Source organism: Agromyces sp. NDB4Y10 (assembly GCF_001620055.1).
Taxonomy (GTDB): Bacteria; Actinomycetota; Actinomycetes; order Actinomycetales; family Microbacteriaceae; genus Agromyces; species Agromyces indicus.
Genome location: NZ_LQGY01000054.1, coordinates 1 through 49,782 on the forward strand (window position 1 = coordinate 1; position 49,782 = coordinate 49,782).

Sequence of the window (49,782 nt, forward strand, 5' to 3'; positions counted from 1 at the left end):
GCCGGCGCCGCGGCATCCGTCACCCCCAGCACGGTGCGGGCCCGGGCCACGTGACCGGGGTCGCCGATGATGGCGTAGCGCGTCGCGAGCACCTGCATGACCGAGGTGAAGTCGCGGCGGCGGCGGTTCAGGGAGTACGACACGACGCTGAAGATCATGCCGAAGCCCGCGCCGATGAGGATGGCGGCGCCGAGCACGCCGAGCGACGTGCCGGTCGGCGAGAAGATGAACAGCAGGAGCCCGAGGAACGTGCCGAACCAGGCTCCGGAGAGGGCGCCGGCGCCGGCCGCGCGGCCCCACGTGAGCTTGCCCGTGATGCGCTCGACCGTGGTGAGGTCGTGCCCGACGATCGAGAGTTCCTTCACGGGGAACTCGGCCTTGGCGAGCTTGTCGACCGCGGCCTGCGCCTCTTGGTAGGTCTCGTAGCTCGCGATCGTCTCGCCCTTGGGCAGCGTCGGGTAGGCGCGGCCGAGTCGGCCGCCGAACGGGCTCTGCGTGCTCACCCGGCCATTCTCCCATGCGGCCGCCTCGGCGGGCCGGAAGGGAGGCCCCCGGGGTAAGTTGGGGGTGTGAGCGCCACGAGAGTCTTCGTCGCCCGACTCGCCGGGTGCCCCGTCTTCGACCCCGCGGGCGACCGGGTGGGCAAGGTGCGCGACGTCCTCGTCGTGTACCGCAAGTCCGACCCGCCGCGCGTCGTCGGCCTGATCGTCGAGATCCCCGGCAAGCGCCGCGTCTTCGTCTCGATCGGGCGCGTCACCTCGATCGGCGGCGGGCAGATCATCACCACCGGGCTCATCAACCTGCGCCGCTTCGAGCAGCGCGGCGGCGAGGTGCGCGTGATCGCCGAGATGCTCGGCCGCAAGGTGGCGTTCAACGACGGCTCCGGCACGGCCACCATCGAGGATGTCGCGATCGAGGAACGCGACCAGGGCGAGTGGGAGGTCGACCAGCTGTTCGTCCGCCGCCCGAAGACGAGCGCGTCGCCGTTCGCCAAGGGGCCGTCGGCCTACGTGACGTGGCGCGAGGTCCGCGAGCTGACCGCCGCGGGCGAAGCGCAGTCGGCCGAACAGCTCATCGCGACGTACTCCGAGCTGAAGCCCGCCGACCTCGCGAGCACGCTGCTCGACCTGCCGCCTCGCCGCCGGCAGGAGGTCGCGGCCGAACTGCCCGACGACCGGCTCGCCGACGTGCTGGAGGAGATGCCGGAGGCCGACCAGGTCGACATCCTCGCCAAGCTCGGCGACGACCGCGCCGCCGACGTGCTCGACCACATGTCGCCCGACGACGCCGCCGACCTCATCGCGCAGCTCCCCGAGGAGCGCGGAGAGCACCTCCTCGAGCTCATGGAGCCCGAGGAGGCCGAGGACGTCCGGTTCCTCCTGTCGTACGGGCCCGACACCGCGGGCGGGCTCATGACCACCGAGCCGATCATCGTGTCGGCGGATGCCACGGTCGCCGAGGGCCTCGCGCTGATCCGCCGGCACGACCTGCCGCCGGCCCTCGGCGCGGCGGTCTGCGTGACGCTCCCGCCCTACGAGCCGCCGACCGGCCGGTTCCTCGGCATCGTGCACTTCCAGCGGATGCTGCGCTACCCGCCGCACGAGCGGCTGGGCTCGCTCATCGACCAGGGCCTCGAGCCCGTGACCGCCGACACGTCGGCGGCCGAGGTCAGTCGCATCCTCGCCAGCTACGACCTCGTGTCGGTGCCCGTCGTCGACGAGAAGCACCGCCTCGTGGGCGTCGTCACCATCGACGACGTGCTCGACTACCTGCTGCCCGATGACTGGCGAAGTCATCCCGACTCCGAGTCGGAGGTGACCAGACGCGCGACCGCCCGCGCCCAGCTCGCCACCGGCAGTATCCCGATCGCACCCGGAAGGAGGGCAGGAGATGGCACGCGCTGACGGCGACGACCGACGGTTCGACACCCCGAAGGGCCTCGGCCGCTCGGGCTCTCCCCTGCGACTGTCCGGTGACCGCGACCGGTTCGGCCGGTTCACCGAGGTCGTCGCGCGGGGCATGGGCACGCCGTGGTTCCTGCTGGGCCTCACGGTGTTCGTCGCCGCCTGGATGCTCTGGAACACCCTCGCCCCGGCGAACCTCCAGTTCGACCGGGCCGACTACGGCTTCATCGCGCTGACCCTGATGCTCTCGCTGCAGGCGTCGTACGCGGCGCCGCTCATCCTGCTCGCGCAGAACCGCCAGGACGACCGCGACCGCGTGCAGATCGAGCAGGACCGCCAGCGCGCGGAACGCAACCTGGCCGACACCGAGTACCTCGCGCGCGAGGTGGTCGCGCTCCGCATCGCCGTGCGCGACCTCGCGTCGAAGGACTTCATCCGGCAGGAGCTGCGGCAGGTGCTCGACGAGCTGGACCGCCGCGACGACGAGGACGCCGCGAATGGGTCCTGACCGGTCGAGAGCGACGGACTCGGACGCCTCGCGGTCGCCTGCGGAGGTCGAAGCCGCCGTCCGCGCCGCCCTCGCGGGGGTCATCGATCCCGAGATCCGGAAGCCCATCACCGAGCTCGACATGGTCGAGGCGGTGGCCGCGACCGCGAACGGGGTCGACGTCGACATCCGCCTGACCATCGTGGGCTGCCCCGCGTCGGACCGCATCGAGCGCGACGTGCGCCTCGCGGCCGAGCAGGTCGTGGGGCCGGGCAACGCGGTGGTGCGCCTCGGCGTCATGACGCCGGAGCAGCGGCAGGCCCTGACCGAGCGGCTCCGCGGCGGGCGGGGGGCCCGCGGCAACCCGTTCGGGCCGGGCACGCTCACGCGCGTGATCGCGGTGACGAGCGGCAAGGGCGGGGTCGGCAAGTCCACCCTGACCGCGAACCTCGCCGTCGCCCTCGCCGCGCGCGGCCTCTCGGTGGGGATCGTCGACGCCGACGTGCACGGCTTCTCGATCCCCGGTCTCCTCGGGCTCGTCGACGAGCACGGCAACGCGCCCCGGCCGACGCGGGTCGACGACATGATCCTCCCGCCGGTGGCGCACGGGGTGAAGGTGATCTCGATCGGCATGTTCGTCGAGCCCACCAGCCCGGGCGGGCGCGGTTCGTCGGTCGCCGTCGCGTGGCGCGGGCCGATGCTGCACCGCACGCTGCAGCAGTTCCTCACCGACGTGTACTTCGGCGACCTCGACGTGCTCCTGCTCGACCTGCCCCCGGGCACCGGCGACGTCGCGATCTCGCTCGGCCAGCTCCTGCCGAACGCCGAGGTCGTCGTGGTGACGACGCCCCAGCCCGCGGCGGCGGATGTCGCCGAGCGCTCGGGCCTCGTGGCCCGACAGACCGGCCAGCGCGTGGTCGGCGTGGTCGAGAACATGGCCGGCTTCGCCCAGCCCGACGGCTCCGTGCTCGACCTCTTCGGCGAGGGCGGCGGGGCCGAGGTGGCGCGCCGCCTCTCGGAGGGCGTCGACGAGGCGGTGCCGCTCCTGGCCTCGGTACCGCTCAGCGTGGGGCTCCGTCGCGGCGGCGACGACGGGGTGCCCGTGGTCCTCGCGGAACCCGACGACCCGGCCGCGCGCGCGATCGAACAGGTCGCCGAGACGCTCGCCCGGCGTCCGCGCTCGCTGGCCGGCCGGCCGCTCGACATCCGGGTGCGGTGAGGCGGATGCCGCGGGCACGACGGGCCGGCGCGGATGCGCTCGCGGTCGTCGTGGCGGCGCTGGTGCTCACCGGATGCGCCGCCGGGGCAAGCGTGCCGAGCGACGCCGGTCCCGAGGCGGTCGACGGGACGATCCGGGGCCTGTCGGTGGAGGTCCGCCAGGGTCGGTTCGACGTGCCCGACCGCGTGCTCGTGGTGTCGTTCGCGAACGACGGCGAGGAGCGCCTCGTGATCGACCGGGCCGAGGTGGTCTCCCCCGCACTCGAGCCGGGGATGACGCGCTCGCGACCGATCGAGCTCGATCCGGGCGACCGGCTCGACGCCCGGTTCCCGCTCACCGTGAGCGTGTGCGACGCCGCCCCCGAAACGACGGTCGACGTGCTCGTCCGACGCGGACCGGACGTCGACGCCGACGACGGGCTGCGCGCCGCGCTGGTGCCGAGCGATCCCTACGACACCATGGCCCGCATCAACGACCGCGACTGCCTCGCCGACTCCGTGGCGGCCGCGGCCTCGATCGTGCTGCCGGACCGCCTGCGCACGACCGGCGAAGGCACGGACGCGCGAGCGGTCATCGACGTCGGCGTCGAGCCCGCGGCATCCGGCGACCTCGCGCTCGAGATCACGCAGGTACTCGGCACGACGCTCATCGGCTCGGAGGCGGGCGGGGCGTGGCCGGTCGGCCTCGACGTCGCGGCCGGCGACTCGGCGACCACCGTCGAGCTCCCCGTGCGACCCGCCCGTTGCGACGCGCACGCCATCGCGGACGACAAGCGCGGCACCATCCTGCCCTTCGAGGTGCGCACGTCCGACGGTCGGTCGGGCGTGCTCGAGCTGCCCTCCGGCGACGCGCTGAAGGCCGACCTGTACGCCTACTACGCCGAGCGCTGCGGCCTAGACTGACCGCGTGTCCATCGCCCCTGCCCGTACACCCGTCCGCTCCTCGGTCGATGCCCTGACCGCCGACCTCGTCGCCTCCACCGGACGGACCGTCCCGATCCCGTCCCCGGCGACGGGCGAGCCCATCTCGGACCTCCCGCGGTCGAGCGCGGACGACGTGCGCGGCGCCGTCTCGCGGGCCAGGCTCGCGCAACTGGCGTGGGCGCGACTCGGCTTCGCCGAGCGGCGGCGGGTCCTGCTCCGGGCGCACGACCTCCTCCTCGACCGCCGCGAGGAGCTGCTCGACCTCACCCAGCTCGAGAGCGGCAAGACCCGAGGGCAGGCCTTCGAGGAGGTCTTCCAGGCGGCATCCGTCACGCGCTGGAACGCCCTGATGGCGCGCCGGGTGCTCGGCGGGGGCCGGCGTCGGTCGGGCATCCCGCTCGTGCTCTCGACGCGGGTGCGCTACCGCCCCAAGGGCGTGGTCGGCGTGATCACCCCGTGGAACTACGCCGTGAGCCTCGCCGCGATGGACGTCGTGCCCGCCCTCGCCGCAGGCTGCGCCGTCGTGCAGAAGGCCGACGACCAGGGCGCGCTTTCAGTGCTCGCCCTGCGTCGCGCCTTCATCGACGCGGGCCTGCCCGAGGCGGTCTGGGCGGTCGTCGCGGGAGATCCCGGCGAGGCCGGCGAGGCGCTCACCGACGAGGTCGACTACATCTGCTTCACCGGCTCGACGGCGACCGGGCGACGCATCGCCGAGAAGGCCGGGCGGCGACTCGTCGGCGCCTCGCTCGAGCTCGGCGGCAAGAACGCCCTCATCGTCCTCGACGACGTCGACGTCGAGCAGGCCGCAGCGGATGCCGCGCACGCGTGCTTCTCGTCGATGGGACAGCTGTGCGTCTCGATCGAGCGCATCTACGTGCACCGTCGCGTCGCCGAGCCGTTCACCGCGGCACTCGTCGCGCGCCTGTCCGATCCCCGGATCGGATCGGGTCTCGACCACGACGCCGACTACGGCAGCCTCGCGACCGAGTCGCAGCTGCAGCGCGTGCGTTCCCACCTCGACGACGCCGTCGCCAAGGGCGCGCGGGTCGTGGTCGGCGGACGCGCGCGACCCGACATCGGGCCGTGGGCCTTCGAGCCGACGATCCTCGCCGACGTGACGCCCGACACGCGCGCCGCGAACGAGGAGACGTTCGGCGCGATCGCGAGCATCGCCGTGGTCGACGATGAGACCGAGGCCGTGCTCCTCGCGAACGAGTCGGAGTACGGCCTGAACGCCTCGGTGCTCACGGGCTCCACGCGCCACGGGCTCCGCCTCGCCCACGAGATCGACGCCGGCAGCGTCAACGTCAACGAGGGCTACCGCGGCAGCTTCGGGTCGGTCGACGCGCCCATGGGCGGCCTGAAGGAGTCCGGGATCGGACGCCGGAACGGCGTGGAGGGGCTCCGGCGGTTCGTCGACCCGGTGACCATCTCGATCAATCGGCGGCTGATCCCCCTGCCGCACACCGGTCGCGAGTACGCCCGGCTCGTCGGCCCGCTCGTGCTGCTCGCGCGCGTGCTCCGGGCGATCCGGCGCGCCTGACGGCGACGAGGTCGGCCGGATGGGCCTCGTTCAGGTGGCCTCGGAGTCGAACGGGGCGCCCTCGCCCACCGCGAGCGTCTCGCGCTTGCGCTTGCGCTGCAGGTAGGCGGAGTTCTCGTTGACGGCCGCCCGCGCGACGACGGGCTTCTGCGGTTCGGCGAACGGGTCGACCTCGGTCAGTGCCTCGCGGATGATGCGACGCGGGTCGTACTGCCGCGGGTCGAGCTTCTGCCAGTCGACGTCGTCGAACTCCGGACCCATCTCCTGGCGCATGCGGTCCTTCGCCCCGTTGGCGAGGTCGCGGAGCGAACGGACCATGCGGCCGAGCTGCGCGGCGTAGTGCGGCAGGCGTTCGGGGCCGAGCAGGAAGACGGCGATCACCCCGATGATGAGGAGTTTGTCGAAGGTGAGGCCGCCCATGTCGTCAAGGATAGTGGGCGGCGAGGCGTGCAGGGCCATCTCCGGACGGCCCCTAGGCTTGGGGGTCGAGAGAACCCCGGGAGCCGCCACGTGTCCGAACACGACTTGAACTGGAAGTACGTCGACGAGTCGGTCGTCGAATCCGAGTCGATCGCGAAGGCCCGTCAGCAGTCCCTCGAGCTCGGCGTCGAGCCGGTGTCGCCGGCCGTCGGAGCGCAGCTCGCGGTGATCGCCGCGGCGGCCGGCGCTCGCGCGATCATCGAGGTCGGCACGGGTGTGGGCGTGTCCGGGCTCTGCATGCTGCAGGCGGCCCGCGGCGCGCACCTCACGTCGATCGACACCGAGACGGAGTACCAGCAGCACGCGCGCGAGCACTTCACCGAAGCGGGCATCGCGCCGGCGCGGGTGCGCCTCATCGCAGGCCGCGCGAGCGAGGTGCTGCCCCGCATGAACGAGCGCTCGTACGACATCGTGTTCGTCGACGCCGACGCGCCGTCGGTCATCGAGTACGTCGAGCACGGGCTCCGCCTGGCGAAGCCCGGGGGCAGCGTGCTCGTGGCGCGAGCGCTGTGGAAGGGGCGGGTGGCCGACCCGGCGCGGCGGGACGACGCGGCGACGGCGTTCCGCGGACTCATCTCGGAGCTCGCGGCCTCATCCGCCGTCGTCACCGCCATCTCGCCGGCCGGGGACGGCCTGCTGCAGATCGTGAAGCTGGGCGCCTGAGGTCAGGCCGCGTTCACGACGCCGCCGAGGACGTCGTAGAGCTCCTTGGCCTCAGCGTCGTTCACCGAGACGACGAGACGACCGCCACCCTCGAGGGGCACGCGCACGATGATGAGGCGCCCCTCCTTCACAGCCTCCATCGGTCCGTCTCCAGTGCGTGGCTTCATAGCCGCCATTGAGCTACCCCTTTCGTGGCTGAACCTCCATTATCCCGCACCGTGCTGTCCGCCGGGAAATCCTCTCCGGTTGTGTCCGGCCGGTTGCGGGTCCGTTCACGCGGCGTCCGCGCCTCGTTCACGATCACGGTGGCGTCCAGTCCCTGCCGTCGATGCCCCACGCGATGAGCAGCCAACCCACCTGCAGTGCGAGGAAGAGCAGGACGAGGCCGCCCCGCCACCACGGCGAGCGCGGTACGGCGAGGGCGCCGGCCATGGGGAACAGCGGCGCGAGGATCCGGAACGTGCTGGACTGCGGGAAGAACACGGCGAAGACGTACAGGGCGTAGCTCACGAGCCAGAGCCGGATGTCCACGCCGAGTCGCTTCACCCACGGCGAGGCGATGGCGAGCCCGAAGGCGATGACGAGGACGATCGGGACGATCGTGCCCATGGGCTGGCCGAGCCACCATTCACCGGACTGGAACCACGGCGTGAGGGGAACGAGCTCCACGTACCCGATGTACGCCGAACGCCACGCGAGCTCGGTGTCGGTGTACGCCGTGAGCGAGCCCGTCGCGGCCCAGGCGATGCCGGGCCAGGCGAGGCCGACCACGCCGGCGAAGGCGGCGACGGATGCCACCACGATCCGCTCGCGGACCGGGAACGGGTCCTGTCGCCGCGTGGCCCACCGCACGATCCAGTGCAGTCCGAGCGTGAGCGCGAACGCCAGCGCCCCCGGTCGCGTGAACGCCCACACGGCGAGGACGGGCACGAGCCAGCCGTAGCGCCGGTCGACGAGCAGGAGCAGCGCGATGGCGAGCCAGAGGAATCCGAGCGACTCGGCGTAGCCGAACTGCATGATCGGCGCGACCGGTGCGACGCAGAACAGCACGACCGCGAACATCGCCTGGTCCGGTTCGAGGAACCGCGACATGAGCCGGTGAAACACGAGCGCGGCGCCGAGGCCCGCCGAGAGCGCCACGAGCACGGCGGCCACGTCCCACGGCACGCCCACGGTGGTGAACAACCGGACGACGCCCGGGAAGACGGGGAGGAACGCCCACGCGTTCTCGGCGACGTGGCCGTCGTCGGTGCGGGGCAGCTCCGTGGGGTAGCCGACCGCGGCGATCACCTGGTACCAGCGCGAGTCCCAGATGTTCGCGTACTCGAAGTAGCCCGGCTGCGCACCGGTCCACGGGTTGGCGCCCTGCTCGCGTGCGAGCAGCATCACGAACACGGTCGTGAGGAGCCGGGATGCGGCGTACACCACGATGACGCGACCCCACCACGGCAGGAGCCGCCAGCGCACGCGCGGCGCCCAGCGGCCGTACCGGACGGCGTCCGGTCGCCGGGGCTCGACCTCGATCCCGCTCACCGCTCCCCTATGCGGCGGATCCGGTGAGCCAGTCGCGCAGCGCCCGCTCGCAGGCGACGATCTCGTCGCAGTCGACGCGTTCGTCGTCGGCATGCGCCAGCAACGGGTCGCCCGGGCCGAAGTTGACCGCCGGGATGCCGAGCGCACTGAAGCGCGCCACGTCGGTCCAGCCGTACTTGGGGCGCGCCTCGCCGCCGACGGCGCGCACGAACTGCCGGGCGAGCGGGTCGTCGAGCCCGGGCCGGGCGCCTTCGGCGGAGTCGGTCACCGTCACCTCGTACTCGGGGAACAGCTCGCGCACGTGGGCCGTGGCATCCGCCACCGATCGACTCGGCGCGAACCGGTAGTTGAGCGTGAGCACGGCCTCGTCGGGGATGACGTTGCCGGCGACGCCGCCGTGCACGAGCACCGCGTTCAGGCCCTCGCGGTAGTCGAGCCCGTCGACGCGCACGGTCTCGGCCTCGTACGCCGCGAGCCGCTCGAGCGCGGGCGCGAGCTTGTGGATGGCGTTCTCGCCGACCCAGCTGCGGGCCGAGTGCGCCCGGCGGCCGGTCGCGCGCAGCTCTGCGCGCAGGGTGCCGTTGCAGCCGCCCTCGACCTCGGCGCGCGTCGGCTCGCCGAGGATCGCGAAGTCCGCGTGGAACAGCTCGGGGTGCACGCGCAGCACGCGTCCGAGCCCGTTCAGGTCGGCCGAGACCTCCTCGTGGTCGTACCACATCCAGGTCACGTCGACCGCGGGCTCGGCGAGCTCGTACGCGAGCTTCAGCTGCACCGCGACGCCGGCCTTCATGTCGACCGTGCCGCGCCCCCACAGGATGCCGCGCCCGTCGACCTCCTCGTACTGCGTCGGCAGGTTGTCGTTGATCGGCACGGTGTCGAGGTGGCCCGCGATGACCACGCGCCGGTCGCGGCCGAGGTTCGTGCGGGCCACGATCGTGTCGCCGTCGCGGACCACCTCGAGGTGCGCCGCGTCCGCCAGTGCCTCGACGATCAGGTCGGCGAGCGGGCCCTCGTCGCCCGACACGCTCGGCACGTCGCAGATGGCCCGCGTGATGGCGACGACGTCGGCGGAGAGGTCGAGCGCGGCCGTGGGACGGACGGGAGCAGCCATGCGGTCGAGTCTACGGCGGCGGCCGCGGGCGGGCGGATGGCGGCGACGGGCGCCGTCGTCACGCGCCGACCCGGCGGCATCCGGCTCGATACCCTTGAGGCATGCCCGCAGACACGCCGAACACGACCGCGCCCACCGCCGCCTGGGGCGACGGGCTCGCCACCATCGCCGCCGACGGCACGGTGCTCGACACGTGGTACCCCGCTCCGCAGCTCGGCGACCTGCCGTCGCCGGAGCCCGCCGCGTGGGAGCCGCCCGCGGGCACGGTCGGCGACGACGAGCGGCGGGGCGTGCGGGTCGAACCCGTCCGCATCGCGATCCGCCTCGCCGAACCGCCGGCCGGCACCTCGGACGCCTACCTCCGCCTGCACCTGCTGTCGCACCTGCTGGTCCGACCGAACTCGATCAACCTCGACGGCATCTTCGGGCACCTGCCGAACGTCGCCTGGACCAACGCCGGCCCCGTCCACCCCGCCGACCTCGACCGCCTGCGGCCGGTGCTGCAGCGCGCGGGCATCCACGTCACGGGCCTCGACAAGTTCCCGCGCCTGCTCGACTACGTGATCCCCGAACGCGTCCGCATCGCCGACGCCTCGCGCGTGCGGCTCGGCGCCCACCTGGCTCCCGGCACGACCGTCATGCACGAGGGGTTCGTGAACTTCAACGCGGGCACGCTCGGCACGTCGATGGTCGAGGGCCGCATCTCGCAGGGCGTGGTCGTCGGCGACGGCAGCGACATCGGCGGCGGCGCCTCGATCATGGGCACGCTGTCCGGCGGCGGCACCGAGCGCGTCACCATCGGCGAGCGCGCCCTGCTCGGGGCCAACTCCGGCATCGGCATCTCGATCGGCGACGACTCCGTCGTCGAGGCGGGCCTGTACGTCACGGCCGGCACGAAGGTCGCCGTGCGCGGCGCCGCCGGCGAGCGGGACCGCGTCGTCAAGGCCGTCGAGCTCTCGGGACGGCCCAACCTGCTGTTCCGGCGCAACTCGCTCGACGGACGCGTGGAGGTCATCTCGCGTTCGGGCGAGGGCGTCGTGCTGAACACGGCGCTGCACGCCTGAGCACGCGCCGCCGCGCGGCATCCGTCGGCCCACCCGGCCGGGTACAGTGATCACCCGAGGCCGCCCCACGGGCGGCCACCCGCATGCGCATGGCGGCGCGGCGGCGAGCACGAGGGAGTGACGTGGGGACGGACGCGCCGAGGACGGCTCGACACCGGTGGGCCCGGGTCCTGGTGGGGCTGCTCGTCACCGTGCTGGTCCTCGCGGTGGTCGCCGCGGGCGTCGGCTGGTGGACCGTGCAGCGCTCGTTCCCGACCGCATCGGGGCGGGTCGTCGTGCCCGGGCTCACGGCCCCGGCGACCGTCTACCGCGACGACGCGGGCGTGCCGCACATCGTCGCCGAGACCGACGCCGACCTCTTCTTCGCACAGGGGTTCGTGCACGCGCAGGACCGCTTCTGGGAGATGGACCTGCGCCGCCACGCCACCGCGGGCCGGCTGGCGGAGCTGTTCGGCGAGTCGCAGGTCGCGAGCGACGCGTTCGTGCGCACCCTCGACTGGCGCGGCGTCGCCGAACGCGAGTACACCGAGCTCGACGCCGACACCCGTGCCGCGTTCGACGCGTACGCCGAGGGCGTGAACGCCTACCTCGACCGCCGCTCGGGCGTCGAGCTGTCGCTCGAGTACGGCCTGCTCGCGCTGCAGCGGCCCGGCTACGAGCCCGAGCCCTGGACCGCGGTCGACTCCATCGCGTGGCTCAAGGCGATGGCCTGGGACCTCCGTTCGAACCTCGGGGACGAGATCGACCGCGCGCTGCTCTCGGCCGAGCTCCCGCCCGAGGAGGTGGCGCGGCTGCATCCCGGGTTCCCGTTCGACGCGAAGCCGACGATCGTCGGCGGACCCGTGGCCGCGGCGCCGGCCGCCACGGCCGTCGAACCGCTCGCTCCGGATGCCGCCGGGCACCTGGACGCGCTCGCCTCGCTCGCGACCACCATCGACGCGCTGCCGGAACTCCTCGGCCCCGAGGGCGGCGACCTGGGCTCGAATTCTTGGGTCGTGTCGGGCGCGCTGACCGAATCGGGACTGCCCCTGCTCGCGAGCGACCCGCACCTCGGGCCGGCGATGCCCTCGATCTGGACCCAGACGGCGCTCCGGTGCGCCGAACGCAACGACGCCTGCCACTACGACGTCTCGGGCTTCGGCTTCGCCGGACTCCCGGGGATCGTCATCGGGCACAACGACCGCATCGCGTGGGGCCTGACGAACATGGCGCCGGATGTCGCCGACCTGTACCTCGAGCGCGTGCAGGGCGACTCGTACGAACTCGACGGCGCGCTCGTGCCGCTCACCGTCCGCGAGGAGGTCATCGAGGTCGCGGGCGGCGAACCGGTGTCCGTGACGGTGCGCGCGACCGAGCGCGGCCCGATCGTCACCGACATCTCCAGCGACTTCGGCCGGGTGGCCGAGGGCTACGCCGCCGTGGCCACCCCCGGCGAGCCGCCGGCAGCCGAGGGGACCGAGGCCGAGGTCTCGCTGCAGTGGACGGCCCTCACCGCCGGCACCACGCCGCGCGCGATCCTCGCACTCAACCGCGCCCGCGACTGGGACGAGTTCCGCGATGCCGCGGCGCTCTTCGACGTGCCGGCCCAGAACCTCCTCTACGCCGACATCGAGGGCAACATCGGCTACCAGGCACCCGGGCGGATCCCGGTCCGCTCCGCGGGCGACGGCACCCTGCCCCTCCCCGGCTGGACGAGCGCGAACGGCTGGTCCGCCTACCTCCCGTTCGACGCGCTGCCGACCGCGCTCAACCCGGAACGTGGATACTTCGTCGCGGCGAACAACGCGATCGCGGCCGACGGCGCCGAGCTCACGCAGGACTGGGACCTCGGCTACCGCGCGGAATCCATCGACCGCCGACTCGGCGAGCTCATCGCCGCGGGACAGCCCATCACCGCCGAGCACATGGCGGAGATCCAGCTCGACACGCGCGACGCGAACGCCGAGGCCTTCCTGCCGGTCATCGCCGAACTCGAGCTCGACGGCGACGCCGCGCGAGGGGCGCGACTGCTCGACGGGTGGGACGGCGCCGCCGACGCGGACAGCGCCGAGGCGGCGTACTTCGCCGTCTTCTGGCGGGAACTGCTCGACCGGATGTTCGGGGACCTGCCGGAGGGCACCCGACCGCAGGGCGGCGACCGCTGGTTCTCGGTCGTGCAGACGCTGCTGGGCGAACCCGAGAACCCGTGGTGGACCGACGAGGGGGCCGGTGCGACCGGACGCGACGCCGTGCTCGCCGCCGCACTCGCGGGCGCCTGGGCCGAAGCATCCGATCTCATGGGCGACGACGCCGCGGAATGGCGCTGGGGACGCCTGCACACGCTCACGCTCGAGCACTCGTCGTTCGGGTCATCGGGCATCGACGCCCTCGAGTGGACGTTCAACCGCGGACCGTACGAGCTCGGCGGGGGCTCGGCCATCGTCAACGCCAACGGATGGGACGCGAGCGTCGGCTACGAGGTCGACTGGGTGCCCTCGATGCGCATGGTCGTCGACCTCGACGACTTCGACGATTCGACCTGGGTGAACCTCACGGGCGTGTCGGGCCACGCGTTCCACCGGAACTACGACGACCAGGCCGAGCTCTGGCGCGAGGAGCGCATGCTGCCGTGGGCGTTCAGCGTCCGCGCCGTCCGCGAGGCGACGCGCGACGTGCTCCAGCTCCGGCCGCCCGGCGACTGACCCGCTCGTCAGCGCAGGACGGAGCTGAGCAGCAGGCTCGTCTCGCTGTTCACGACGCCGACGATCGAGCGGATGCGCCCGAGCACGCGGTCGAACTCGCCGAGGGTCTCGGTGCGCAGCTCGGCGACGAGGTCCCAGCCGCCGTTCGTCGTGTGCAGCGCGATGATCTCGGGGAACCCCCGCAGGCGGCGGATGACCTCGTCGGTGCTCCGCCCCTCGACCTCGATGAACGAGATCGCGTGGATCGCGAGCGGGTCCGCCTCGTCGCGCACGCGCACCGAGAATCCGATGATGGTGCCGGATGCCACGAGCCGGTCGATCCGGCCGGTGACCGTCGCGCGAGCCACGCCGAGCCGGCGCGCGAGCTCGGCCACGGGCGCCCGTCCGTCCTCGCGCAGGAGCGCGAGCAGCCGGCGGTCCAGCTCGTCCAAGAGATCCATGGACACATCGTATCTTCGTGCTGTGCAATTCGATCGCACGGGCGGCGATCCGTGAGCAGAACGGTCGTTGCCGTTGCATATCGACGGGACCTAGCCTGATCGCAGGCAACTGGAAAGGAACGTGATGACGAGCTTCGTCGACGTACGCAACATGGTCGGCTGGGTCGCCAGCACCGGACCCGAGCGCATCATCGCCGGGATCATGGAGTACCTCGAGCAGGACTTCGCGCGGTGGGAGAGCTTCGACAAGACCCCGCGCGTGGCCAGCCACACGCCCTTCGGCGTGATCGAGCTGATGCCCACGAGCGACCACGAGTCGTACGCGTTCAAGTACGTCAACGGCCACCCCTCGAACCCGGCCCACGGCTACCAGACGGTGACCGCGTTCGGCGTGCTCGCCGACGTCCACAACGGCTACCCGACGTTCCTCGCCGAGATGACCGTGCTCACCGCGCTGCGCACCGCCGCGACGTCCGCCTTCGCGGCGAAGCTGCTCGCCCGGCCCGACTCGCGCGTCATGGCGATGATCGGCACCGGCAGCCAGGCCGAGTTCCAGGCACTCGCATTCCGCAGCGCACTCGGGATCACCTCGCTCCGCGTGTTCGACGTCGATCCCGACGCGATCGCGAAGTTCGTCCGCAACATGCTCCCGCTCGGCTTCGAGATCGAGGTCGCCGGGAGTGCCGCCGAGGCGCTCGACGGCGCGGACATCGTCACGACGTGCACCGCCGACAAGGCACGCGCCACGGTCGTGTCCGACGAGTGGGTCCGCCCCGGCATGCACCTGAACGCGATCGGCGGCGACTGCCCCGGCAAGACCGAGCTCGACCCGGCGATCCTCGATCGCGCGAGCGTCTTCGTCGAGTACACGCCGCAGACCCGGATCGAGGGCGAGATCCAGGCGAAGGCGCCGGACTTCCCGGTGACCGAGCTCTGGGAGACGCTCACCGGTCGCGCCGCCGGCCGCACCGGCGCCGACCAGATCACCCTGTTCGACTCGGTCGGCTTCGCCATCGAGGACTTCTCCGCCCTGCGCTACGTGCGCGACCAGGTCGCGGGCACGAACTTCGAGCAGCGGATCGACCTCGTCGCCGACCCCGAGGACCCGAAGGACCTCTTCGGCATCGTCGGCGCGTTCTCCCCCGTGAGCTGAGCGGATGTCCGTCCAGTCCCCCGCTGCGGTCGTCATGGTCCGGCCGCACCACTTCGCCCCGAATCCGCAGACGGTCGCCGACAACGGCTTCCAGCCGAGCACCGACGGCCTCGACGAGGACGCCTTCGCGGCATCCGCCTACGAGGAGGTCACGCGCGCCGCAGCGGCGATCGAGGCGGCGGGCGTCACCGTGCACCTGTTCGAGGACGAGACCCGGCACCGCCCCGACAGCGTCTTCCCGAACAACTGGATCTCGACCCACTCGGGCGGCCACATCGCCCTGTACCCGATGTTCACGCCCAACCGCCGGACCGAGCGCCGGTCCGACATCGTCGAGCTGCTGAAGACCACCTACCGCGTGCAGGACGTCATCGACTACTCGGGACTCGAGTACGACGACGTCTTCCTCGAGGGGACGGGGGCGATGGTGCTCGACCACGAGTCGCGCATCGCCTACGCTGCGCGCTCGAACCGTGCCGACCCGATCGCCCTCGAACGCTTCTGCACCAACTTCGGCTACGAGCCGATGGTGTTCGACGCGGTCGACGGTCGCGGCATCGCGGTGTACCACACCAACGTGATCATGAGCATCGCGACCGAGTACGCCCTGCTCGCGACGGACATGATCGTCTCCCCGGTGCGCCGACAGGAGATCATCGACCGGCTCTCGGCGCGCGGCCGCCGCGACGTCATCGCGCTCACCAACGAGCAGATCGACGAGTTCAGCGGGAACGCCCTCGAGCTCTGGGGCTCGCAGGGCCGCGTCCTCGCGCTGTCGCGGCGCGCGTACGACGCGCTCACCGCCGACCAGCGTGAGCGCATCGAGCGCTCCGCGCGTCTGCTGCCCCTCGACGTGCCGACGATCGAGCTGGCCGGCGGCTCGGTGCGGTGCATGCTCGCGGGCATCCACCTCGACCCGCGCCCCGGGCTCGTGGAACGGCATGCGACGCCGGCCGACGCCGCCTCCGCCGACGAGGTCGCCGCGCTCTGACCGGGTGACCCGGCCTCGTGGCACCGGCAGACGACGACGGCCCCGCCTCCCACGGGAGACGGGGCCGTCACTCGTCCGGCGTCAGCGGTGCGGGTACGGGCGCTCGAGCGAGCCCGTGTACAGCTGCTGAGGGCGGCCGATCTTGGTCTGCGGGTCGAGGTTCATCTCGCGCCAGTGCGCGATCCAGCCGGGAAGGCGGCCGATCGCGAACAGCACCGTGAACATGCGCGTCGGGAAGCCCATCGCCTTGTAGATGACGCCGGTGTAGAAGTCGACGTTCGGGTACAGGCGACGCTGCTTGAAGTAGTCGTCCTCCAGGGCGAACTGCTCGAGCTCCTTGGCGATGTCGAGCAGCGGGTCGTTCACGCCGAGGCCCTCGAGCACGGCATCCGCGCTCTGCTTGACGATCTTCGCGCGCGGGTCGTAGTTCTTGTAGACCCGGTGGCCGAAGCCCATGAGCTTGACGCCGTCCTCCTTGTTCTTCACGCGCTCGACGAACTTGCCGACGCCCTCGCCGGAGTCGCGGATGCGCGCGAGCATCTGGAGGACCGCCTCGTTCGCCCCGCCGTGCAGCGGACCGGACAGCGCCTGGATGCCGGCCGAGATCGACGCGTACAGGTTGGCCCCGGTCGATCCGACGAGCCGGACGGTCGAGGTTGACGCGTTCTGCTCGTGGTCCTCGTGGAGGATGAGCAGCCGGTCGAGCGCCTTGGCGAGCGTGGGGTCGATCGAGTAGGGCTCGGCCATGTTGCCGAAGTTCAGTCGCAGGAAGTTCTCGACGAAGTTCAGCGAGTTGTCGGGGTAGAGGAACGCCTGGCCGATGCTCTTCTTGTGGGCGTAGGCGGCGATGACCGGGAGCTTCGCGAGCAGGCGGATCGTCGTGAGCTCGACGTGGTCGAGGTCGTGCGGGTCGGACGAGTCCTCGTAGTACGTCGAGAGCGCCGCGACGGCGCTCGAGAGCACGGCCATGGGGTGCGCGGTGTGCGGCAGCGCCGAGAAGAAGCGCTTGAGGTCCTCGTGGAGGAGCGTGTGCCGGCGGATCTTCTCGTCGAACTCGCCGAGCTGGTCGGCCGTGGGCAGCTCGCCGTAGATGAGCAGCCAGGCCACCTCGAGGTACGTGGAGTGCTCGGCGAGCTGCTCGATCGGGAAGCCGCGGTACCGGAGGATGCCCTGTTCGCCGTCGATGTAGGTGATCGACGAGCGCGTGGACGCGGTGTTCACGAAGCCGTAGTCGAGCGCGGTGAGGCCGGTCTGCCGTGTGAGCGTCGAGAGGTCGATGCTCGAGTTGCCCTGGGCTGCGGCGTGGATGGGGAACTCGGCGGTTCCGCCGGGGAAGGCCAGCGTGGCGGTGTCGGGACGGTCGGCCCCGGGCGCGGTGTTCACGACGTCGCTCACGGCATCTCCTGTGATCGTCACTTGCGGGGTCACCTGCTTTCCGGCCCCGTGCCGGTCGGCGTCGGCGGCCCGCACTACAGCCTAGACGGGCCGAGCGGGCATTGTCGCATCCACCAAGAGATCGCACCTTCGGTTGACGGATGCCACAGATCAGCCCGCCGGATGCCCCCGCGACCTCACCCGGACCCGGTCAGCGGACCGCGGTGGCGCGAAGGCGCGCCGCGGCGGAGGCCACCCGTTCGTCGGGCGCGGTGAGCGACAACCGCACGTGCTCGGGGAAGTGCGTGCCGTAGAAGTGCCCCGGACCGGCGAGGATCCCCAGGTCGGCGAGTCGACCGATCGAGTCCCAGGCGTCGCGGCCCTCCGTCGCCCACAGGTAGAGTCCCGCCTCGCTGTGGTCGATGCGGAACCCCGCGTCCTCGAGGGCGCCCCGCAGCTGCTCGCGGCGGCCGCGGTAGCGCTCCTTCTGCTCGGCGACGTGCGCCTCGTCGCCGAGGGCGACCGTCATCGCCGCCTGCAGGGGCGCCGGAACCATGAGGCCGGCGTGCTTGCGGGCCGTCGTGAGCCGGGCGATCGAGTCGTGGCATCCCGCCACGAACGCGGCGCGGTAGCCGGCCATGTTCGACTGCTTCGACAGCGAGTAGATGGCGAGCACCCCCGAGGTGTCGCCGCCGGTCACGCGCGGGTCGAGGATGCTCGGCACGGCACCCTCGCGCCACGGACCCTCCCACCCGAGTTCGGCGTAGCACTCGTCGCCCACGATGACCGCGCCGAGCTCGCGCGCGCGACCGACCGCCGCGCGGAGCTGCTCGACGTCGAGGACCCGGCCGTCCGGGTTGCCCGGCGAGTTGAGCCACACCAGCCGGGTCTCCTCAGGCCACTCGGCGGGGTCGTCGGAGGCCATCGATCGGGCCCCGGCGAACACGGCGCCCATCTCGTACGTCGGGTACGCCGCACGAGGATGCACGACGACGTCGCCCTGCCCCACGCCGAGCATGAACGGCAGCAGGGCCACCAGCTCCTTCGACCCGATGGTGGGCAGCACGTCGTCGGCGGCGAGTCCGGTCACGCCGCGGCGGCGCTCGTACCACGCGACGATGGCGCGGCGCAGCGCCGCGGTGCCCACCGTGGTCGGGTACGCGTGCGCGTCGGTCGCCGCCGCGAGGGCCTCTCGCACGACGGGCGGCGTGGAGTCGACCGGCGAGCCGATGGACAGGTCGACGAGCCCGTCACGATGCGCGGCGGCGCGCTGGCGATACGGGACCATGAGGTCCCAGGGGTACTCGGGCAGGGCGCCGAGCGCCATGCTCAGTGGCCCTGGGGCGGCAGGGCGGCGACGAGCGGGTGGTCCTTGGCGATCACGCCGACCTTGGCGGCACCGCCGGGCGAGCCGATGTCGTCGAAGAACTCGACGTTGGCCTTGTAGTAGTCGGCCCACTCGTCGGGCAGGTCGTCCTCGTAGTAGATGGCCTCGACGGGGCACACGGGCTCGCAGGCGCCGCAGTCGACGCACTCGTCGGGGTGGATGTAGAGGGAGCGTTCACCCTCGTAGATGCAGTCGACGGGGCACTCGTCGATGCAGGCGCGGTCCTTCACATCGACGCACGGCAGGGCGATGACATAGGTCACGGTGGGTCGGTGTCCCTTCGATGAGGCTGGAAGGCCAGTCTACGCGTGCGTCGCGCGCGGGTGCGCTACGGCGGCGCCGCGTGACGGGAGCGACGGCCACGCGACGACGAGGACGGCGATGAGTGCGGGCGCGACCGACCAGATCGTGCCGACGATCCCGCTCGCGACGAGGACGGAACCGCCCGGCCCCGGCAGGGACAGGAGGGCGACGGCAGCGACGACCCCCACCGACGCACCGATCGCCGCCACGCGCCCGCCGGCCACCATGCGGATGCCGATGAGCAGTGCCGCCACGCCGACGAGCCCGGCGACCAGCCCCCACGGGATCGAGACATCGCCGATCTGCCACGCGTGGCGGTGGCCGACCGTCGCGACCGTGCCGTAGACGACGCCCACCGCCACCGCGATGGCGATCGTCCGCACGCGGGCGGACATCGACGTGCGCGGTTCGCGATCGCGCTCGACCGGCGCGTTCCCGCCGCTCATGGCGCGACGCTGACGGCGTAGCTCACCGTCGTGCCCTCCCCGGCGAGCACCACGAGGTGCTCGCCGTTCGAGTAGAGGATGCCGGACGCCGACTGCGCCGACCCGGAGGTCTGCTCGGTGAATCCCGCCTGCTCGAGCGCCGCCGCCGCCTCCCCCACGGGGTCGGCCGCCGACGAGGTCACCACGACGACCCACCCGGCGGAGCCGCCGGAGCCGCCGCTCAACTCGATCTCGCCGTCGATCACGGGGACCGACGCCGGGAAGTCGGCCGGCAGGTCGCCGCCGAGGCTCACGTCTCCGCCGGTGGCGCCCTCCACCGCGTCCTCGACGTTGCGGTTCACGAACTCGTCGACCGGGTTGCCGGTGCACCCGGCGAGGAGGCCGACGGAGAGGGCGGCCGCGAACGCGGCCCGGATCGCGCGAACGCGTCGGGGGGAGGCAGGCATGCGGCCGAGTCTACCGTCGGGGCCTGCAGCAGCGGATGGCGTAGCGTGGTCGCCGTCGGGCACCGGCGCCCGTCGGGAAGGACCACGAATGACCGAGCATCCTGCAGGCGACCCCGCGACGCCCGCCGTCCGCGTCGAACGCGACGGCGTGGTGGCGACCGTCGTCATCGATCGCCCGTCGGCACTGAACGCCCTCTCCCCCGAGGTGCTGCGCGACCTCGCCGAGGCGTTCGACGGACTCGCGGCCGAGGGCGACGCCGTGCGCGGCGTGATCGTCGTCGGCGAGGGCGGCCGCGCCTTCGTCGCGGGTGCCGACATCCGCTCGCTCGGCGGGCTCACCCCCGACGAGGGCGCCGACGCCGCACGCCTGGGCCACCGCGTGGCGGCGACGATCGAGGCGTTCCCGGCGCCCGTGATCGCGTGCGTCGACGGGTTCGCGCTCGGCGGCGGCCTCGAGCTCGCGCTCGCCTGCGACCTGATCTATGCGACGGATGCCTCGGCCTTCGGCCAGCCCGAGGTGCGCCTCGGCCTGATCCCGGGATTCGGCGGCACGGTGCGCCTCCCCCGTGCGGTCGGCCCTGCCCTCGCGAAGGAGCTCATCTACACCGGCCGGCGCATCGGCGCGGCGGAGGCCGAGGCCGCCGGACTCGTCTCCCGGCGGTTCCCCGATCGCGAGACACTGCTCGAGGGCGCACGCGCGACCATCGCCGAGGTGGCGGAGAACGCCTGGACGGCGGTCGCGCTGGCCAAGCGCGTGCTCGTCGCGGCGACCGGCACGCCGACCGCGGTCGCGACCGACCTCGAGGTCGAGGGCTTCGCCGACGCGTTCCGCACGGACGACATGCGCGAGGGCGTGGCGGCGTTCCTCGAGAAGCGCTCGCCCCGATTCGCGGGGCGCTGACCCCGGAGACGACGAAGCCGGGCGCCCCGTCGACGGGGACGCCCGGCCTGCGCCGAGGTGCCGGGGGTCAGCCGGTGACGTTGGCCTGGAGCCAGGCCATGCCGTCGAACCGGACGCCGTCGGCGCCGTACATCTCGAGGTGGAGGTGCGGCCCGGTCGACTGGCCGGTCGAACCGACCGCACCGAGCGGGTCGCCGGCGCTGACGCGCTGGCCCGCGGACACCTGGATGGAGCCGTACTGCATGTGGGCGTACAGCGAGGTGATCAGCACGCCGTTGATGTTGTGCTGCACCTCGACGTACGCGCCGTAGCCGCCGCCCGCCTCGGTCGCGGTGATGACCACGCCGTCGGCGATGGAGACGATGGGGGCGCCTGCACCGGGGTTGAAGTCGACGCCGTCGTGCTCGGTCGAGCAGCCGCCGCAGGGGGCCACGCGCGGACCGAAGCCGTCGGAGGTGCGCGAGGGGTCGACGGGCCAGACGACGCGCGGCGACTCGAGCAGCGACACGTCGCCGACGCCGGCGACGCTCGACTCGATGGGCGGCGGAGCCGCCTCGACATCCCACTCGCCGATGTCGATCGGCTGCAGGGTCGCCTCGGCGCTCACCTCGAGCGTCTGGGAACGCTCGGAGACGGGGCCGCTCGCGGGGGCGTAGACCGAGGCGCGGACCTCGGTGTCGGTGGCGGACACGGCGAGCGCGGGGACGCTCGTCGCGAGCAGCATGCCGCCGGCGAGGGACATCGCGGCGAGCGACATCGCGGACCGGACGGGGGCGGTGCCGCTGCGACGCGCTCGGGGGGCGCGGTCGCGTCGCGGGAGGAGGCTGGGGCGGGGGCGTGCGGCCGCGCGGCGGCCATGGGGGCGATGGGTCATAAAGTCACAAGGGGGGGTTTCGTACGTAACAATTGCGTAACTGGCGTATCGGGTTTCGAAGAACCCGACAACCATACGACCCCGTTTCTGTGAACTTCATCAACCGGGCGAGCGGATGCCGCGAACCGAGGCTCGCGGCATCCGCTCGGACCACCGGCTCAGCCCTGCTTCTTGAGGCGCGAGGCGGCACGAGCACGTGCCGTCGCGTCGAGCTCCACCTTGCGGATCCGCACCTTCTCGGGCGTGACCTCGACGCACTCGTCCTCGCGTGCGAACTCGAGGCACTCCTCGAGCGTGAGCTGGCGCGACGGCGTCATCGACTCGAACGTGTCGGCCGTCGACGAACGCATGTTCGTGAGCTTCTTCTCCTTGGTGATGTTCACGTCCATGTCGTCGTTGCGCGAGTTCTCGCCGATGACCATGCCCTCGTAGACCTCCTCGGTGGGGTTCACGAAGAAGGTCATGCGCGCCTGCAGCGCGATGATCGCGAACGGCGTCACCACGCCGGCCCGGTCGGCGACGATCGAGCCGTTGTTGCGCGTCGTGATCGTGCCCGCCCACTCGTCGTACCCGTGCGAGATCGCGTTGGCGATGCCCGTACCGCGCGTGATCGTGAGGAACTCGGTGCGGAAGCCGATGAGCCCGCGGCTCGGGACGATGAACTCCATGCGCACCCAGCCGGTGCCGTGGTTCGACATGCCGTCCATGCGGCCCTTGCGCGCGGCGAGGAGCTGCGTGATCGCGCCGAGGTACTCCTCCGGCGCATCGATCGTCAGGTGCTCGTACGGCTCGTGGACCTTGCCGTCGACGGTCTTCGTGACGACCTGCGGCTTGCCGACGGTGAGCTCGAAGCCCTCGCGGCGCATCTGCTCGACCAGGATGGCGAGCGCCAGCTCGCCGCGGCCCTGCACCTCCCAGGCGTCGGGCTTGCCGATGTCGAGGACCTTGAGCGAGACGTTGCCGATGAGCTCGCGGTCGAGGCGGTCCTTGACCATGCGCGCCGTGAGCTTGTGGCCCTTCACCTTGCCCACGAGCGGGGAGGTGTTGGTGCCGATCGTCATCGAGATGGCGGGGTCGTCGACCGAGATGGCCGGCAGCGGCCGCACGTCCTCCGGGTCGGCGAGCGTCTCGCCGATCGTGATCTCGTCGATGCCGGCGACCGCGATGATGTCGCCGGGACCGGCCTCCTCGGCCGGGTGGCGCTCGAGCGCCTTCGTCTTCAGCAGTTCGGTGATGCGCACGTTCGAGTGCGAGCCGTCGTGGCGCACCCACGCGACCGTCTGCCCCTTGCGGATGGTGCCGTTGAACACGCGGAGCAGCGCGAGGCGGCCGAGGAACGGCGACGCGTCGAGGTTGGTCACCCAGGCCTGCAGCGGCGCCTCGTCGTCGTACGTCGGCGCCGGGATGTGGGTCAGGATCGCCTCGAAGAGCGGCTCGAGGTCGTCGCTGTCCGGCAGCGAGCCATCCGCGGGCTTGGTGGTCGAAGCCCGGCCCGCCTTGCCCGACGCGTAGACGACGGGCACGTCGAGGATGGCATCGAGGTCGAGGTCGGGCACGTCGTCGGCGAGGTCGGAGGCGAGGCCGAGGAGCAGGTCCTGGCTCTCGGCGACGACCTCGTCGATGCGCGCGTCGGGCCGGTCGGTCTTGTTGACGAGCAGGATGACGGGCAGGCGCGCCTCGAGCGCCTTGCGCAGCACGAACCGCGTCTGCGGCAGCGGCCCCTCGCTCGCGTCGACGAGCAGGACGACGCCGTCGACCATCGACAGGCCTCGCTCGACCTCGCCGCCGAAGTCGGCGTGCCCCGGGGTGTCGATCACGTTGATCGTGACCGGGCCGGATGCCGCGTGGCGTCCGTTGTACTCCACCGCCGTGTTCTTGGCGAGGATCGTGATGCCCTTCTCGCGCTCGAGCTCGTTGGAGTCCATCGCCCGCTCGTCGACGTGCGCGTGCTCGGCGAACGAGTGGGTCTGCTTGAGCATGGCGTCGACGAGGGTCGTCTTGCCGTGGTCGACGTGGGCGACGATCGCGACGTTGCGCAGGTCGTTGCGGGTGGCCTTGGCCATGGTTGGTCCTCGCGTGGCCGCCGGTCGCCGTGGGCTCCGGGGCGCGGATCGGCAGCGCGGAAGGCGCTGGATGGGGTCGGTGGGAGCGCGGTGGGCCGAACGGCACGGATCGCGCCAGACCAGCCTACCCTGTCGCCGGAACGGCGGACGCCCGGCATCCGTCTCGCGGATGCCGGGCGTCCGGCAGTTCACACCCTCGGCGTCAGGCGCCGAGCTTGAGGTTCGCGCCGGGGATGGCCGCGAGCAGGTCCTTGGTGTACTGCTCCTTGGGGTTGTCGAAGACCTCGTCGGTCGTCGCCGACTCCACGATGCGACCCTTCTGCATCACCGCGACGTGGTCGGCGATGACGCGCACGACGGCGAGGTCGTGCGTGATGAAGAGGTACGTGAGGTCGAGCTCGGCCTGCAGGTCGGCGAGCAGGCGCAGGATCTGGGCCTGCACGAGCACGTCGAGCGCGGAGACGGCCTCGTCGAGCACCACGATCTCGGGCTTCAGCGCGAGCGCGCGCGCGATGGCGATGCGCTGGCGCTGGCCGCCCGACAGCTCGTTCGGGTAGCGACCGACGAGCGTGCGCGGCAGCGACACCTGGTCGAGCAGCTCGAGCACGCGGGCCCGGCGCGACGCGGTGTCGCCGACCTTGTGCGTGTAGAGCGGCTCGGCGATCGTGTTGCCGATGTTGCGGAGCGGGTTGAGCGAACCGTACGGGTCCTGGAACACCGGCTGCATGCGGCTGCGGAGCTCGAACAGCTCCGACCGGCTGACCTTCTCGAGGTCCTTGCCGCCGACGATGATCTTGCCGCTCGTGGCGTCCTCGAGCTTGAGGAGCATCTTCGCCACCGTCGACTTGCCCGATCCGGACTCGCCCACGAGCGCCATGGTGGTGCCCTTGGGGATCTGGAACGAGACGTCGTCGACCGCGGTGAACTCGCCGGATCCGCGGATTTTGAAGACCTTGGTCAGGTTCTCGACCACGATGGCCGGCGCCTTCGACGCGGCGGCCTCGACGGCCTCGTGCCGGGCCTCGGCCGTGGCGATGAGGTCGATCGTGTCGCCCGCGGCGGCCGCGGCGTCCTCGGACATCGAGGCCTCGGCCGCGCTCACGCTGCCCGTCGCCTGGATGCGGCGCGAGGCGAGGCTCGGCGCCGCGGCGACGAGTCGCTGCGTGTACGGGTGCTGCGGGTTCTGGAGGATCTGCAGCGACGGGCCCGACTCGACGACCTTGCCCTTGTACATGACGACGAGCTGCTCGGCACGCTCGGCCGCGAGGCCGAGGTCGTGCGTGATGAACAGCAGCGTCGTGCCCAGCTCGCGCGTCAGCGACTCGAGGTGATCGAGGATGACGCGCTGCACCGTGACGTCGAGCGCCGAGGTCGGCTCGTCGGCGATCAGCAGCTGCGGGTCGGCCGCGAGGCCCATGCCGATGAGCACGCGCTGGCGCATACCGCCCGAGAACTGGTGCGGGAACTGCTTCAGGCGCCGGTCGGCGTCCTGCAGGCCGGCCTGCTTCAGCACCTCGATCGCGCGGGCCTTGACCTCCTTGCGGCCGGTGGCGATGCCGTTCGCGCGGATCGCCTCCTCGACCTGGAAGCCGATGGACCACACCGGGTTGAGGTTCGACATCGGGTCCTGCGGGACGAAGCCGATCTTGCGACCGCGGATCGACTCCATGTCGCGCTGCGACGTCTTCGCGAGGTCCTGCCCGTCGAGCAGGATCTGGCCGCCGGCGATGTGGCCGGTGCCGGGGAGCAGGTTGATGATCGCGTGCGCGGTCGTCGACTTGCCCGAGCCGGACTCGCCGACGATCGCGAGGCTCTGGCCGCGGTAGAGGGTGAAGCTCACGCCGTCGACGGCGGTGACCTTGCCCTCCTGCGTGTTGAAGGCGACCTCGAGGTCCTTGACCTCGAGGATCGGGCGCTCCTCGGCGCCGGTGGTGGACTGCTGCACGTCGGATCCGTTCACGGTCGAGGTCATCGCTGCGCCCTCGCCTTCGGGTCGAGCGCGTCGCGGATGACCTCGCCGAGCATGATGAAGCTCAGCACGGTCACCGACAGCGCGATGGAGGGGAGGATCAGGGTCTGCGGGTTGGTCCGCAGGTCGACCTGGGCCTGGCTGATGTCGTTGCCCCACGACATGGTCGTCGACGGGAGCCCGACGCCGAGGAACGACAGGGTCGCCTCGGCCACGATCGCCGACGCGAGCGAGATCGTCGTGATGACGAGCACGGGCGCGATCGAGTTGGGCAGGACGTGACGGAGCAGGATGCGGAACCGCGAGACGCCGAGCGCCGTCGCGGCCATCACGAAGTCCGCGTTCTTCACGCGGAGGATCTCCGCGCGGAGCACACGGGCCGTGGCGGGCCACGCGAACGCGCCGATCGCCAGCGAGATGGTCCAGACGTTGGCGTACTGCGAGAACACCGACATCACGACGACGGCCGCGAGGATGTAGGGGATCGAGAAGAAGATGTCGCCGATGCGCGAGAGCACCGCGTCGAGCCATCCGCCGTAGAACCCGGAGAACGCGCCGAAGATCACGCCGAGCAGGGCGACCAGGAACGACACGATGAGGCCCACCGCGAGCGACGTCGACGTGCCGTGGATGATCCGGGCGAAGATGTCGCAGCCCTGGCGGTTGTAGCCGAGGAGGCTGTCGCCACCGGGACCCTGGTTGCTCAGCGAGAGCTGGCAGTACCGGGGGTCCACGCTCGTGAAGAGCGTCGGGAAGAGCGCGACGATCACGAGGATCACGATCATGACCGCGGAGATCCAGAACATCGGGCGCTTGCGGAGGTCGCGCCACGCATCGGTCCAGAGGTTCGAGGGCTTGCCCTCGGCCTTGACGGAGTCGATGGCGACGAGGGGCGTCTCCTCGATCGGCGCGACGTAGTGCGCCTGGCTGGGGCGGGTGTTACTTGGCATAGCGGATCCTCGGGTCGAGAACGGCGTACAGCAGATCCACCAGCAGGTTGACGACGAGGTAGATCAGCACCATGACGGTCACGAAGGAGACGACGGTCGGTCCCTCTCCTCGGATGATGGCCTGGTAGAGCGTGTTGCCCACGCCCGGCACGTTGAAGATGCCCTCCGTGACCGTCGCGCCGACCATGAGCACGCCGAAGTCGACGGCGAGGTAGGTCACGACGGGGATGAGCGAGTTGCGCAGGATGTGCACCGGAACGATGCGACGACGCGACAGGCCCTTGCTCGCGGCGGTGCGAACGAAGTCCTGGCCGTCCGTCTCGATGACCGACGACCTTGTCAGTCGGACGATCTGCGCGAAGCTGCCGGCCGCGAGCACGATCGCCGGCAGCACGAGGTCGCCCCAGGGTGCCCCGGGACCGACGGTGGTCCGGAACCAGCCCAGCTGGATGGCGAAGACGAACTGCGCGACGAAGCCGATGACGAAGATCGGCAGCGAGATCAGGATGAGGCTGACGACGAGCGCGCTGGCATCGAAGATGCCGCCCTTGCGCAGGCCCGAGATGAGGCCGATGAGGATGCCGCCGACCATGAGGAACAGGGTCGAGAGCAGCGCGAGGCGCAGCGTCACGGGGAACGTGCGAGCGAGGATGTCGCTCACGGGCTCGCCCGAGAAGGAGATGCCGAGGTCGCCCTGGAAGATGCCGCCGAGGAAGAGCAGGTACTGGACGATGAACGGCTTGTCGAGGTTGTACCGTTCGCGCACCGCCTCGAGGACCTGGGGCGGCGGGGTCTTCTCACCGAACAGGGCGACGATCGGGTCGCCCGGCATGGCGAAGACCATGAAGTAGATCAAGAACGTGGTGCCGAGCAGCACAGGGATCGCCTGCAGCAGTCGGCGCAGGATGTAGCCGGCCATGGATCAGGCCCCGCGCTCTGCGTGTGTTGACATTGTTGAAGAAACCTCACCGTTGTGGAGTGCGACCACACGATGTTACGCGCTCTGGCTGCACCCCGGATACGTGGGAGTGGGGCGGCGATCTGAATGACCGCCGCCCCACGGGCGTCAGAGAGTCTAAACCCCCTCACACCATGATCGAGAATTACTCCTCGCTCTTGGTCACCTGGTAGTACAGGGGCACCGAGTTCCAGCCGAACTCGACGTTCTCCACCTGCTCACCCCACGCGCCGTTGACGGTCGAGTACCAGAGCGGGATCGCGGGGAGGTCCTCGAAGAGGATCTCCTGCGCCTGCTGGAACTTCTCGATGCCCTCTTCGACATCGGTCGCACCGAGGCCGTCGGCCATCAGCTGGTCGAACTCGGGGTTCGAGTAGTCACCGTCGTTCGAGCCGGCACCGGTCTGGTAGAGCGGCGCGAGGAAGTTCGACAGCGACGGGTAGTCGGCCTGCCAACCGGTGCGGAACGCGGTCTGGATGGCACGGTCGGTGATCGAGGTGCGGAACTCCGCGAAGGTCGGGTACGGAGCACCCGTCGCGTCGATGCCGAGCTCGTTCTTGATCTGGTTGGCGACAGCGTCGACCCAGGCCTGGTGGCCACCGTCGGCGTTGTAGCCGATCTGGAACGAACCCTCCCACGGGCTGAGGGCGTTGGCCTCTTCCCAGAGCTCGACCGCGCGCTCGGGGTCGTACTCGAGGACCTCGGCACCCGGGATGTCCTCCGAGTAGCCGTCGATGACGGGCGAGGTGAAGTCCTTCGCCGGGGTGCGGGTGCCCGAGAAGATCACGTCGGTGATCTCCTCGCGGTTGATCGCGTGCGAGATCGCCGCGCGACGGAGCTTGCCCTCTTCGCCGCCGAAGTGCGGGAGGCGGTCCGGGATGACGAACGACTGGAAGATCGCCGCGGCCTGGTTGACCGAGCGGTCGCCGAACTCGTCCTCGTAGGTCGCGAGCGCGCTGTCCGGGATGGCGTCGATGATGTCGAGGTTGCCACCCTGCAGGTCGGCGTAGGCCGCGTCCTGCGTCGCGTAGAAGATGATCTCGAGACCACCGTTGGCCGCCTGGCGGCCACCCTGGTAGTCCTCGTTCTTCACGAGGTCGATGCGCTCGTTGTGCTTCCAGGCGCCCTCTTCGGCCAGCTTGTACGGGCCGTTGCCGATCGGGTTCTCACCGAAGGCCTCGAGGTCCTCCCACGCCGCCTCGGGCAGCGGGTAGTACGCCGAGTAGCCGAGTCGGAGCGGGAAGTCCGACTCGGGCTGCTTGAGGGTGACCTCGAAGGTGCGCTCGTCGATGACCTCGAGGCCCGACATCTCGTCGACGTTCTCGTCGTAGGAGAAGCCCTCGATGGACTCGAAGAAGTAGCTCGAGAGCTGCGCGTTGTCGAGCGCGGCGCCGTAGTTCCACGCCTTCACGAAGGACTCGGCCGTGACGGGCTCACCGTTGGTGAACTCCTGGCCCTCCTTGATCGTGATCGTGTAGGTCTGCGAGTCCTCGGTCTCGATGGACTCGGCCATGTCGTTGACCGGCTTGCCCTCGGCGTCGTAGTAGATCAGACCCGCGAAGATGGAGTCGAGGATCTTGCCGCCGCCGGTCTCGTTCGTGTTGGTCGGGATCAGCGGGTTCTGCGGCTCGGAGCCGTTGGTGGTGATGATCGCGGTCGAGTCACCCTCGGGGGCCGCGGGCTCGCTGCTGGTCGAGCAGCCGGAGAGCGCGAGCGCGCCGGCCGCCGCAAGAGCAATGGCTGCGACGCCGATTCTCTTGATCTTCAATGTTCCTCCTGTGAGATGAGCGCACGACAGCACGATTCGCGTCGGTAGGACTCGAAGGTCGGGTCTGGGGGCGCTGGTAGGTGAGTCGAGACTATAAGCGCGCCTCAGTCAGGCAAACCCGACGGCGGAACCGTTACCGAGGCGCAATCTAGGACGGCCGGTCTGCTCAGATGAGCGCGGCCGAACGCACGATTCTTGCGTCCCGCGGCGTCATGCGAGGATTGCCGCATGTCCCCGTCGCGGCGCCTGCGGCTCGAGGTCGCGATCGTCCTGGCCCTCTCGCTCGGCGCCTCGGCGGTCTACTCGATCGTGTCGATCGTCGCGCGCCTGACCGATGAGCGACCGCTCGGCCAGCAGTCGGCCGCGATCAACCAGTCGCGCGCGGTGCGCGAGTGGCTCGACTTCACGTACCAGTTCCTCGACGTGGTCTTCGGCGTGGCCGTGGTGGCGCTCGTCCTCTACCTGCTGTGGCAGCCGGGCCGCGACCCGTTCAGGCGGATCGGCCTGGACTTCACGCGACCTGGGCGGGACGCCGCATCCGGACTGCTGCTCGCGGCGGTCATCGGCGTGCCCGGCCTCGCGCTGTACGCGGCGGGTCGCGCCCTGGGGTTCACGGTCGCGGTCGTGCCGCAGTCGCTCGACGCGTACTGGTGGACCGTGCCGATCCTCGTGCTCGCAGCGCTGAAGGCCGCGCTCGTCGAGGAGGTCATCGCGGTCGGCTACCTCTTCACGCGGCTGCGCGAGCTGGGGGTCGGGCCGTGGGCGACGATCCTCTCGAGCGCGCTCCTGCGCGGCACGTACCACCTCTACCAGGGCTTCGGCGCGTTCGTCGGCAATGCCGTCATGGGCGTCGTGTTCGGCTGGGCCTACCTCCGTTGGGGCCGCACGATGCCGCTCGTGGTGGCCCACTGGATCCTGGACATCGTGTCGTTCGTCGGCTACCCGCTGGCGCTCGGCTGGTGGCCCGAGCTGTTCGCTCCGCCGGCCGACTGAACCGGCGGTCGTGCCGCAGGCGCGACCGGCGCCGGCGACGGATGCCGCGGCCGCGACGTCTCCGCGACGTGCCGGCCGCGCGCGAGGGCCACGACGGTGGCCGGCATGGGCGGCAGCGCCTCCTCGGGCGGCTCGACGCGCAGGTCGGCGTCCGCGGAACGGACGCGGGCCCCGTCCATCCAGCTGCGCCGGCTCGGCGTGCAGACCGCCGAGAACGCCTCCGGGCCGGTCGCGAACCCGCGGGTGAAGTCGCCCATCGTCTCCGCGCGCCGCAGCGCCTCGGCGAGCGCGGGATTGCGGCGCTCGACCAGCCCTGCACGCTGCTGCAGTCCGAGCGACCCGGATCCGGCGAGCGTGCAACCCACCATGACGCCGGCGAAGGCGACCGTCGCGACCGCGGCGACGAGATCGATCGGGACCATGCGCACCCCCATTGTGCGAGAGATCCTCAGTGTACTCCCGGGGGTCGGTCGAGGGACCGTCCGGATCCGGCGGCAGGCGGTGGCGACCACCCTGATCCTCGGACCGCCGCGCGCGGTCGGACGGAAGGGATCGGCCATGGACCTCGCACACGCGCTCGCAGCCGCCGGCGTCGCCGCTCGACGCACCCGACGACGCTTCCACGACGAGGAGGAGGTGCGCGCCGCGGAGCGGCGGGTCCTCGCACGCCGCAGCGCACTGGCCGCGGCATCCGCTCGCCGCGAGCCCACCGAGCGCGGACGCCACGTGGCGCCGCGCCCGGCGAGCGCGTGACGCCTACGCGAACGCCTCGATGGGCGGGCAGGCGCACACGAGGTTGCGGTCGCCGTACGCCTGGTCGATGCGGCGCACGGGCGCCCAGTACTTGTTGCGCACGAGCGAGTGGACGGGGTAGACCGCCTGCTCGCGCGTGTACGGGTGGGTCCACTCCCCCGCGATGACCGATTCCGCGGTGTGCGGGGCGTTCCGCAGCGGGTTGTCGTCGGCGGGCCACTCGCCGCGCCCGACGGCGTCCGCCTCGGCCTTGATCTGGATCATCGCCTCGATGAACCGATCGAGCTCGGCGAGGTCCTCCGACTCGGTCGGCTCGACCATCAGCGTGCCCGCGACCGGGAACGACATCGTCGGCGCGTGGAAGCCGTAGTCGATGAGCCGCTTGGCGACGTCGTCGACCGTCACGCCGGTCTCGGCGGTGAGGGGCCGCAGGTCGAGGATGCACTCGTGCGCGACCAGGCCGTTCTCGCCGGTGTACAGCACCGGGAAGTGGTCGCGAAGGCGCGTGGCGACGTAGTTCGCTGCGAGCACCGCGGTCGCGGTGGCCTGCTTGAGCCCCTCGGCGCCCATCATGCGCACGTACGCCCACGAGATCGGGAGGATCGACGGGCTCCCGTACGGCGCCGCCGAGACGGGACCGCCGTCGTGCGACACCCCGCCCGCATGCGCGTTGCGCTGGGCCAGGGGGTGGCCGGGCAGGTGCGGCGCGAGGTGCGCCTTCGCCGCGACCGGGCCCACGCCCGGCCCGCCGCCGCCGTGCGGGATGCAGAACGTCTTGTGCAGGTTGAGGTGCGACACGTCGCCGCCGACGTCCCCGAAGCGGGCGAAGCCGAGCAGCGCGTTGAGGTTCGCCCCGTCGATGTACACCTGGCCGCCCGCGTCGTGCACGGCCTTCGTGATGTCCTTCACGTCGTGCTCGTAGACGCCGTGCGTCGACGGGTAGGTGATCATGAGCGCGGCGATGCGGTCGGCGTGGTCCGCGATCTTCGCCCGCAGGTCGCCGAGGTCGACGTTGCCGAGCTCGTCGCACGCGACCACGACCACGCGCATGCCCGCGAGCACCGCCGACGCCGCGTTCGTGCCGTGCGCGCTCGACGGGATGAGGCAGACGTCGCGCTCGGCGTCGCCGTTCGCGAGGTGGTAGCCGCGGATCGCGAGCAGGCCCGCGAGCTCGCCCTGGCTGCCCGCGTTGGGCTGCAGCGAGACGGTGTCGTAGCCGGTGACCTCGGCGAGCCACCCCTCGAGCTGCGAGATGAGCTCGAGCGACCCGTCGACGTCGGCCTCGGGCGCGAACGGGTGCAGGTTCGCGAACTCGGGCCACGTGACGGCCTGCATCTCGGTCGCCGCGTTCAGCTTCATCGTGCACGAGCCGAGCGGGATCATGCCGCGGTCCAGCGCGTAGTCGCGATCGGCGAGGGTCTTGAGGTACCGCATCATCTGCGTCTCGGACTGGTGCGTGTTGAACACCGGGTGCTCGAGGTACGACGAGGTGCGGCGCAGCGCCTCGGGCAGGCTCGACGGCAGCTCGCGCACGGCGTCGCCGAACGCGGCATCCGTCGCCACGAACGCCCGCGCGACGGCACCGAGCTCGGCGGCCGTCGTGGTCTCGTCGACGGCCACGTGCACGGTGTCGTCGTCGACCTGCCAGAGGTGCACGCCGGCCTCGCGCGCGGCCGCGACGATCTCGGCGGCGCGACCGGGCACACGCACGCGCACCGTGTCGAAGAACGACGCGTGCACGGGCTCGAGCCCGGCGGCGCGCAGCGCGTCGGCGAGCGAGCCCGCCTTCGCCGCGGTGGTCACGGCGATGTGGCGGATGCCGCGGGGCCCGTGGTAGACGGCGTACATCGACGCCATCACCGCGAGCAGCACCTGGGCCGTGCAGATGTTCGACGTGGCCTTCTCGCGGCGGATGTGCTGCTCGCGCGCCTGCAGGCTGAGCCGGTACGCGGGGTGGCCCGCGGCATCCTGCGACACGCCCACGAGGCGACCCGGCAGCTGCCGCTCGAGTCCCTTGCGGACGGCCATGTACCCGGCGTGCGGGCCGCCGAACCCCATCGGCACGCCGAAGCGCTGCGAGGTGCCGACCGCGACATCCGCCCCCAGCTCGCCGGGGCTCGTGAGCAGCGCCATCGCGAGCAGGTCGGCCGCGACGACGGCGAGCGCGCCCTGCTCCTTCGAGGCGGCGATGACGGATGCCGGGTCCCAGACCCGCCCGGAGGCACCCGGGTACTGCACGAACAGGCCGAAGTGCTCGCCGAGCGCCGCGGCATCCGTCGTCTCGTCGAGGTCGGCCTCGACGAGCTCGATGCCCACGGCACCGGCCCGCGAGCGCAGCAGCGCGAGCGTCTGCGGCAGCGCGTCGGCGTCGACGACGAACCGGTTCGAGCGCGACTTCGACGCGCGACGCGCGAGCAGCATCCCCTCGACGACCGCGGTGCCCTCGTCGAGCATCGACCCGTTGGCGGTGTCGAGGCCCGTGAGGTCGGCGACCATCGTCTGGAAGTTGATGATGGCCTCGAGCCGCCCCTGCGAGATCTCCGGCTGGTACGGCGTGTAGGCCGTGTACCAGCTCGGGTTCTCGAGCACGTTCCGCTGGATGACCGCGGGCGTGATCGTGCCCGAGTAGCCGAGGCCGATCATCGACGTCCGCACGGCGTTCCGGTCGGCGAGCTCGCGCAGCTCCGCCAGCGCCTCGCGTTCGGTCGCGGCCTCGGGGATCACCGAGTCGACGACCTCCTGCATGCGGATGGCGGTCGGCACGGCGGCGTCCATGAGCGCGTCGAGCGAGTCGTAGCCGAGCGCCGCGAGCATCCACTCGTGGTCGCGCGGGGTGGTGCCGATGTGGCGCCGCCCGAAGGCGTCGACATCGAAGGCCGGTGAGGTGCTGGCGGTCATCGTCTTCCTCGGTCGGGGTACGGACTACTCGCCCGTGAGGGCGCGGTACTCGTCGTGGCTGAGGAGCTTGGGCAGGGACGCGGCGGTCACCTTGAGCAGCCATCCCTCGCCGAACGGGTCGCTGTTGACGAGCTCGGGCGAGTCGACCACGGCCTGGTTCGACTCGACGACCTCGCCGTCGACGGGGGCGAAGAGCTCGCCGACCGACTTGGTCGACTCGATCTCGCCGACGACCGTGCCCGACGTGATGGCGGTGCCCGCGGCGGGCAGGTCGACGTAGACGACGTCGCCGAGCTTCTCGGCGGCGTAGTCGGTGATGCCGATGGTGACGGTCTCGCCGTCGACCTTCACCCACTCGTGCTCTTCGGTGTACTGCAGGTCGGTGCGGTCGGTCATGGGGTGCTCCTCGTGGTCTCGTGCGGTCCGGTTGCGGTGCTGGTGCGGTCGGTGGCGCGGGGCTCAGGCGCCGCGCTTGTAGAAGGGAAGGGGGGTGACGGATGCCGCGATGCGCGTGCCGCGCACGTCGACGAACAGCTGCGAGCCCGGCTCGGCGGCATCCGGTGCGACGAACGCCATGGCCACCGGGTGGCCGAGCGTGGGCGACAGGGCGCCCGAGGTGATCTCGCCGACCCGGCGCGCGTCGTCGCCGTCGCCGTCGTACACCTCGTAGCCGGCGCGCGGGGCGCGGCGGCCCTCGGCGGTGAGGCCCACGAGCACGGGCGCGCCGTCGGCCGGGCCCTGCTCGATCGCGGCACGGCCGACGAAGTCGCCCTCCTTCGACAGCGCCACGACGCGGCCGAGGCCGGCCTGCACCGGGAGGATGTCGCGCGAGAGCTCGTGCCCGTAGAGGGGCATGCCGGCCTCGAGTCGCAGGGTGTCGCGGCTCGCGAGACCGCACGGCACCACGCGCGGACCGCCGGTCTCGCGCAGCGCCTCCCAGAGGCGCGCGGCGCGGTCGGGCGAGAGGTACAGCTCGAAGCCGTCCTCGCCCGTGTACCCGGTGCGGGCGACGAGCACGGGCTCGCCGTCGAACTCCGCGGCGAGCGCCCGGTAGTACTTCAGGCCCTCGAGCGCGGCGTCGAAGTCCTCGTCGTCGTTGCCGGGCCCCTGGACGCCGAAGCCCTCGGTCTGCTGCAGCACCTCGAGCGCGTCGGGGCCCTGCAGCGCGATGAGCGCGACGTCGTCGGACTCGTCGAACACCTCGCAGTCGAACGGCGACGTGCGGTTGCGGAGCTCCTCGGCCACGACCTCGCGGTTGGACGCGTTCGCGACGACCATGTAGCGGTCCTCGCCGGTGCGGTACACGACGAGGTCGTCGACGACGCCGCCGTCGCGCGCGAGCAGCAGCGAGTACTTCGCCTGCCCCTCGGCGATGGCCGACAGCTTGCCGGCGAGGGCGTAGTCGAGGGCGTCGGAGGCCTCGGGGCCGACCACGAGGATCTCGCCCATGTGGGACAGGTCGAACAGCCCGGCGTGCTCGCGGACGGCGCGATGCTCGGCGAGGTCGCTGGAGTAGCGCACGGGCATCTGCCAGCCGGCGAAGTCGGTGAAGGACGCGCCGGCCGCGCGGTGCACCTCGTCGAGGGGGCTGCGTCGTTCGGTGGCGGTGCCGGGGTCGGTGGTGCCGGTTGCGTCGGTCACGAGTTCTCCATATCGCGCGATGGCGCGGCGGTGCGCCGCTCGAGAACTCCCCCTCTGTCATGGGCCTGAGAGCTTCGCGCGCCCCGGGGAGCTTGCTTTCACCTTCGGCGGGAGGCAGCCCGGAGGCGGCATCCGCTTTTCAGAGTGGCCTGGTCATCGCGGTGATGCGACCTGAGAGATTGGCGGGGAGGCTTGCTCCTTCGGTGCCGGCGATGTTGGCTGCCGGCTCTCCCGCGATGCGTCGATGGCCCGATGTGCGGTTGTCGTCGCAGTCTACAACCCGCCGCACGTTGCGTGCTCCCGGTCGGCGGGCGTCATCCGATTCGCGTTCGTGTCACGGTGACTGTAAGCTGGGCCACTACTTAGCGTCATCCTGACACTAAGACCGTGGTGAAGGGGTGAACGGATGCCGCAGCACGACGCGCAGGCGCGCCTGGCCGTCTCGACGGTCATCTTCGCCCTCTCGCCCGAGACCGACGGCGACGGCGTCGAGCGACCGAGCCTCAGGGTGCCGCTCGTGCGCCGGCTGCGCGAGCCCGGCCTCGGCCGGTGGGCACTGCCCGGCGGCTGGCTGCCCGTGCACGAGTCCCTCGACGCGGCCGCCGCGCGCACGCTCAACGAGACCACGGGCCTCGCTCCGCGCTACCTCGAGCAGCTCTACACGTTCGGCGATCCCGACCGCTCCTCCGGCGAGCGCGTCGTCTCGGTCGTCTACTGGGCGCTCGTGCACTCCGACGAGGTCGAGCGGGCGGTCTCCGACGAGAACGTGCGCTGGTTCGACGAGGACGACCTGCCCGACCTCGCCTTCGACCACGCCGCGATCATCGAGTACGCCCTGCGCCGACTCCGCACGAAGCTCGAGTACTCGGGCATCGCGCACGCGCTGCTCGGCGAGACCTTCACCATGGCCGAGCTGCGCGGCGTGCATGAGGCGGTGCTCCGCAAGCGCCTCGACCCCGCGAACTTCCGCCGCACCATGGAGGCGTCCGGCACCCTCGTCGACACCGGCGAGCGCCTCGCCGGCACGCGCCACCGCCCGCCCGCCCTGTACCGCTTCGATCCCGCCCACTCCCCCGTGGCGTCGCCCTCACCGGCGTCCGCGGCGCCGCAGCACGCGGCATCCGTCACCGCACCCCCCGCCCCCAGGCCCGGCACGCACAGCAAGGACACGCCATGAGCACCACCATTCCCGTCACGACGGCCGACGCCGAGCGGGGCATCCGCGACGCGGCATCGGTCGACCGCAGCATCCGCCTGATCACGACCGGCGCGGCCCGAGGCGAGACCTGCACGCCCGACCTCGCCCGGGGACCCTGGGAGTTCGACCGCGGGCCGGCCGGGTACGGCCCGGGCTCGTCCATGGGCGACGTGATCCCGGCCGGCGCACCCCGCCAGGGCGCGCTGCCCGCCGAGTACCGCGAGGCGTCCGACGCCGAGCTCGACGAGCGCATCCGCGCGGCGAAGGCGACCCTCGGCGACCGCGTCGTCGTGCTCGGGCACTTCTACCAGCGCGACGAGGTCGTGCAGCACGCCGACTTCACGGGCGACTCGTTCCAGCTCGCCAACGCCGCGAAGTCGAAGCCGGAGGCCGAGGCGATCGTGTTCTGCGGCGTGCACTTCATGGCCGAGACCGCCGACATGCTCTCGCGGCCCGAGCAGGCCGTGATCCTGCCGAACCTCGCCGCCGGCTGCTCGATGGCCGACATGGCCGACACGTCGAGCGTCGAGGAGTGCTGGGAGCAGCTCGAGGAGGTCTACGGCGACCTGACCGCCGTCGACGAGACCGGCCGGGTGCCGGTCATCCCCGTCACGTACATGAACTCCTCGGCCGCGCTCAAGGGCTTCGTCGGCCGCAACGGCGGCATCGTGTGCACCTCGTCGAACGCGACCACGGTGCTCGAGTGGGCGTTCGAGCGCGGGCAGCGGGTGCTGTTCTTCCCCGACCAGCACCTCGGACGCAACACGGCCAAGGCGATGGGCGTGCCGCTCGAGGCCATGCCCATGTGGAACCCGCGCAAGCCGCTCGGCGGCAGCACGGCGGAGGAACTGCAGGACGCCCGCGTCATCCTCTGGCACGGGTTCTGCTCGGTGCACAAGCGCTTCACCGTCGACCAGATCGAGCAGGCCCGGCGCGACCACCCTGGCGTGCAGGTCATCGTGCACCCCGAGTGTCCGATGCCCGTCGTCGACGCCGCGGATGCCGCGGGCTCCACCGACTTCATCGTCAAGGCGATCCAGGCCGCGCCCGCCGGCTCGACCTTCGCGATCGGCACCGAGATCAACCTGGTGCAGCGCCTCGCCGCCGAGCACCCGGAGCACACGATCTTCTGCCTCGACCCGGTGGTGTGCCCGTGCTCGACGATGTACCGCATCCACCCCGGCTACCTCGCCTGGGTGCTCGAGGAGCTCGTCGCCGGGCGCGTCGTCAACCGCATCGAGGTCGCCGACGACGTCGCCGAGCCCGCCCGCGTGGCCCTCGAGCGCATGCTCGCGGCGAAGCCGCCGGCATCCGTCACCGTGCCCGCGGGCTCGACCATCGCGGCGGCGACGGATGCCGCGGCCGCGCCCGTCGGAGCCTGACATGACCCGCGTGCTCGTCGTCGGCTCCGGCATCGCCGGGCTGTGGACGGCGATCCGGGCCGCCGAGGCGGGGTGCGACGTGACCGTCGTGACCAAGGCCGCCCTCGGCGACGGGGCCACCGGTTGGGCGCAGGGCGGGATCGCCGCGGCGATCTTCGCCGACGACGCTCCCGCGCGGCACGCGGCGGACACGCTCGCCGCCGGCGCCGGGCTGGGCGACCCGGAGGCGGTGCGCGTGCTCACCGGCGACGGCGCGGCGCGCATCCGCGACCTGATCCGCTTCGGCGTCGCGTTCGATCGCGACGACTCCGGACTCGCGCGCGGCCTCGAGGCGGCGCATACGCGCGCACGCATCCTGCACGCCGGCGGGGATGCGACGGGTGCGGCGATCCAGGCGGCGCTCGTCGGGACCGTGCGACGACGCGGACTGCGCGTGCTCGAGCACACGACGCTCGTCGACCTCGTCGTCGATGGCGGTCGGGCTGTGGGGATCAGCGCCATCGCGGCGGGTCGGGCGGGCGGCGCGTCGACCGCGAACAGCGACGCCGTCGTCACGCTGCGGGCCGACGCCGTCGTGCTCGCGACTGGCGGAACCGGATGCCTCTACCGGCATACGACGAATCCGGACGTGGCGACGGGCGACGGCGTGGCCGCCGCGGCCCGCGCGGGCGCCGTCGTGGCCGACCTCGAGTTCGTGCAGTTCCACCCGACCGCGCTGGCGATCCCGGGCACCCCACTCATCTCGGAGGCCGTGCGCGGCGACGGCGCGGTGCTGCGCGACGCCGAGGGCCGCCGCTTCCTGCTCGAGGTCGACCCGCGCGGCGAGCTCGCGCCGCGCGACGTCGTCGCGCGCGCCGTGTGGCGTCGCATGGCCGAACAGGGCGGCGCTCCCGTCGTGCTCGACGCGACGCACCTCGGGGCCGACCGGCTCGCGGGGCGCTTCCCCGGCATCGACGCCGCCTGCCGCGCGGCGGGCTTCGACTGGTCCCGCGAGCCGGTCCCCGTGGTCCCCGCGGCGCACTACGCGATGGGCGGCGTCGCGACCGACCTCGACGGGCGGACGAACCTGCCCGGCCTCTGGGCCGTCGGCGAGGTCGCCCGCACGGGCGTGCACGGCGCGAACCGGCTCGCCTCGAACTCCCTGCTCGAGGGCGCGGTGTTCGCCGAGCGCGCGGCGCGCGACCTCGCGTCGGCGGCCGCCGTTCCCGCGTCCGTACCGCCTGCAGGAGATCCGACGGGACACGCCGGGCCGGATGCCGCGGCCCGCGGCGTGTCGGAGCGGAACTCCTTCGACGCGCACCAGCCCGCCGCCGCCGTGGTCGATCGCGAGGCGTTGCAGGCGCTCATGTGGGAGCACGTCGGACTCGAGCGGGACGCGGCCGGGCTCGCCGCGGCATCCGCTCGCCTCGACGCCTGGCGCGCCCCCGACGTCGTCGACCGCCGCACCGCCGAGGACCGCAACCTGCTCGACCTCGCCCGGCTCACGGTCGCCGCGGCACTCACCCGCACCGCGAGCGTCGGCGCCCACACGCGTCGTGACGCCCCCGTCCCCGCACTCGAGAGGCAGGCCGCCTGATGACCGAACCCCGCGAGATCGAGCGCATCGTGACGATGGCGCTCGACGAGGACGCGCCGTGGGGCGACCTCACCGGCGAGACGCTCATCCCCGAGCAGGCGACCGCGACCGCCGAGATGGTCGCGCGCGAACCGGGCGTGTTCAGCGGCGCGCGCGTGGTCGCGGCGACGTTCCGACTGGTCGACCCGCGCATCGCGGTCGAGGTGCTCGCCGCCGACGGCGACCGGTTCGCGGCGGGCGACGTGCTCGCGCGCGTGCAGGGCCCGGCCCGCGGCATCCTGCGCGCCGAGCGCGTCGCGCTGAACCTCGTGCAGCGGATGTCGGGCGTCGCCACGCTCACCGCACGGTACGTCGAGGCGGTCGCGGGCACGCGCGCGCGCATCGTCGACACGCGGAAGACGACGCCGGGACTGCGCAGCCTCGAACGCCAGGCGGTGCGCGACGGCGGCGGGCGCAACCACCGCCGGTCGCTCTCCGACGCGGTCATGGCGAAGGACAACCACCTCGCGGTGCTCACCGCGGGCGGTGCCGACCTCGCCGCGGCGCTGCGCGAGGCGCGCGAGCGGATGCCGCACACCGCCCATCTCGAGGTCGAGGTCGACCGCGTCGACCAGATCGAGGCGATGCTCGCGGGCGGGGCCGACACGATCATGCTCGACAACTTCTCGCTCGACGACCTGCGCACGGGCGTCGAGCTCATCGCCGGCCGGGCGATCGTCGAGGCCTCCGGGGGCGTGAACCTCGACACGGTCGCGGCGATCGCGGCGACCGGGGTCGACGTGATCTCGGTGGGCGCCCTCACCCACTCGGCGCGAGCGCTCGACCTCGGTCTCGACGTGGCGATCGAGGCGAGCGCTGCCGAGCCGGCGGATGCCGCGGCTGAGGGGTCGCCGTGATCTTCGCCGACCACGCCGCCACGACCCCGGTGCGCCGCGAGGCCGTCGAGGCGATGTGGCCGTTCCTGACGGGGGCGTTCGGCAACCCGTCCAGCCGGCACGGTCTGGGCGAGGAGGCGGCGCGGGCGCTCGCGTGGGCGCGCGACGAGGTCGCGGCGGTGGTCGGCTGCCGACCTGGTGACGTGGTGTTCACGTCGGGCGGCACCGAGGCCGACAACCTGGCCGTGAAGGGGCTCGCGCTCGCGAATCCGCGCGGCCGACACGTCGTCGTCTCGCCGGTCGAGCACGAGGCGGTGATCGCGGCGGCGGACGCCCTGCGCCGCCTGCACGGGTTCGAGGTCGACGAGGTCGAGGTCGATGCGACGGGCATGGTCACGACGGCGGCGCTCGAGCGCGTCATCCGGCCCGACACCGCGCTGGTGTCGGTGCAGCTCGCCAACAACGAGGTGGGCACCGTCAACCCGGTCGCCGAGCTTGCGGCCGCGGCGCACGCGGCGGGGGCCGTCATGCACACCGACGCCGTGCAGGCGGCCGGCTGGCTGCCGGTCTCGATCGGGGCGCTCGGGGTCGATGCGCTGTCGCTCGCCGGGCACAAGGTCGGAGCGCCGAAGGGCACGGGCGCGCTCGTCGTGCGCGGACGCCTCCCGCTCGAGCCGGTGCTGCACGGCGGCGGCCAGGAGCGGGGCCGACGGTCCGGGACCGAGAACGTGGCCGGCGCGGTGGCGTTCGCGACGGCCCTGCGGCTCGCGGAGGCCGACCGGGCGGATGCCGCGGCGCGCGTCGCGGCGCTGACGGAGCGGTTCCGCGCCCGGGTCGCCTCGACGGTGCCGACGGCCACGCCGACCGGGCATCCCGACCGCCGCCTGCCGGGGACGGTCTCCTACGTCTTCCCCGGGACCGCGGGTGAGGCGGTCCTGCTCGAGCTCGAACGGCGCGATGTCGTGGTCTCGAGCGGCTCGGCGTGCGCTGCCGGCAGCGACGAGCCGTCGCACGTGCTCACCGCGATGGGGTTCGATCCGGACCTCGCGCGCACGGCCGTGCGTTTCTCGTTCGGTGCGGACGCCACCGAGGACGACATCGACGGCGCCGCCGCCGCCCTCGCCGACGCGGTGTCGGCGGTCCGCGATATCGTCCGCTGACCGGCCCGCCTCCCCTACGAGGCGCATGCAAGCGCATGGTTCGGCGGAAACGGGAATAGCGCGCCTCCGGATCTCGGTTGCATCTCGCGTTCGCCGTCGCCATTCCCGCATGGACGCGGGCCGGCGACGCGACGCACACGATCGAGACAGACGAGGACGCCCGTGACCGAACGCACCGCACCCGAGACCGGCTCGATCACCCTGCCGCCCGGCGACGCCGCCCTCGGATCCGAGGAGGCGATGCCCGGCTCGCGGCATCCGGCCACGCCGACCCCGCCGACCTCGCCGACCGATCGGGAGGCGCGCGACACGCGGGTGATCTGGCTGCTGCTCGCGGCGACGTTCGTCGTGTTCCTCAACGAGACGATCATGAGCGTCGCGATCCCCGAGCTGGTCGACGACCTCGGCGTCACGCTCACCGCGGCGCAGTGGCTCACAACCGCCTTCATGCTCACGATGGCCGTAGTGATCCCGATCACCGGGTTCCTGCTGCAGCGATTCCGCACCCGCCCCGTCTTCGGCACCGCGATGAGCCTCTTCTCGGCGGGCACGCTGCTCGCCGCGCTCGCACCCGGCTTCGAGGTGCTCCTCGCGGCGCGCATCGTGCAGGCGACCGGCACCGCGATCATGATGCCGCTGCTCATGACCACGCTCATGACGCTCGTGGCCCCGTCCGATCGCGGCCGCATCATGGGCCGGGTGTCGATCGTGATGTCGGTCGCGCCCGCCATCGGCCCGGCGATCTCCGGGTTGATCCTCAACTCGCTCGGCTGGCGGTACATGTTCTGGCTGGTCCTGCCGATCGCCGTCGCGATGCTCGTGATCGGCCTGCGGCGCGTGACCGACGTCGGCCAGACGCGCGTCTTCCCCATCGACCTCGGCTCGGTCGTGCTCTCCGCGTTCGGCTTCGGCGGCCTCGTGTACGGGCTCAGCCTGGTCGGCGGCGTCGTGAGCGGTCGAGCGCCTGGCGACGCCGTGCCGATGTGGCTCGCGCTCGCGATCGGTGCCGTCGGCGTGCTCGCGTTCATCCTGCGCCAGGTCGCCCTGCAGCGCACCGATCGAGCGCTGCTCGACCTGCGCACCTTCCGGACCCGGAACTTCGCGGTGTCGATCGCGATGATGGCCGTGATGATGGCGGCGCTGTTCGGCACGATCATCCTCCTGCCCATCTACCTCCAGGACGTGCTCGGACTCGAGCCGCTCGCGACCGGGCTCCTGGTCCTGCCGGGCGGCCTCGTCATGGGCCTGCTCGGCCCCACGGTGGGGCGCCTCTACGACCGGGTGGGCCCGACGCCGCTGCTCGTGCCCGGCAGCATCGTGGTGAGCGGCGTGCTGTGGTCGCTCACGCTCGTGACCGAGACGACGCCCCCGTGGATGGTCCTCGTCGCGCACGTGACGCTCTCGACGGCGCTCGCCTTCATGTTCACCCCGCTGTTCACGAGCGCCCTCGGATCGGTCGAGCCGCGCCTGTACTCGCACGGGTCGGCCATCGTCGGCACGCTCCAGCAGGTCGCCGGAGCGGCGGGCACCGCGATGTTCATCACGGTCATGACCGCCACGGCGGCCACCGCCGAGGCGGGCGGCACCGATGCGATCGCGGCGCAGGCCGCGGGAGTGCGCGCGGCGTTCCTCGTCGGCGCCATCGTGTCGGTCTTCGCGATCGTCGGCGCGACGATGGTCCGTCGCCCGGCCGACATGGTCCAGGCGCCCGCCGCGCACTGAACGACGTCAGCCGACCGTCGGCGTCAGCCGCAGTCGGGGCGGCAGGTGCGCTGCGAGATGGCGTCGACCAGCACCGTGCCGAGGTCCTCGGGCTGCGCCGCCGAGTACGCCCCGCCCTTGGTGGCCTTGGCGATCTGCTGCATGGCCTGGAGGTCGGTGTCGGGTCCGAAGCCGATCATGATGACCGGAACCGGCTGGTTGGGATCGTCCATCTTCGCGAGCTCGGCGAGGAGCTGCTCGAGGCTGATGCCGTTCTCGTCCTCGTTCTTGCCGTCGGTGATGACGAGCACCGAGTTGACCTTCTCGGGGTCGTAGGTCTCGCGCACGCGCTTCACCGCGTCGAGCGTGGTGTCGTAGAGGCCGGTCGCGCCGCCCAGTCGCGAGGGCAGGGACTGGATGATGCCGGCGATGCGCTGCGTGTGCGCAGCGTCGGCGAGCGGGGCGATCGGGGCGACGTCCTCGTAGTCGAGGTTGCCGTTGCGGGCCGTCGAGAACAGCCAGACGCCCAGCTCGGCCTCGCCGGAGAACTTCTGGACCGCTCCCATCGCGGCCTGCTGGAACACGTCGATGCGACGGAGTCCGTTCGCCGCGGGGTCCTGCATCGACCCGGAGACGTCGATGACCGCGAGCATGCGACCGCGCATGGTCAGCACACCCCACGACCGCAGGATCTCGATCTGGGAAGCCCCGTCGAGCTCGCCCTGCGCGGGCGGCGCGGTCGCGGCCACCCCGCGGGCCTCGAGCTCGCCGGTGCCGTCGGGGGCGCGGAAGCCCGCCTCGGCGAAGTGGTCGCCGGCCTTCGAGAGCGCCGTGCGGAACGCGTCGAGGTTCTCGGTCCGCTCCTTCGCCATGCGGACGAAGGGATAGTCGAGGGCCACGGTGCCCTCGGTGGGGTAGGCCGCGACGAGCGGCTCCGCCGACTTGTCGGCGTTGTGCGCCACGACCCGCGCTTCGCTGGTGAGCGTGATCATCGGCGTGGACGACGAGGTGACGGTGGCCATGGCAGCATCCGTCGACGCGGGGATCGACTTGCTCAGCGCGATCATCGCACCGGCGAACTGGCGCGGGTCGTCGGGCGAGGTCTGCCCCTTCAGCGCGTACAGGCTCGCGAGGCTCGCGGCGGATGCCTCGGGGTCGGGCAGCAGCGCGGGGAGCTGGCCGCTCAGCACGCGGGCCCAGCTCACGGGCTCCTTCGCCAGCTCCTCGGCGTCGGACGCGGCCGCCGCGAACACGATGGGCGACGACACGATGGAGTCGCCGACCTCGAGGACCGGCGCGCCGAGGCCGAGCGACGTGGCCGTCGCGCGCGTGCGATCGATCCACACGGTCGAGTCGGGGATCCAGACGTCGGCGTCGGCGGTGCCGGCGGCGACGGATGCCGCGGTGTCGGCCGAGTCCTGCGCGCGCACCTCGGTCACGACGCATCGCTTCGGGTCGGCGTCGAAGTCCTCGGCGAGCTGGGCCACCGACTTGGCGATCGACGTGTCGGCGACGACGACGACCTGCTCCGGCTCATCGCACGCCGGCTGGTCGGCGGCCGCGAGGAGCGGGTTCAGGTGACCGCCCACCCACAGGTAGACGCCGGACGCGACGAGGGCGATGACCGCCACGCCGGCACCGACGGACAGGATGAATCGGCGGCTCGGCGCCTTCGCCGGAGCCGCGACGCTGTGACGTCCCACGGGGCACTCCAAGTTGAACGGCCGCGCGGGGGAGCGCGCCGATCCCAGTCTGAACGGGTTCCCCCGTTCAGGGGGAAGGGTGCTGACAGCATATGCGAACATGAGCGAATGGCGAACTCGGCCGACGGCGCCGCAGCCGGGCGCGGGACCGGAGCGTGATCCGGTTCGCCGACCGGCGTGACGCGGGCCGCCGGCTCTCGGAATCGGTCGCGCGGCTGGACCTCGGCGACGCCGTCGTGCTCGGGCTCCCACGCGGCGGCGTCCCGGTCGCCGACGAGGTCGCCCGAGTCCTCGGCGCTCCGCTCGACGTGCTCGTGGTCCGCAAGCTCGGACTCCCCTCGCGGCCCGAGGTCGCCATGGGCGCCGTGGGCGAGGAGGATGCCGAGATCGTGAACGAGGACGTCGTCGGCCTCGGCCGCGTGACGCCCGAGGAGTTCGCCGGTGTCGAGCGCCGGGAGCGGGCCGAGCTCGAGGCCCGGGTGCGACGCTTCCGGGGAGACCGGCCGCCCGTTCCGCTCGCCGGACGCACCGCGGTCGTCGTCGACGACGGCGTCGCGACCGGGGCGACGGCCCGGGTCGCGTGTCGGGTCGCCCGTGAGCGCGGTGCGGTGCGGGTCGTCCTGGCGGTGCCCGTGGCCTCGCCGCGGGCGCTCGAGGGCATCCCGGAGGCGGACGAGGTCGTGTGCCTCGAGGTGCCGCCGGGCTTCATGTCGGTGGGCATGCACTATCTCGACTTCCGGCAGACGGAGGACCGCGAGGTGTCCGACATCCTCGCTCGCGCGCACGCCCGCCGCCGCGGTCAGGACGACTCGCCGACGCCCTGAGCACAGCCGGAGCGCGCCGCGCAACCCCGTTCACGTCACGGCCCGTCCGCGGTTGAGTGTGTTCGAGCCCGAACGGGAAGGTGGAACAACCGTGGAGATGGACACCAGCACCATCATCTGGATCGTCGTCGGCGTGATCGCCCTGATCGCCCTCATCGCCGTCATCGCGTGGATCGCGACCTCCAACCGGCGTCGCGAGAAGCAGGTCGAGGGCCGGCGCCACGAGGCCGCGGAGATGCGCGATCGAGCGGCCGAGGTCGAAGAGGCCGCGCGCGAACGCGAGGTCCGCGCGGCGAAGGCGGACGCCGCTGCCCGCGACGCGCAGGCCAAGGCGGCGGAGGCGCAGCTCGAGGCCGAGCGCCTGGCCGACCGCAGCCGCGAGCACCGCTCCGATGCGGATCGGCTGCGCGCCGAGCGCGATGAGCACGCGCGCGGCGCGGAAGCCGTGGACCCGGATGTCCTCGACGGCGGCGACCGCGCGCCGTCCGAAGGCGAACCGCGCCGCTAGTCCGTGGTCCCGACCCCGGTCATCCGAACACGTGACGGATGCCGAGGGCCTCGTCGACGCCCGCGTGCACGTCGTCGAGGCGGCATCCGTTCGGGCATCGGTACGAACTGACGGCGAGGCCGGCGTCGCCCATCGTGGGGACGACGGTCACGAGCGCGGCGGCGGTCGCACCGCAATCGGGGCAGGTCACGCGGGTCCATCGATCGGTCACGGGTGCGTCTCCTCGGGGTCGTCGGTGGCGTCGGTACTGTCGGTGCGGTCGGTGCTGTCGGGGTCGTCGACGGTCTCGGCGGTTTCGGTTTCGGTGTCGGTGCCCGGCCGGTGCGCCCCCTCGCCGGTCGCGAGGCCCTCCCCGAGCGAGGCGAGCTCGGCGTCGAGGTCGTCCTCGGCGGTCCAGGCCGCGGTGAGGACCTCGCCCGCGCCGTGGGTGAGGTCGATCAGGCCCACGAGCAGGTCGCGGAGGCTGCGCGAGCCGAGGAGCCGGACCTGGTCGAGCGGCGTGAGCGGCGCGATCCCCGCGAGCTGCCACGCGGATGCCACGGGGTCGTCGCTGAGTCCCACGTCCGCGTCCCACGGCAGCTCCACGAACTCGCTCGCCCTGGCGATCGTCCGCCGGACGACGAGCTCGGCCTGCGCCAGGAGCGGGGCGAGCGACGGATCCCATTCGAGCTCGGGCACGTCGCGGACGATGGCCGCGGGATGCGGATCGTCGTCGAGCCACTCGACGACCTCGATGCGCCGACCGCCGCGCGCGAGGACCGCGAGCATCCCGTCGGTCTCGCCGAGTTCGGTCACCTCCGCGACCGTCCCGTGACGGAAGCGTCGCTGGGCCTCCGCGCCCGCGGCCTCGCGTCCGCTCTCGATGAGCACGACGCCGAACTCGGCGGGGCGGGCGCCGAGCACGCGCGACATCATCACGAGGTAGCGCTCCTCGAACACGCGCAGCGCGAGCGGCATGTGCGGGAAGAGCACGCTGCCGAGCGGGAACATCGCGAACGGGGCCATGCGGCGAGTGAACCACCGTGCGGCTGGGAACGGGGCCCGAATCAGCGGCCTCGCGGCATCCCCTCAGCCCTACTTCAGCAGCCGGGAACGCACGCGATCGGCGAGCGGCTTGCCGCCCGTCTGGCAGGTCGGGCAGTACTGGAACGTCGAGTCGTGGAACTCGACCTGTCGGATCGTGTCGCCGCAGACCGGACACGCCTCGCCGGTCCGGCCGTGGACGCGCAGGCGTCGGCGCTTGGCGTCCTTCAGTTCGGCGGCGGGCCGCCCGGATGCCTCGGCGAGCGCCTCCCCGAGGGTCTCCCGCATCGCCGCGTAGAGCCGCGCGACCTCGTCGGGCGTGAGGGACGCGGCGAGCTTGTACGGCGACATCTTCGCGGCGTGGAGGATCTCGTCGGAGTACGCGTTGCCGATGCCCGCGAGGACGGACTGGTCGCGAAGCAGCCCCTTGACCTGCGTGCGCCGGCCAGCGAGCAGGGCGGCGAACTCGTCGGGACCGAACCCCTCGGTCATGGGATCGGGACCCAGTCGGGCGATGCCCGGCACCTGCTCCGGATCGCGGACCACGTACACCGCGAGCGACTTCTTGGTGCCGGCCTCGGTCAGGTCGAACCCGGAGCCGTCGTCGAGGCGGACGCGCAGGGCGATGGGCGACTTGCCCGGACGGAGCACGGTCGCGGGCACCACGTCGTACCAGCGCAACCACCCGGCGCGCGCGAGGTGGAAGGCGAGGTGCAGCGAGTCGGCAGCTCCGGCGTCGGCATCCGCGCCGAACTCGAGGTCGAGGAACTTGCCGTGCCGGGAGACCGCGGTGACGGTTCGTCCCTCGAGCGCCTGGAGCGGCGGGTCGAACGTCTTCAGCGCGGAGATCGCCGCCACGCGTGCCGAGGCGACGGCACGCCCGACCGCGCGCTCGCGGAGGAACCCGGCGAGCGCCTCGACCTCGGGCATCTCCGGCACTCCCCCATCGTGTCACCGGGGGCCGACATCCGCACGGCTTCGGGCGGCGGGATGCGTCGCGACGTGGGCCGGAGGCGTCTAGGACGGGCCGACGGCCGACTCCGCGGCATCCGTCGTCTCGCCGTCGATGGCGCGCAGGGCGTCGACGAGATCCGGCGTGAGCTGCAGCCCGCGGACCGCGTTCGCCGCCATCATGAGGCGGTTCATCCAGCGCCGGTCGAGGCGGGGCTCCTCGTCAGTGTCGTACTGGGCGAGGATCGGCATGGTGGGGTTCACCATGACCTCGTCGTGGTGGCCGTCGTCGGCGACCCAGCCGACGATCACGGGCTCGCGCACCCGCATCTTCGCGATGACCACCGCGTGGACGTGCGCGAGCACGTCGTCCGGCAGGTCGATCCGGACGATGCGGCCGAGCATGAGATTGCCCAAGGTGGTCCTTCCGATGCGGGGGAATCGGTCAGGCCGCCGGTCGCCCGGAAGCTTCCGGGGTGTGCACGGTCGAACTCGTGCGCGGACCGACGGCCTGTCACGGGCTTCGGGTGCCCGCGCAGTCATGTCTATGCACTGGATCGCGATCCGGGGAGGGTCTTGACACGGGTCGTCCGCCCATGGCATGGGCACCCGGGCGTTCGGCACCGTATGATCCCGCTGTGGACCCGAACATCGCGCGGCAGGTGCTGCGCCTCGACGCCGTCGCCCCCCTCTCCCCCGCGATCGTGGAGGACGCCTTCGCCCGCGAGTCGTGGGAGCGCCATCCGTCGCGGTATCCGGATGCCGAGGGACGCGCCTCGGCCGAGGCGTGGGCGGCCACGCTCGCCGAGGCGCGCGCGGCCCTGCTCCGCGAGGCGGGGTCCGCGGCCGTGGGCGCGTGGCCGGGGTCGACGGATGCCGCGGTGCCGGCGCCGGCCCGACGCGGACTCTCCCGCGGCGCGGTCGTCGGCATCGTCGCCGGATCCGTCGCACTGCTCGCCGTGCTG

48 protein-coding genes and 1 riboswitch are annotated in these 49,782 nt (G+C 72.1%); of the genes, 22 read left to right on the plus strand and 26 right to left on the minus strand.

What is annotated here, in order from left to right; translation table 11 throughout:
- Positions 1 to 503, minus strand: a 503-nt coding sequence (locus tag AVP42_RS12070; protein ID WP_067949381.1) for a general stress protein, incomplete at its 3' end; no start/stop codon positions are given.
- 66 nt (positions 504 to 569) lie between these two features.
- Between AVP42_RS12070 and AVP42_RS12075 the strand changes: the two genes are divergently transcribed.
- From AVP42_RS12075 to AVP42_RS12095, 5 genes are read left to right on the plus strand one after another with little or no spacing between them, the layout of a single operon-like run.
- Entirely contained in the window at positions 570 to 1,904 is a 1,335-nt protein-coding gene (locus AVP42_RS12075) for a magnesium transporter MgtE N-terminal domain-containing protein (RefSeq protein ID WP_067949383.1), read from the plus strand.
- Positions 1,891 to 2,412, plus strand: coding sequence for a DUF1003 domain-containing protein (locus tag AVP42_RS12080; protein WP_067949384.1), 522 nt, complete (start codon positions 1,891 to 1,893; stop codon positions 2,410 to 2,412). Before AVP42_RS12075 ends, AVP42_RS12080 begins: the two co-directional genes overlap by 14 nt.
- On the plus strand, positions 2,402 to 3,610 hold the full coding sequence (locus AVP42_RS12085; RefSeq protein ID WP_067949386.1) for an Mrp/NBP35 family ATP-binding protein: 1,209 nt from the start codon (positions 2,402 to 2,404) through the stop codon (positions 3,608 to 3,610). Before AVP42_RS12080 ends, AVP42_RS12085 begins: the two co-directional genes overlap by 11 nt.
- 5 nt (positions 3,611 to 3,615) lie before the next feature.
- Entirely contained in the window at positions 3,616 to 4,512 is an 897-nt protein-coding gene (locus tag AVP42_RS12090; protein WP_067949388.1) for a hypothetical protein, read from the plus strand.
- Between the two features lie 4 nt (positions 4,513 to 4,516).
- Positions 4,517 to 6,076, plus strand: a complete 1,560-nt coding sequence (locus AVP42_RS12095; protein WP_067949390.1) for a succinic semialdehyde dehydrogenase — start codon at positions 4,517 to 4,519, stop codon at positions 6,074 to 6,076.
- 30 nt (positions 6,077 to 6,106) lie between these two features.
- Here the strand turns inward: AVP42_RS12095 and AVP42_RS12100 are convergent, their stop codons facing one another.
- Entirely contained in the window at positions 6,107 to 6,496 is a 390-nt protein-coding gene (locus AVP42_RS12100) for a twin-arginine translocase TatA/TatE family subunit (protein ID WP_067949392.1), read from the minus strand.
- Between the two features lie 90 nt (positions 6,497 to 6,586).
- Between AVP42_RS12100 and AVP42_RS12105 the strand changes: the two genes are divergently transcribed.
- Positions 6,587 to 7,219, plus strand: coding sequence for an O-methyltransferase (locus AVP42_RS12105; protein ID WP_067949393.1), 633 nt, complete (start codon positions 6,587 to 6,589; stop codon positions 7,217 to 7,219).
- A 2-nt stretch (positions 7,220 to 7,221) separates the two neighbouring features.
- Here the strand turns inward: AVP42_RS12105 and AVP42_RS16290 are convergent, their stop codons facing one another.
- The 3 genes from AVP42_RS16290 to dapE form a co-directional block, all read right to left on the minus strand.
- A complete protein-coding gene (locus tag AVP42_RS16290; RefSeq protein ID WP_019179788.1) occupies positions 7,222 to 7,395 on the minus strand; it encodes a DUF3117 domain-containing protein in 174 nt (57 codons plus the stop codon).
- Between the two features lie 124 nt (positions 7,396 to 7,519).
- Positions 7,520 to 8,752 (minus strand): hypothetical protein, encoded by a 1,233-nt coding sequence (locus AVP42_RS12110; RefSeq protein ID WP_067949395.1) that lies wholly within the window; start codon positions 8,750 to 8,752, stop codon positions 7,520 to 7,522.
- Positions 8,753 to 8,759: 7 nt separating this feature from the next.
- Positions 8,760 to 9,863: a succinyl-diaminopimelate desuccinylase gene (gene dapE, locus AVP42_RS12115; RefSeq protein WP_067949397.1), complete on the minus strand. Its 1,104-nt coding sequence runs from the start codon at positions 9,861 to 9,863 to the stop codon at positions 8,760 to 8,762.
- 101 nt (positions 9,864 to 9,964) lie between these two features.
- On the opposite strand from dapE, the gene dapD reads away from it, so the two are divergent.
- Together dapD and AVP42_RS12125 are read left to right on the plus strand one after the other, a co-directional pair.
- Positions 9,965 to 10,927, plus strand: coding sequence for a 2,3,4,5-tetrahydropyridine-2,6-dicarboxylate N-succinyltransferase (gene dapD / locus AVP42_RS12120; RefSeq protein WP_067949399.1), 963 nt, complete (start codon positions 9,965 to 9,967; stop codon positions 10,925 to 10,927).
- A 122-nt stretch (positions 10,928 to 11,049) separates the two neighbouring features.
- A complete protein-coding gene (locus AVP42_RS12125) occupies positions 11,050 to 13,608 on the plus strand; it encodes a penicillin acylase family protein (protein ID WP_231878614.1) in 2,559 nt (852 codons plus the stop codon).
- 8 nt (positions 13,609 to 13,616) lie between these two features.
- Here the strand turns inward: AVP42_RS12125 and AVP42_RS12130 are convergent, their stop codons facing one another.
- Positions 13,617 to 14,048, minus strand: coding sequence for an Lrp/AsnC family transcriptional regulator (locus AVP42_RS12130; RefSeq protein ID WP_067949400.1), 432 nt, complete (start codon positions 14,046 to 14,048; stop codon positions 13,617 to 13,619).
- A 124-nt stretch (positions 14,049 to 14,172) separates the two neighbouring features.
- On the opposite strand from AVP42_RS12130, the gene AVP42_RS12135 reads away from it, so the two are divergent.
- Positions 14,173 to 15,201, plus strand: a complete 1,029-nt coding sequence (locus tag AVP42_RS12135) for an ornithine cyclodeaminase (protein ID WP_067949401.1) — start codon at positions 14,173 to 14,175, stop codon at positions 15,199 to 15,201.
- A gap of 4 nt (positions 15,202 to 15,205) precedes the next feature.
- Positions 15,206 to 16,192, plus strand: coding sequence for a citrulline utilization hydrolase CtlX (ctlX, locus tag AVP42_RS12140; protein WP_082847222.1), 987 nt, complete (start codon positions 15,206 to 15,208; stop codon positions 16,190 to 16,192).
- Positions 16,193 to 16,273: 81 nt separating this feature from the next.
- Here the strand turns inward: ctlX and AVP42_RS12145 are convergent, their stop codons facing one another.
- From AVP42_RS12145 to AVP42_RS12165, 5 genes are all read right to left on the minus strand, one after another.
- A complete protein-coding gene (locus tag AVP42_RS12145) occupies positions 16,274 to 17,587 on the minus strand; it encodes a citrate synthase (protein WP_369798145.1) in 1,314 nt (437 codons plus the stop codon).
- Positions 17,588 to 17,777: 190 nt separating this feature from the next.
- Positions 17,778 to 18,893 (minus strand): succinyldiaminopimelate transaminase, encoded by a 1,116-nt coding sequence (dapC, locus tag AVP42_RS12150; RefSeq protein ID WP_067949402.1) that lies wholly within the window; start codon positions 18,891 to 18,893, stop codon positions 17,778 to 17,780.
- A gap of 2 nt (positions 18,894 to 18,895) precedes the next feature.
- On the minus strand, positions 18,896 to 19,216 hold the full coding sequence (gene fdxA, locus AVP42_RS12155; RefSeq protein WP_067949403.1) for a ferredoxin: 321 nt from the start codon (positions 19,214 to 19,216) through the stop codon (positions 18,896 to 18,898).
- Positions 19,217 to 19,255: 39 nt separating this feature from the next.
- The gene (locus tag AVP42_RS12160) at positions 19,256 to 19,702 is read right to left on the minus strand and encodes a hypothetical protein (protein WP_067949404.1); all 447 of its coding nucleotides are present in this window, start codon (positions 19,700 to 19,702) and stop codon (positions 19,256 to 19,258) included.
- Positions 19,699 to 20,148, minus strand: coding sequence for a hypothetical protein (locus tag AVP42_RS12165; RefSeq protein WP_067949405.1), 450 nt, complete (start codon positions 20,146 to 20,148; stop codon positions 19,699 to 19,701). The genes AVP42_RS12160 and AVP42_RS12165 overlap by 4 nt, the downstream gene beginning before the upstream one ends.
- An 88-nt stretch (positions 20,149 to 20,236) precedes the next feature.
- Here AVP42_RS12165 and AVP42_RS12170 point away from each other — a divergent pair, with 88 nt between their 5' ends.
- On the plus strand, positions 20,237 to 21,049 hold the full coding sequence (locus tag AVP42_RS12170; protein ID WP_067949406.1) for an enoyl-CoA hydratase/isomerase family protein: 813 nt from the start codon (positions 20,237 to 20,239) through the stop codon (positions 21,047 to 21,049).
- A gap of 67 nt (positions 21,050 to 21,116) precedes the next feature.
- Here the strand turns inward: AVP42_RS12170 and AVP42_RS12175 are convergent, their stop codons facing one another.
- The 6 genes from AVP42_RS12175 to AVP42_RS12200 all read right to left on the minus strand — a co-directional run bounded on the left by AVP42_RS12175 (position 21,117) and on the right by AVP42_RS12200 (position 29,631).
- A complete protein-coding gene (locus AVP42_RS12175) occupies positions 21,117 to 21,806 on the minus strand; it encodes a M23 family metallopeptidase (protein ID WP_067949407.1) in 690 nt (229 codons plus the stop codon).
- A 275-nt stretch (positions 21,807 to 22,081) separates the two neighbouring features.
- Entirely contained in the window at positions 22,082 to 23,986 is a 1,905-nt protein-coding gene (gene typA / locus AVP42_RS12180) for a translational GTPase TypA (RefSeq protein WP_067949408.1), read from the minus strand.
- A 202-nt stretch (positions 23,987 to 24,188) separates the two neighbouring features.
- Complete coding sequence (locus tag AVP42_RS12185) at positions 24,189 to 25,958, minus strand: ABC transporter ATP-binding protein (RefSeq protein ID WP_067949410.1); 1,770 nt, start codon at positions 25,956 to 25,958, stop codon at positions 24,189 to 24,191.
- The gene (locus AVP42_RS12190; protein WP_067949412.1) at positions 25,955 to 26,905 is read right to left on the minus strand and encodes an ABC transporter permease; all 951 of its coding nucleotides are present in this window, start codon (positions 26,903 to 26,905) and stop codon (positions 25,955 to 25,957) included. The genes AVP42_RS12185 and AVP42_RS12190 overlap by 4 nt, the downstream gene beginning before the upstream one ends.
- Complete coding sequence (locus tag AVP42_RS12195) at positions 26,895 to 27,824, minus strand: ABC transporter permease (protein WP_067949414.1); 930 nt, start codon at positions 27,822 to 27,824, stop codon at positions 26,895 to 26,897. The genes AVP42_RS12190 and AVP42_RS12195 overlap by 11 nt, the downstream gene beginning before the upstream one ends.
- Before the next feature lie 184 nt (positions 27,825 to 28,008).
- Positions 28,009 to 29,631 (minus strand): ABC transporter substrate-binding protein, encoded by a 1,623-nt coding sequence (locus AVP42_RS12200; protein WP_067949416.1) that lies wholly within the window; start codon positions 29,629 to 29,631, stop codon positions 28,009 to 28,011.
- A 228-nt stretch (positions 29,632 to 29,859) separates the two neighbouring features.
- Here AVP42_RS12200 and AVP42_RS12205 point away from each other — a divergent pair, with 228 nt between their 5' ends.
- Complete coding sequence (locus tag AVP42_RS12205; protein WP_067949418.1) at positions 29,860 to 30,624, plus strand: CPBP family intramembrane glutamic endopeptidase; 765 nt, start codon at positions 29,860 to 29,862, stop codon at positions 30,622 to 30,624.
- On the opposite strand, the gene AVP42_RS12210 is transcribed toward AVP42_RS12205, so the two are convergent.
- Positions 30,570 to 31,046: a hypothetical protein gene (locus AVP42_RS12210; RefSeq protein ID WP_157356824.1), complete on the minus strand. Its 477-nt coding sequence runs from the start codon at positions 31,044 to 31,046 to the stop codon at positions 30,570 to 30,572. The two genes, AVP42_RS12205 and AVP42_RS12210, sit on opposite strands and share 55 nt — an antisense overlap.
- Before the next feature lie 136 nt (positions 31,047 to 31,182).
- Between AVP42_RS12210 and AVP42_RS12215 the strand changes: the two genes are divergently transcribed.
- Entirely contained in the window at positions 31,183 to 31,377 is a 195-nt protein-coding gene (locus tag AVP42_RS12215) for a hypothetical protein (protein WP_157356825.1), read from the plus strand.
- A gap of 3 nt (positions 31,378 to 31,380) precedes the next feature.
- On the opposite strand, the gene gcvP is transcribed toward AVP42_RS12215, so the two are convergent.
- The 3 genes from gcvP to gcvT form a co-directional block, all read right to left on the minus strand.
- Positions 31,381 to 34,275, minus strand: a complete 2,895-nt coding sequence (gcvP, locus tag AVP42_RS12220) for an aminomethyl-transferring glycine dehydrogenase (RefSeq protein WP_067949424.1) — start codon at positions 34,273 to 34,275, stop codon at positions 31,381 to 31,383.
- Positions 34,276 to 34,299: 24 nt separating this feature from the next.
- Entirely contained in the window at positions 34,300 to 34,671 is a 372-nt protein-coding gene (gcvH, locus tag AVP42_RS12225; protein WP_067949426.1) for a glycine cleavage system protein GcvH, read from the minus strand.
- 63 nt (positions 34,672 to 34,734) lie between these two features.
- Positions 34,735 to 35,916, minus strand: a complete 1,182-nt coding sequence (gcvT, locus tag AVP42_RS12230; protein WP_067949429.1) for a glycine cleavage system aminomethyltransferase GcvT — start codon at positions 35,914 to 35,916, stop codon at positions 34,735 to 34,737.
- Positions 35,917 to 36,065: 149 nt separating this feature from the next.
- Positions 36,066 to 36,160, minus strand: a riboswitch (glycine riboswitch).
- Positions 36,161 to 36,322: 162 nt separating this feature from the next.
- On the opposite strand from gcvT, the gene AVP42_RS12235 reads away from it, so the two are divergent.
- The 6 genes from AVP42_RS12235 (at position 36,323) to AVP42_RS12260 (ending at position 43,829) form a co-directional block, all read left to right on the plus strand.
- A complete protein-coding gene (locus tag AVP42_RS12235) occupies positions 36,323 to 37,093 on the plus strand; it encodes an NUDIX domain-containing protein (protein ID WP_082847223.1) in 771 nt (256 codons plus the stop codon).
- Entirely contained in the window at positions 37,090 to 38,496 is a 1,407-nt protein-coding gene (nadA, locus tag AVP42_RS12240; RefSeq protein WP_067949431.1) for a quinolinate synthase NadA, read from the plus strand. Before AVP42_RS12235 ends, nadA begins: the two co-directional genes overlap by 4 nt.
- Position 38,497: 1 nt before the next feature.
- Positions 38,498 to 40,072 carry an L-aspartate oxidase gene (nadB, locus tag AVP42_RS12245; RefSeq protein ID WP_067949433.1) on the plus strand — a complete coding sequence of 525 codons (1,575 nt, stop codon included), beginning with the start codon at positions 38,498 to 38,500 and terminating at the stop codon, positions 40,070 to 40,072.
- A complete protein-coding gene (gene nadC / locus AVP42_RS12250; protein ID WP_067949435.1) occupies positions 40,072 to 40,968 on the plus strand; it encodes a carboxylating nicotinate-nucleotide diphosphorylase in 897 nt (298 codons plus the stop codon). The genes nadB and nadC overlap by 1 nt, the downstream gene beginning before the upstream one ends.
- Positions 40,965 to 42,107 (plus strand): cysteine desulfurase family protein, encoded by a 1,143-nt coding sequence (locus AVP42_RS12255; RefSeq protein WP_067949437.1) that lies wholly within the window; start codon positions 40,965 to 40,967, stop codon positions 42,105 to 42,107. Before nadC ends, AVP42_RS12255 begins: the two co-directional genes overlap by 4 nt.
- Positions 42,108 to 42,347: 240 nt before the next feature.
- Positions 42,348 to 43,829 (plus strand): MDR family MFS transporter, encoded by a 1,482-nt coding sequence (locus AVP42_RS12260; RefSeq protein ID WP_067949454.1) that lies wholly within the window; start codon positions 42,348 to 42,350, stop codon positions 43,827 to 43,829.
- A gap of 23 nt (positions 43,830 to 43,852) precedes the next feature.
- Here the strand turns inward: AVP42_RS12260 and AVP42_RS12265 are convergent, their stop codons facing one another.
- Positions 43,853 to 45,511 (minus strand): substrate-binding domain-containing protein, encoded by a 1,659-nt coding sequence (locus tag AVP42_RS12265; RefSeq protein WP_067949439.1) that lies wholly within the window; start codon positions 45,509 to 45,511, stop codon positions 43,853 to 43,855.
- A 155-nt stretch (positions 45,512 to 45,666) separates the two neighbouring features.
- Between AVP42_RS12265 and AVP42_RS12270 the strand changes: the two genes are divergently transcribed.
- The gene (locus AVP42_RS12270) at positions 45,667 to 46,335 is read left to right on the plus strand and encodes a phosphoribosyltransferase (protein ID WP_067949441.1); all 669 of its coding nucleotides are present in this window, start codon (positions 45,667 to 45,669) and stop codon (positions 46,333 to 46,335) included.
- A 97-nt stretch (positions 46,336 to 46,432) separates the two neighbouring features.
- Entirely contained in the window at positions 46,433 to 46,843 is a 411-nt protein-coding gene (locus AVP42_RS12275; RefSeq protein WP_067949443.1) for a hypothetical protein, read from the plus strand.
- A 19-nt stretch (positions 46,844 to 46,862) separates the two neighbouring features.
- On the opposite strand, the gene AVP42_RS12280 is transcribed toward AVP42_RS12275, so the two are convergent.
- The 4 genes from AVP42_RS12280 to AVP42_RS12295 all read right to left on the minus strand — a co-directional run bounded on the left by AVP42_RS12280 (position 46,863) and on the right by AVP42_RS12295 (position 49,234).
- The gene (locus tag AVP42_RS12280; RefSeq protein WP_067949445.1) at positions 46,863 to 47,054 is read right to left on the minus strand and encodes a hypothetical protein; all 192 of its coding nucleotides are present in this window, start codon (positions 47,052 to 47,054) and stop codon (positions 46,863 to 46,865) included.
- Entirely contained in the window at positions 47,051 to 47,848 is a 798-nt protein-coding gene (locus tag AVP42_RS12285) for an LON peptidase substrate-binding domain-containing protein (RefSeq protein WP_231878615.1), read from the minus strand. The genes AVP42_RS12280 and AVP42_RS12285 overlap by 4 nt, the downstream gene beginning before the upstream one ends.
- A gap of 69 nt (positions 47,849 to 47,917) precedes the next feature.
- On the minus strand, positions 47,918 to 48,805 hold the full coding sequence (locus tag AVP42_RS12290) for an Fpg/Nei family DNA glycosylase (protein WP_067949447.1): 888 nt from the start codon (positions 48,803 to 48,805) through the stop codon (positions 47,918 to 47,920).
- 78 nt (positions 48,806 to 48,883) lie between these two features.
- Complete coding sequence (locus AVP42_RS12295; protein ID WP_157356827.1) at positions 48,884 to 49,234, minus strand: hypothetical protein; 351 nt, start codon at positions 49,232 to 49,234, stop codon at positions 48,884 to 48,886.
- A gap of 221 nt (positions 49,235 to 49,455) precedes the next feature.
- On the opposite strand from AVP42_RS12295, the gene AVP42_RS12300 reads away from it, so the two are divergent.
- Positions 49,456 to 49,782, plus strand: a 327-nt coding sequence (locus AVP42_RS12300; RefSeq protein ID WP_157356828.1) for a hypothetical protein, incomplete at its 3' end; no start/stop codon positions are given.

What these genes read in the sequence shown, in the direction of transcription:
- AVP42_RS16290 (WP_019179788.1), bottom strand. Translation starts at nt 7,395, where the DNA reads ATGGCGGCTATGAAGCCACGCACTGGAGACGGACCGATGGAGGCTGTG.
- AVP42_RS12175 (WP_067949407.1), bottom strand. Translation starts at nt 21,806, where the DNA reads ATGTCGCTCGCCGCGATGTCCCTCGCCGGCGGCATGCTGCTCGCGACG.
- nadA (WP_067949431.1), top strand. Translation starts at nt 37,090, where the DNA reads ATGAGCACCACCATTCCCGTCACGACGGCCGACGCCGAGCGGGGCATC.
- AVP42_RS12135 (WP_067949401.1), top strand. Translation starts at nt 14,173, where the DNA reads ATGACGAGCTTCGTCGACGTACGCAACATGGTCGGCTGGGTCGCCAGC.
- AVP42_RS12205 (WP_067949418.1), top strand. Translation starts at nt 29,860, where the DNA reads ATGTCCCCGTCGCGGCGCCTGCGGCTCGAGGTCGCGATCGTCCTGGCC.
- AVP42_RS12195 (WP_067949414.1), bottom strand. Translation starts at nt 27,824, where the DNA reads ATGGCCGGCTACATCCTGCGCCGACTGCTGCAGGCGATCCCTGTGCTG.
- AVP42_RS12170 (WP_067949406.1), top strand. Translation starts at nt 20,237, where the DNA reads ATGACCGAGCATCCTGCAGGCGACCCCGCGACGCCCGCCGTCCGCGTC.
- AVP42_RS12160 (WP_067949404.1), bottom strand. Translation starts at nt 19,702, where the DNA reads ATGAGCGGCGGGAACGCGCCGGTCGAGCGCGATCGCGAACCGCGCACG.
- dapE (WP_067949397.1), bottom strand. Translation starts at nt 9,863, where the DNA reads ATGGCTGCTCCCGTCCGTCCCACGGCCGCGCTCGACCTCTCCGCCGAC.
- AVP42_RS12080 (WP_067949384.1), top strand. Translation starts at nt 1,891, where the DNA reads ATGGCACGCGCTGACGGCGACGACCGACGGTTCGACACCCCGAAGGGC.
- AVP42_RS12235 (WP_082847223.1), top strand. Translation starts at nt 36,323, where the DNA reads ATGCCGCAGCACGACGCGCAGGCGCGCCTGGCCGTCTCGACGGTCATC.
- AVP42_RS12165 (WP_067949405.1), bottom strand. Translation starts at nt 20,148, where the DNA reads ATGCCTGCCTCCCCCCGACGCGTTCGCGCGATCCGGGCCGCGTTCGCG.
- dapD (WP_067949399.1), top strand. Translation starts at nt 9,965, where the DNA reads ATGCCCGCAGACACGCCGAACACGACCGCGCCCACCGCCGCCTGGGGC.
- typA (WP_067949408.1), bottom strand. Translation starts at nt 23,986, where the DNA reads ATGGCCAAGGCCACCCGCAACGACCTGCGCAACGTCGCGATCGTCGCC.
- AVP42_RS12185 (WP_067949410.1), bottom strand. Translation starts at nt 25,958, where the DNA reads ATGACCTCGACCGTGAACGGATCCGACGTGCAGCAGTCCACCACCGGC.
- AVP42_RS12100 (WP_067949392.1), bottom strand. Translation starts at nt 6,496, where the DNA reads ATGGGCGGCCTCACCTTCGACAAACTCCTCATCATCGGGGTGATCGCC.
- AVP42_RS12190 (WP_067949412.1), bottom strand. Translation starts at nt 26,905, where the DNA reads ATGCCAAGTAACACCCGCCCCAGCCAGGCGCACTACGTCGCGCCGATC.
- AVP42_RS12260 (WP_067949454.1), top strand. Translation starts at nt 42,348, where the DNA reads ATGCCCGGCTCGCGGCATCCGGCCACGCCGACCCCGCCGACCTCGCCG.
- AVP42_RS12085 (WP_067949386.1), top strand. Translation starts at nt 2,402, where the DNA reads ATGGGTCCTGACCGGTCGAGAGCGACGGACTCGGACGCCTCGCGGTCG.
- gcvP (WP_067949424.1), bottom strand. Translation starts at nt 34,275, where the DNA reads ATGACCGCCAGCACCTCACCGGCCTTCGATGTCGACGCCTTCGGGCGG.
- AVP42_RS12130 (WP_067949400.1), bottom strand. Translation starts at nt 14,048, where the DNA reads ATGGATCTCTTGGACGAGCTGGACCGCCGGCTGCTCGCGCTCCTGCGC.
- gcvH (WP_067949426.1), bottom strand. Translation starts at nt 34,671, where the DNA reads ATGACCGACCGCACCGACCTGCAGTACACCGAAGAGCACGAGTGGGTG.
- AVP42_RS12215 (WP_157356825.1), top strand. Translation starts at nt 31,183, where the DNA reads ATGGACCTCGCACACGCGCTCGCAGCCGCCGGCGTCGCCGCTCGACGC.
- ctlX (WP_082847222.1), top strand. Translation starts at nt 15,206, where the DNA reads ATGTCCGTCCAGTCCCCCGCTGCGGTCGTCATGGTCCGGCCGCACCAC.
- dapC (WP_067949402.1), bottom strand. Translation starts at nt 18,893, where the DNA reads ATGGCGCTCGGCGCCCTGCCCGAGTACCCCTGGGACCTCATGGTCCCG.
- AVP42_RS12275 (WP_067949443.1), top strand. Translation starts at nt 46,433, where the DNA reads ATGGACACCAGCACCATCATCTGGATCGTCGTCGGCGTGATCGCCCTG.
- nadC (WP_067949435.1), top strand. Translation starts at nt 40,072, where the DNA reads ATGACCGAACCCCGCGAGATCGAGCGCATCGTGACGATGGCGCTCGAC.
- AVP42_RS12210 (WP_157356824.1), bottom strand. Translation starts at nt 31,046, where the DNA reads ATGGTCCCGATCGATCTCGTCGCCGCGGTCGCGACGGTCGCCTTCGCC.
- AVP42_RS12285 (WP_231878615.1), bottom strand. Translation starts at nt 47,848, where the DNA reads ATGGCCCCGTTCGCGATGTTCCCGCTCGGCAGCGTGCTCTTCCCGCAC.
- AVP42_RS12090 (WP_067949388.1), top strand. Translation starts at nt 3,616, where the DNA reads ATGCCGCGGGCACGACGGGCCGGCGCGGATGCGCTCGCGGTCGTCGTG.
- nadB (WP_067949433.1), top strand. Translation starts at nt 38,498, where the DNA reads ATGACCCGCGTGCTCGTCGTCGGCTCCGGCATCGCCGGGCTGTGGACG.